The organism is Streptomyces sp. NPDC111507 (genome assembly GCF_055638955.1).
In genome coordinates this window covers 1-54,930 of sequence record NZ_JBVKBU010000001.1, presented here as the reverse complement: position 1 = coordinate 54,930, position 54,930 = coordinate 1, and the positions used below count along the sequence as shown (strand labels likewise).

The following is a 54,930-nucleotide window of genomic DNA, read 5'->3' as shown; positions in this document are numbered from 1 at the left end:
GGCTCGACGCCGGGGGCCGTCGGATCCGCCCCGGCCGTGAACTCCGCGACGATGCGCAGGGGGCCGGGCGGCAGCGCGCTGGGCGGCGGCGGTACGACGGGTTCGTGGACCAGGTCAGGGTCCGCGAGGGCGATCCGGAGCGTGCCGAGGCGGACACCGGGCACGCCGGCCGCCGCGCGCCGCAGGTATGTGTCGGCCGCCTCCTCGGCGATCCAGGCGCCGTCCCGCGGGTGCCCGAGCGGGAGCAGGCGCCCGAGCCCGAGCTGCCGCCGTACCGCCTGCGTCCATCGATCCGCGGTCATTGCTCCAGCCTGCCGCATCCCTGGCGCGCGAGCCCGCAACCGCACCTACTGTGGGCAGGGAGGACGACCGAAAGGGACGTACGGCGATGACCGACATGACGGAGCAGAACCGGACGGACAGCGCCGGGAGCGAGAAGGAGGCCCCCCAGAGCCGCAAGCCCGGGGTCACCAAGCGCGGCGGCGGTGATCCCGCGACGCGGGGGCGGACCACGATCGCCGACGGTGTGGTGGAGAAGATCGCCGGGCTCGCCGCCCGGGACGTGCTCGGCGTGCATGCGATGGGCAGTGGGCTGAGCCGGACTTTCGGGGCCGTGCGCGACCGAGTGCCAGGGGGGTCGAAATCCGTCTCGCGCGGCGTCAAGGCAGAGGTCGGGGAGCTCCAGACCGCGCTCGACCTGGAGATCGTCGTCGAGTACGGCGTGTCGATCGCGGACGTCGCCCGTGCCGTGCGCGAGAACGTCGTCGCGGCCGTGGAGCGCATGACGGGACTCGAGGTCGTCGAGGTCAACATCGCGGTGAGTGATGTGAAGCTTCCCGAGGAAGAAGACGAGGAGCCGGAGGCGCGGCTCCAGTGACCGGCCCGGCCGCGCAACGGCCCACGACACCGTGGCTGTCGAACCGCTGAGGAGTGCACCATGAGCTTGGCCGTGATCGGCATGATCGCCGGAATGGCGCTGGGCTTCGCCGGGTACTTCGGGGGCTTCGGGGCCTTTCTGCTTGTGGCCGCCCTGGGTGCCGTCGGGTTCGTCGTCGGACGATTCCTCGAGGGGGACCTGGATCTCGGTGACTTCTTCCGTCCCCGCGACGACCGGCGGCGGTGACGCCCGTGACCGGCCCGCTCGGCGACACCCGACGTCCCCTGACGGCCGTCGAGGCGGGCGCGCGCGGCGCGACCCGGATCGCCGACCGGGTCGTGGCGAAGATCGCCGCGCAGGCCGCCCACGAGGCCCTGGACCCGCTGCCCCCGGACGCCGTCCCCCCGCACGCGACGGTCGTCGTCCACCACGAGACCGCCCGCGTCCGCGTCCACCTCGAACTCGGCTACCCCACCGACATCGGCGCCCGCTGCAACGCGGTGCGTCGTCATGTCGCCGAGCGGGTAGACGCGTTGACGGGGATGGAAGTGCCGGAGGTGACGGTCCACATCGAGCGGCTGCACCTGGTACCGGCGACCGCCGCGGCACAGGGGAGGACGCGATGAGCGAGCCCCAGGGCTCCGAGAACACCACCCGACGCATGCCCGTCCTGGAGAAGACCGACGCCGGCCCACCGGCCGAGGACGAACTCGACCAGTCCGCCTCCGCGGCCGACTACGACCCGCCGCCCGCCGTCGACGACGCGAACGGCGGGCAGGGCCGGTTCTGGTCGGCGCGCCGCGTCCCCGCGGGGATCGTCGCGCTGCTGGTCCTCGTGGGTGCGGGCGTCCTGCTGTACGACGTCGCGGCCGTACGTGCCCACCGGCCCGCCTCGCACTGGCGCAGGTTCCTCGCCCGGCAGCTCGCCGAACGGCCCCTCGACGACACCTGGGTGCTCGTCGGCGCCGGCCTCGCCGCGGCCCTCGGACTCTGGCTGATCGTCCTCGCGGTGACGCCGGGGCTGCGCGACGTCCTGCCGATGCGGCGCACCCATCCCGACGTACGGGCCGGGCTGCACCGGGGCGCCGCCGCGACGGCGCTGCGCGACCGGGCCATGGAGGTCTCCGGGGTGCGGTCGGTCCGGGTACGGATGGGGCGCAGGAAGGTCGACGTGCGGGCGGTCTCGCACTTCCGCGCACTCGACGACGTACGGGCCGACCTGGACGCCACGCTCGCCGACGGCATCCGGGGACTCGGGCTCGTCCGGTCGCCCGCCCTGTCGGTGCATGTCGCGCGTCCGGGCCGGAAGGGGTGAGGGCGGTGCTCAGGATCGTCAACCGTGTCCTGCTGGGAATCGTCGGGCTCGCGCTGCTGGTCGTCGGCGGCTCCGTGCTCGCCGTCGGACTGGGCGTGCGGCCGCCCTCCTGGTGGATCCACGACGGGCGGCACGACGTGCTGCTGAGTGCCGCCCGACGGACCCGGTGGCGGGACCAGGGCTGGTGGTGGCCGACCGTCATCGCCGTTCTCGCCGTCGTCGTCCTGCTCAGCCTGTGGTGGCTGTCGGCCGTGCTGCGGCGGCGCCGGCTCGCGGAGGTGCTCGTCGACACCGGTGACGGTGAAGGGGCGCTGCTGCGCGGGCGGGCCCTGGAGGGCGTACTGGCCGCCGAGGCGGGACGGCTGGACGGTGTCGAACGGGCCGAGGTCCAGCTGACCGGGCGGCGCGGCGCTCCCGGGACCCGGGTCCAGCTCCTGCTGGAACCGCATGTCGATCCCGGGCAGGCGCTGCACCTGCTGACGACGGAGGCCCTGGCGCACGCCCGGGACTCCGCGGGCCTCGCCGCGCTCCCCGCGGAGGTACGCCTGCGCGGGGTCAAGCACCGGGCCGAGAGGGTGAGTTAGTCGCCCAGGTGGTGCCCGAGCGGACTCAGAACCCGCTCCGCACGCCGCCGTCCACCGGCATCATGAGGCCCGTCAGATACGACGCGGCGGGCGAGAGCAGGAACGCCGCCGTGCGGCCGAACTCCTCCGGGGTGCCGTAGCGGCGCAGCGGAATCCGCGACTCGTTGGCCGCGCGGGTGGCCTCCGGGTCGGCGGAGAGACCGTCGAGCTCGCGCACGCGGTCCGTGTCGATGCGGGCCGGGAGCAGGCCCACGACACGGATGCCGCGCGGGCCCAGCTCGTCGGCGAGGGACTTGGCGAACCCGGCGAGACCGGGGCGCAGACCGTTGGAGATGGTCAGGCCCGGGATGGGCTCGTAGACCGAGCCGGAGAGCACGAAGCCGATGACGCCGCCCTCGCCGAGCTCCGCGGCGGCCGCGCGGGCCAGCCGGACCGCGCCCAGGAAGACGGACTCGAAGGCGGCCGTCCACTGCTCGTCCGTGTTGTCCGCGACGAACCCGGGCGGCGGGCCGCCGACGCTGATCAGGATGCCGTCGAAACCGCCGAAGTGCTCGCGGGCCGCCGCGATCAGCCGGCCCGGGGCCCCCGGGTCGGAGTTGTCGGCGGCCACCCCGACCGCGTTCGGGCCGAGCGCGGACGCCGCGTCGGCGGCGGTCTTCTCGTCCCGCCCCGTGACGATCACCTTCGCGCCGTCCGCGGTGAGCTCGCGCGCGGTGGCGTTGCCCAGGCCACGGGTGGCTCCCGTGACGACGTACACACGGTCCTTCAGTCCAAGATCCATGGCCCCCATCCTCCCCTATCCGGTCGCCCCGGTTCCTCCCGGATGCGCTTCACCGAACAGGTGGAAGGCGGTCCCCACCAGGCCGAGGTGGCTGAACGCCTGCGGGAAGTTGCCGAGCTGGCGGCGCGCGACGGGGTCGTACTCCTCGGACAGCAGCCCCACGTCGTTGGCCAGGCCGAGCAGCCGTTCGAACAGCTCGCGGGCCTCCTTCGTACGGCCCGTCATGTGCAGCGCGTCCGCGAGCCAGAACGAGCAGACGAGGAAGGTGCCCTCGCCGCCGGGCAGCCCGTCGACGTCGACACCCTCGTCGCTGTAGCGGCGCAGCAGGAAGCCGTCGCGTGCGAGCTCGGCGCGCACCGCGTCGATGGTGCCGACGACCCGGGGATCGTCGGGCGGCAGGAAGCCGACGCGGGGGATGAGCAGCAGTGACGCGTCCAGTTCGCGTGACCCGTAGGACTGCGTGAAGGTGTTGCGTTCTCTGTCGAAGCCGTGCTCGCACACCTCCTTGTGCACCTCGTCGCGCATCGTGCGCCAGCCCTCCAGGTCGCCGGCGAGCTCCGGTTCGCTCTCCAGCGCCCGGACGGCCCGGTCGGCCGCCACCCACGCCATCACCTTCGAGTACACGAAGTGCCGGCGTGGGCCGCGCACCTCCCAGATTCCCTCGTCCGGCTGCCGCCAGGCGGTCCGCAGGAACTCCATCAGGGCGCACTGCAGGCGCCACATGTGCGGTTTGGACGGCAGGCCCGAGCGCCGGGCCAGCGTGAGCGAGTCGATGACCTCGCCGTACACGTCCAGCTGGAGCTGCTTCACGGCCTCGTTGCCGATCCGGACCGGGTACGAGCCCCCGAAGCCGGGCAGCCACGGCAGCTCGAACTCGGGCAGCCGGCGCTCACCGGAGAGGCCGTACATGATCTGCAGGTCCGCGGGATCACCCGCGACCGCGCGCAGCAGCCAGTCGCGCCAGGCCTCGGCCTCCTCGTGGTACCCGGCCGACAGGAGCGCGCCCAGGGTGAGGGTCGAGTCGCGCAGCCAGCAGTAGCGGTAGTCCCAGTTGCGGACGCCGCCGAGTTCCTCCGGGAGCGAGGTGGTGGGGGCCGCGACGATGCCGCCGGTCGGGGCGAAGGTGAGGGCCTTCAGGGTGATCAGGGAGCGCACGACGGCGTCGCGGTGCGGACCGTCGTAACGGCAGCGTGCCGCCCACGCCTGCCAGTCCTCGACGCTGGAGCGCAGTGCCTCGTACGGGTCGACGAGCGGCGGGCGCGACTGGTGCGAGGGGTGCCAGGTCAGGACGAAGGCGACCTTCTCGCCCGCCTCCACGGTGAACTCCGAGTGGGTACGGAAGTCCTTGCCCCAGGTGCGTACCTCGGGTTCGCTGCGCAGCCACACCGAGTCCGGGCCCGCGACCGCCACCCGCTGGCCGTCCGCCTTGCGCACCCACGGCACGACGGAGCCGTAGTCGAAGCGCAGTTGCAGTGTGCTGTGCAGCGTCACCCGGCCGCTGAGCCCTTCGACGACGCGGATGAGGTCGGGGGCGTGCTCGCGCTGTGGCATGAAGTCGCTCACGCGGACCGCGCCCTCGTCCGTCTCCCATTCGGAGTCGAGCACGAGCGTGTCCTGCCGGTACGCCCGCCGGGTGCAGGGGCCCGCCCCCGCGGGTGAGATCCGCCAGCGACCGTGGTTCTCGTCGCCGAGGATCGCGGCGAAGCAGGCGGCGGAGTCGAACCGTGGCAGACAGAGCCAGTCGACGGATCCGTCCCGGCCCACCAGCGCGGCGGTCTGTTCGTCCCCGATGAGCGCGTAGTCCTCGATACGTGGGTGCACGTGGGGCGAGTTCCCGGCGAAGGCCGGGGCCAATCGGGTCGGGGGCCGACCGGGTGACACCGATCGAGGAAGTACGGGCGCGGCGGGCCAGGGGTCAGGCGGCCACCGTGGCCGCTTCCGGTGTGGTCGCGGAGGCGGCGGCCTCGGCCCGGTCGCGGCGCTCGCGGCGGACCAGGGCCCACCAACCCACCGGGACGGCCGCGGCGAACAGCCACCACTGGATCATGTACGCGTAGTTCAACGGGGCGTCCTCGCTACCGGGGTCGGAGATCTGCTCCGGGGTGTCCCCCTTCGGCTCGGGCGCGGTCTGTTCGACGTAGCCGCCGAGCACCTGGGCGCCGAGCCGCCGCGCCTGCTCCTCGCTGTTGATCAGCATGATCTGCCGGTCCGGCAGCCCCTTGATGTCCTTGATGCCGCTCGCCGCGGTCGTCTCGTCGGCCATCAGCCGCCCGGTGATGGTGGTCCGGCCGGCGGGCGGTGCGGGGATCTTCGGGAACGCGGTCTGCGCCCCGTTCGTGGGGATCCAGCCGCGGTTGACCAGGACCACCTTGCCGTCCGTCAGGACCAACGGGGTGAGGACGTGGAAGCCGACCTCGCCGTCGGCATTGGTGCGGCGCCTGATGACGACTTCCCGGGCGGTGTCGAAGGTGCCCGTCGCGGTGACGGTGCGGTACTTCTCGGTGCGGGTCACGGCGTGTCGGGGGGAGGACAGCTTCTCCACGGGTACCGGCTTGGCGTGCAGCGCGTCGGCCACCAGCTGGTTGCGGGCGCTGCGCATTTCGTAGCGGTGCATCTGCCAGATGCCCAGCTTGATCATGGTGGGGATCAGGAGCAGGGCGATCAGGGTGAGGATCACCCACTGCCGGGACAACAGGAAGCGGTACACCCCACGACCGTACAACTCGGTCGTGGGGTGTATTCAGGGGGGTGCGCGTCGACACGACGGGAACGTGTGCTCCCGGACCGTTGCGCCCGGCTCTCAGACCTTGTCGATGATGCCCACCTTGCCCTCCGCGCGGGCGCAGTGCGCGCCGCAGAACCAGTGGCCCTCGACCTCGACGCCCTGGCCGATGATCTGCACGCGACAGTGCTCGCAGATGGGGGCCATCCGGTGGATCGCGCAGGAGAAACAGTCGAAGACGTGCACCGCGCCCTGCGCGTGCACCTCGAAGGTCATGCCGTAGTCATTGCCGCACACTTCGCATCTCGCCATGCGCCACAGGGTGAGGTGCCGACGCGGCGCGGGCGAGCGGGCGCCGGGCGAGTCGCCCGGCAATCACCCGTACGTCCGTCAGCGACCCCGGCCCCTCTTCAGCCCCCGGGGTCACTTCTCCGAGGCCGGCGCCACGTCCCGCAGCAGCTGGCCGAACGCCGCCTCGTCGATCACCGGTGTCCCGAACTGTTTGGCCTTGACCACCTTGGACGTACTGGAGTCCGGATCGTTGGTGACGAGCAGGCTGGTCAGCCGGGACAGACTCGTCGCGACATGCAGGCCGGCCTCGACGGCACGGTCCTCCAGCAGCTCGCGGTCGACGGACGTGTCCCCGGAGAACGCGACCCGCATACCCTGCTTGAGTGGTTTGTCCGCTTCGTAGCGACCAGGGTTGGGATAGGGGCATGCGGGGCGTTTGCGTGAGGGCCGCCAACTCCCGGACGGGTAGCCACCGGACGCGTACCCGCCGGACGAGTGGCCACCGGGACCGGACTGCCGTACGATCCGCGGTGCCGCGGGGCTCTCGGACCACTCCTTGAGCGGCCGGCACTCCAGGAGCGGCAGCCGGATGCCGTCCCGCGCGGCGGCCCGCAGGCTCGGCCGGAACGCCTCGGCCAGCACGCGCGCGTCGTCCAGCGCGTGGTGCGCCCGCTGCTGTACGACACCGAAGTGCGCGGCCAGCGACTCCAGCTTGTGGTTGGGCAGCGGCAGGCCCAGTTCCTTGGAGAGCGCGATGGTGCACAGCCGCTGGCGCACCGGTGCCTCACGCTCCGCGCGCGCGTACTCCCGAGCGATCATCGACCAGTCGAAGACCGCGTTGTGCGCCACGAGCACCCGGTCGGCGAGCCGGTCGGAGAACTCCTCGGCGATGTCCTGGAAGAGCGGGGCGCCTTCGAGCACCTCGGACGTCAGACCGTGGATCCAGACCGGGCCCGGGTCCCGCTCCGGGTTGACCATCGTGTACCAGTGGTCCTCGACCTCGCCGCGCGCGTCCAGCCGGTAGACGGCGGCCGAGATGATCCGGTCGTCGCGGGCAAGGCCGGTGGTCTCCACGTCGACGACCGCGTACCCCTGCGGATACGCGGCCGGCCAGGGGGCTGGTGACGCTGCGGTCGTCAGGTCTTCGAGCATGGTCACTGAGGATACGGGCCCTGACTGACAGTCCGGTCCCCACCTTCCAGGAACCGACGGACGGTCCGGCCCCCGGAGTTGACGCGGCCGGCGGGGGACAGGGGTGCCTTCTGTGGCGCGGGTCACCGGTTGGTCCGGCCCGGCGCACGGCCCGGGCGCATGGCTGACGCATGGCTATGGACCTTTCGACGGTGTCCTGCAAGCGTGCTCCGCGCCCCAGCAGGTAGCGCCTACGAAGGGCGGTACGGACATGGCACGAGTGAGGTACGGCGCACGGACCGAGGCGGAGATCGCCGCCGCGCGCACCGCGAGCGCCAAGCTCCCCGACATCTGGTCCACGGGTGTGGTGGCCGTCTGGGAGAGTGATCCGGACGCGGTCGCGGCGGTCCTGCCACCCCCGCTCAAACCCACCGGGCGCCCCCTGGTCCGGGTGAACATCAGCAAGGTGGACCTGCCGGGTTATCCGCTCGGCGCGGGCTCGTTCGCCGTCGCCGCGGCGCACGACGGCGTCGAGGGCTGGTACCCGCTGGTCATGCCGATGACCCACGAGCGGGCGCTCATCGGCGGCCGCGAGGTCTTCGGGGAGCCCAAGAAGCTCGGCGAGGTCACCGTGGAACGCGACGGCCTCGTCGTACGGGCCGCACTCGCCCGGCACGGCATCGCCTTCGTCGAGGTGCGCGGCGCGGTGAGCGGTGACCTCCCGCTGCCCGAGCCCGCCCGGAAGACCGACTTCTACTTCAAGTTCCTTCCCGCGGTGGACGGTTCGGGCTTCGACGTCCACCCCGTGCTCGTGCACTGCGTACGCAACGAGAAGGTGCGCAGGCTGGAGCGCGTCACCGGGGACGTCGTGCTGCGCGAGTCGATGTACGACCCGGTCGCCGACCTCCCCGTACGCGAACTGGTCGAGATCACCCTCGGCGAGAAGACCACCGACCAGACGGGCCGGGTGGTCGAACGCGTCAGCGCCCAGGCCCTGTTGCCCTACATCCATCAGCGCTACGACGATCCGCGGCAGATCCTCGACGGGCCGCCGGAAGGGAGCGCCTGATGGAACTCCGGGCGGGGCAGGTCGCCGTCGTCACCGGCGCGGCGAGCGGTATCGGGCTCGCGATGGCGCGCCGGTTCGCGGCGGACGGTCTGAAGGTGGTCCTCGCGGACGTCGAAGAGGGTGCCCTGGAGAAGGCCGCCGCCACGCTGCGGGAGGACGGGGCGCAGGTGCACGCGCGCGTGGTGGACGTCTCGGAGCGCGAACAGCTCGACGCTCTCGCCGCCGAGACGTACGAGAAGTACGGCGCCGTGCATGTCCTGTGCAACAACGCGGGAGTCGGCTCCGGCGCCGAGGGCCGCATGTGGGAGCACGATCCGAACGACTGGAAGTGGGCCTTCGCCGTCAACGTCTGGGGTGTCTTCCACGGCGTCCAGGCCTTCGTGCCGCGGATGATCGCCGGCGGGGAGCCGGGCCACGTCGTCAACACCTCGTCCGGCGACGGCGGGATCGCCCCGTTGCCGACCGCCTCCGTGTACGCCGTCACCAAGGCGGCCGTCGTGACGATGACCGAGTCCCTGTACGCGCATCTCAAGGCGGAGCACGCGCGCGTGGGGGCGTCGGTGCTCTTCCCCGGGCCCCACATGCTGCGTACCGGCCTGTGGGAGTCGCACCGCAACCGGCCCGAGCGCTACGCGAAACAGCGCCCCAGGAAGACCCCCTACCGCAGCCTCGACCAGTGGGAGGCAGCGATGAAGGAGGCGGGGCAGGAGGTGCGGTTCACGCCGGTGGAGGAGGTCGCCGCCCTGGTGGCGGACGGCATCAGGGAGGGCCGGTTCTGGCTGCTGCCCGCGAGCGAGCACAGCGACCGGCAGATCCGGTCCAGGTCGCAGTCGATGCTCGACCGGGCCGACCCGTCGTACCTAGAGCACTTCATCCTGGACTGAGGAGGCGGGCGATGACCGAGCGGGACCCCTATCTGATCATCTCCTCCGACTGCCACGCCGGGCTCCCCACCGAGGAGTACCGGCCCTACCTGGACTCCCGGTTCCACCGGGACTTCGACGAGTTCCTCGCGGGCCAGGGCCGGCGCCGCGAGGAGATGAACCGGCTCGGTATCCGCAACGAGGCGTTCGCCGACCGCTGGTTCCAGGACAACGAGGAGGGCCTGCGCGGCGGTTGGGACACCGCGCAGCGCCTCAAGGAGCTGGACGGCGACGGTGTGGCGGGGGAGGTGGTCTTCCCGGACGCCGACGCCGTGGACAGCCGCACGGCGGCCCCCTTCGGCGTGGGCCTCGGTCTCTCCGGCGACCACGACCCGCAGCTCGGCATGGCGGGCGCGCAGGCCCACAACCGCTGGCTGGCGGAGTTCGTCGGGGAGAACCCCGAACGGCACTGCGGGGTCGCCCTGTTGCCGATCACGGCGGCCCCCGACGCGGTCGTCGCCGAGGTGTACCGCGCCAAGGAGTCGGGACTCGGCGCCCTGATGATCCCCTCCATGTGGGTCGACAAGGAGCCCTACCACGACCGCCGTTACGACCCCGTGTGGGCGGCCGCCGCCGAGTGCGCGATGCCGGTGGTCACGCACTCCGGCGCGGCCCCGCGCCACGAGTACGGCGACCACCTGGGGATCTTCGTCTCCGAATGCACCTGGTGGCCCGCGCGCCCCCTGTGGTTCCTGCTCTGGTCGGGCGTCTTCGAACGCCACCCGGGGCTGAGGTTCGGGGTCGCGGAGTCGGGCTGCTGGTGGCTGCCGAACCTCCTCTGGTTCATGGACCGCCTCTACCTGGGCGCGCACGGCGGCAAGAAGCTGTCGCCCTTCGAGGAGCTGAAGCGGCCCCCGCACGAGTACCTCGACCGCCAGCTCTTCATCTGCGCGACGAACACCAAGCGCCGCGAACTCGCGCAGCGCTACGAGATCGGCGTCGACAACATCCTCTGGGGCAGCGACTTCCCGCACCCCGAGGGAACCTGGCCCGACACCCGCGCGTGGCTACGGCGCACCTTCCACGACATCCCGGTCGCGGAGACCCGCCGCATGCTCGGCCTCGCGGCCGCCGAGGTCTTCGGCTTCGACGTCGAGCGGCTGACCCCGCTCGCCCGGCGCATCGGCCCGACCCCGGCCGAACTCGGCCAGAGCGACGACCAGACGGCCGTGGCGGCGTCCTGGGCACGCTCGCGCGAGGTGGGCCGCCACTGGCTGACCGACCACGACTTCCCGGTCCTGGGGACGACGCCGTGAACGCCCCCACGAACGACCCCGTGACCGACCGCTACACCGTGATCTCGGCGGACTGCCACGCCGGAGCGGACCTCCTGGACTACCGGCCCTACCTGGCGAAGGAACACCACGAGGCGTTCGACGCGTGGGCGGCCACGTACGTCAACCCGTACGAGGACCTGCTCGCCGACACCGCCGACAAGAACTGGAACTCCGCACGGCGCCTGGCGGAGCTGGAGGAGGACGGCATCGTCGCGGAGGTGGTGTTCCCCAACACCATCCCGCCCTTCTTCCCGTCGGCCGCCCTGATGGCGCCGGCCCCCACCGTCGAGGAGTTCGAACGGCGCTGGGCGGGCCTGCGCGCCCACAACCGCTGGCTCGCGGACTTCTGCGCCGCCGCGCCGGGCCGCCGCGCGGGTGTCTTCCAGATCCTCCTGAACGACGTGGAGGAGGCGGTGAAGGAGATCAGGTGGGCCTCCCGGGCGGGCCTCAGGGGCGGCCTGCTGCTCCCCGGCACCCCACCGGGCTCGGGACTGCCCGAGCTGTACTCGTCGACGTACGACCCGATCTGGGCGGTCTGCGAGGAGCTGGGCGTCCCCGTGAACCACCACGCGGGCTCGGCGTCGCCGCCCCTGGGCGAGGAACCGGCGGCCCGCGCGGTCTTCATGGTCGAGACGACCTGGTTCTCCCACCGCGCGCTCTGGCACCTCATCTTCGGCGGCGCCTTCCGCCGCCACCCCGGTCTGAGACTGGTGCTGACCGAGCAGGGCTCGGGCTGGATCCCCGGGGTGCTCGACATGCTGGACTACTACCACGGGAGGCTGTCGGCGGCGGCGACGAAGAGGGCGAAGAGGCCGACGGCGGAGTCGAAGTTCGGCGCGGGACTCGCGGAGGCGATGGGCAAGGGCCCCTCGGACGTCTGGCGGGACAACTGCTTCGTCGGCGCGAGCTTCATGCGCCCGCACGAGGTGCCGCTGCGGGCGCGGATCGGCGTCGACAAGATCATGTGGGGCAGCGACTACCCGCACGACGAGGGCACCTACCCCTACTCCCGGGAGGGCCTGCGCTGCGCGTACGCGGGCGTGCCGCGCGAGGAGGTCGCCGCGATGGTCGGCGGGAACGCCGCCCGGGTGTACGGCTTCGACCTCGACGCCCTGGACGCCCTCGCGGCGAAGGTGGGACCGACCGTGGCGGAACTGGCCGAACCACTGACGCGACCCCCGGCGGACGCGACGAGTCCGGTGTTCGCGCGGGGAGCGTCAGTACGGGTCTGGTGACGCGCCAGGTGGCATCCTCCCCGTGTGACGGTACCCATGCACGACGAGGCCCACGAAGGCACCCTCGGCTCCCGCCTGAACTGGCTGCGGGCCGCGGTGCTGGGCGCCAACGACGGCATCGTCTCCACCGCCGGCCTCGTCGTCGGCGTGGCCGGCGCCACGGACGACCGCTCCGCGCTGCTCACGGCGGGCCTCGCGGGGCTGCTGGCCGGGTCCATGTCGATGGCGGCGGGCGAGTACGTCTCGGTCTCCACCCAACTGGACTCCGAGAAGGCCGCCCTGGCGCTGGAGCGACGTGAACTGCGCGAACAGCCGGCCGCCGAACTCGAGGAGCTGACCGAACTCCTGGAGCAGCGCGGCCTGACCCGCGAGGTGGCCCGCGAGGCGGCCGAGCAGCTCACGGAACGCGACGCCCTGAAGGCCCACGCACGCGTAGAGCTCGGCATCGACCCCGACGACCTCACCAACCCCTGGCACGCGGCCTGGGCGAGCTTCCTCTCTTTCACCGTGGGCGCCCTTCTCCCCCTCCTCGCCATCGTCCTGCCACCGGCGGCCTGGCGCCTGGGCGTCACCGTGCTCTCGGTACTGGCCGCCCTGGTCCTCACCGGCTGGCTGAGCGCCCGCCTGGGCTCGGCGGACCCGGGCCGCGCGGTACTGCGGAACGTGGGCGGGGGTGCGCTGGCGATGGGGGTCACCTATGCGGCGGGGGTGCTGTTGGGGGCGGCCGGGGTGTGACGAGCACCGGGTGAACATCCGACGAGCATCGGTCCGGACCTGTCGGCGTTCTTGGCGGAGATCACCAATAAGCAAGCGCGTACCCTCGGTAATACTTGTGGGTAACAACGTCTAGCCGCGGCCGAGCTGCGGTTCTACGGTGCATCCATGCCGAACCTGCCCGATGTCGTGCTGTGGTCGATACCCGCCTTTGTGCTGCTCACCGTGATCGAGGTGGTGAGCGTCCGGATCCATCCGGACGACGATGCCGCGGGGTACGAGGCGAAGGACGCCGCGACGAGCGTCGGCATGGGGCTCGGGAGTCTCGTCTTCGACTTCCTGTGGAAGATCCCGATCGTCGCGATCTACACGGCGATCTATGAACTGACGCCGCTGCGGGTGCCCGTCCTGTGGTGGACCGTTCCGCTGATGCTGCTGGGGCAGGACTTCTTCTACTACTGGTCGCATCGCGGGCACCACGTCATCCGCGTCCTGTGGGCCTGCCACGTGGTCCACCACTCCAGCCGGAAGTTCAACCTCACCACGGCGCTGCGCCAGCCCTGGACGACCTGGACGGTCTGGCCCTTCTACGTGCCGCTGATCGCCCTCGGCGTGCACCCCGCCGCGCTGGCGTTCTGCTCGTCGGCGAACCTCGTCTACCAGTTCTGGATCCACACGGAGCGGATAGACAAGATGCCCCGTTGGTTCGAGTTCGTGCTCAACACGCCCTCCCACCACCGGGTCCACCATGCCTCCCAGGGCGGCTATCTGGACCGCAACTTCGGCGGGATCCTCATCGTCTGGGACCGGCTCTTCGGGTCCTTCGTCGCCGAGATCGAGCGGCCCGTCTACGGGCTCACCAAGAACATCGCCACCTACAACCCCCTGCGCGTCGCCACCCACGAGTACGCCGCCATCGCCAGGGACCTGAAGGCGGCGACCGGTTGGCGCGAGCGGGCGGGACGGGTCTTCGGCGGGCCCGGCTGGCAGCCGACGCCGAAGTCCGCAGGGCGCAAGCCGGCCACGGAGCCCGTCGCGTGAGCCCACGGCACGCGCGCGTGCTGCTCGTCTCCTTCGGCGTGGCCGCTGCCGTGGACCTCGTTTCCCTGGCCGTCGGGTTCACCCCGGGGCACCTGGTCGCCAAGCCGCTTCTGATGCCCCTGCTCGCCGCCCACGCGGTCGTACGCGGCGGACCGCGGCTCCTGGTGGCCGCCCTGCTCTGCGGCTGGGGCGGCGACGTACTGCTGCTGTCCGACGCCGACCCGGCCTTCCTCGTGGGGATGGCCTCCTTCGCGGCCGGTCACGTCTGCTATCTCCTGCTCTTCAGAAGGCCGGATTCGCCGCACCGCCCTCCAGACGTGCGCGGGCCGTCGGCCTGGCTCGGTGGCGCGTACGTCCTCGCCCTCGTCGTCACCGTCACCCTCCTGTGGCCCGATCTGCCGGCCGGCCTGCGTATCCCCGTCGCGGGCTACAGCCTGCTGCTGACCGCGATGGCGGCAACAAGCACCCGGCTCGGGCCCGTCGCGGGCGCGGGCGGGGCGCTCTTCCTGCTGTCCGACACCCTCATCGCCACCGGCGTCGCCGACTGGCCGCAGCTCCCGAGGCCGGACTTCTGGATCATGCTGACCTATGCCGCCGCCCAGTTCCTGCTGGTCAGCGGAGTGCAGGGCACCCTCGGCGCGCATACCGCGGCGAGGGCGGCGTACGGTGAGATGCGCTCAACCACCCCCTGAGCGCATCTCACCCAGCCGATCGGCCGAGAAGGATCCTCGTCATGCGCGCCACCACCATCCACGCCCCGTTCGACATGCGCGTGGAGGACGTCCCCGAGCCCCTGGTGAAACTGCCCACCGACGCGGTCGTGCGGGTGCTGCGGTCCTGTATCTGCGGCAGCGATCTGTGGGCCTACCGGGGCGAGGCGGCCCGGCAGGCGGGGCAGCGGATCGGGCACGAGTTCCTCGGCATCGTCGAGGAGACCGGCTCCGAGGTGACCGGCGTCCGCCGCGGCGACCTGGTCGTCGCGCCCTTCATGTGGTCGGACGGCGTCTGCGACTACTGCCGCGAGGGCCTCACCACCTCCTGCGAGCACGGCGGCTTCTGGGGCGCGGTCGGCTACGACGGCGGTCAGGGCGAGGCCGTGCGCGTTCCCTTCGCCGACGGCACCCTCGTACAGCTGCCCAAGGAGGCGGCCTCCGACGATCACCTGCTGTCGGCCCTGCTGACGCTCTCCGACGTCATGGGCACCGGTCACCACGCGGCCCTCGGCGCGGGAGCCCGCAAGGGCGCCACCGTCGCGGTCGTCGGGGACGGCGCCGTCGGGCTGTGCGCCGTGCTGGCCGCCAAGCGGCTCGGCGCCGAGCAGATCATCGCGCTCGGACGCCACCAGGCACGTACGGACATCGCGCGTGCCTTCGGTGCCACGGACGTCGTCGCCGAACGCGGCGAGGCGGCCGTCGAGGCCGTCCGCGAGCTGACCCGCGGCCAGGGCGCGCACGCCGTCGTGGAGGCGGTCGGCACCGAGCAGTCCATGCGGACGGCCGTGAACATCACCCGCGACGGCGGCGCCATCGGCTTCGTCGGCGTGCCGCACGGCAGCGGCACGGGCCTCGACCTGGGCGTGATGTTCGACCGGAACATCGCGCTGCGCGGCGGTGTGGCGCCGGTGCGGGCGTACATCCCGGAGCTGCTGCCCGACATCCTGGACGGCACCATCGACCCGTCGCCCGTCTTCGACATGACCGTCGGTCTGGAGGGCGTGCCCGAGGGCTACAAGGCGATGGACGAGCGCACCGCCCTCAAGGTGATCGTCACCAACGGCTCATGACCACCTGATCGGCAGCGGCAGCGCCGTCAGCAGCCCCGACACCGCCACGACCAGGCCCAGTGCCACCACCTCCGCGCGAGCGGGCACACAGGCGCTGAGCCGGTCGGCGGCCCGGCGTAGCCGCAGCCGCGCGAGCAGCGCCAGCACGGCGACGACGGCCACCAGTACCAGCTTGGCGAGCAGGGTGCGCCCGTACGACGTGGCCGTCAGCTGGTCCAGGACCGTGCCGGGCGGCATGCGGCGCAGTGCGCTCCACACGCCCGTCGCGGTGAGCGTCGCGAACAGGACGGCGGCCACGCGCGCGTAGAGGCCCAGAAGCGCCGCGCCGGCCGCGTCCGCCGAAACCGCCGTCCCGGCCGTCTCCGTCGTCTCCGCAGCCTCCGCCTCCGAAGAGGCGCGCCAGGCGCGCAGCATCCGCAGCACGTGCAGCAGGCCGCCCGTCCACAGGGCCGCGCAGGTCACGTGAACGAGCGTCAGACCGGAACCGACGAGCGGGCCGTGCTCCGGCGCCGCGTGGGCGCGCAGCGCCTCCGCGAGGGCCACCGCGGCCAGCGGCCACACCTGGGCGGCCGGTCTCCGTGACAGGGCGCAGAGCCCGGCGGCGAGGAACGCGTTGACCTCCAGGAGCGCCAGCTTGCCGTCCCGACTCTCGTAGAGCCCGCCGACGTCCATGTCGGAGAGGTGATGCGGCAGCAGATTGCCGGTGGCCACCACCGAGGCGAGCCCCAGCGCGGCGACGAATCCGACCGCCGCGGCGTAGGGAGCCCAGCTGTGGGGCGCGTGCTCCAGCGGCGCGCCCGGCACCAGGCGGGCCAGCCGGGCCGCGAACAGTTCGCCCACGGGGACGCACAGCGCCGCGAACAAGACCGCGCGCAGCAGGGCGATGCCGCCGACGCCGGGGGCGGCTGCCTCGCCGGTGCCGTCCAGCGCGGAGCGCGGACCGAGCAGCGGGATCAGGGCGGCCACGGCCACCAGGACGAGCAGGGCGACGGCGCGTCCGGCGGCGGGGTGCCGCGCCGGACCACTCGCGCCCGCCGCCTCGGCTGTCGGTCGTATCAAGGTCACCCCAAGATCTTCACCAGTCGGCACAGAACCGGGCAAGTGCAGGGAAACAAGCGGTGGTTCGGCATTCCGCCCATAGGTACGTTTCCGGCCGACGCCTCGCTCACGCCCACCGGGCCGGGTCCGTCCCCCACCGTCCGGGCGGCCGCGCCCAGTCGCGGGGCCCGCCGGCGAAGGAGACGGGCGACCGTGCGTACCTGAGCCGGCCCAGGTCGCTGTCCGTCTCGGCGAGCCAGGGGCCCGATGCGTAGGAGGCGTCGGCGGGCTCCTCGTTCCGGTGCGCCGGCGCGTCCACCAGCCATGCGGCCGTCCGCGCGAGCGCCAGCCGGACGAGCCGCGTCCCGCCCTCCCGGGTCTGCTCGGTGAGCGACCGGAGTACCGCGGCGGCCAGCAGGTACCCCGTGCCGTGGTCGAGGGCCTGCGCGGGCAGCGCACCCGGCCGCTCCGCCGACCCCTCGATCCGCGCGATCCCGGTGGCGACCTGCACCAGACTGTCGAAGCCCCGCCGCCCGGACCACGGCCCGTACCCGCCCCACGCCGACAACTGCGCCACCACCAGACCGGGCCGCCGCTCGGCCAGTGCCCCCGGGGAGAGCCCGAACCGGTCCAGTGCGCCGGGCCGGTACCCGGTGACGACGACATCGGCCTCGGCGAGCAGCTCCTCGAAGGCCGAGCGGTCCCCGCGCGCCGACAGGTCGAGCGTGGAGGACCGCTTCCCGAAGTCCAGGTCGGCGTGCTGGTCGTCGATCTCGGGCAGGCGCGGGCTGTCGATCCGCAGGACGTCCGCGCCGAGGAGGGCGAGCGTGCGCGTGGCCACCGGGCCCGCGATGACCCGGGTGAGGTCCAGCACGCGGACGCCCGCCGCGGGCAGCAGTGGATCCCCGGCGAGCGGGGCGAGCCGTCGTGCGGGAGCCGTGTCCAGCCGCTCGCGGGTCACCAGCGGGTGTGCGGCGATTGCCCGCCCCTGGGGGTGCGCCGCCCACTGGCCGGGCGTGCGCAGGGCGATCGCGAGCCCGCCGGCCGCGTACACCGTCTCCTCCACCTCGAGGGCCGATCGCTCGGCGAGCGCCTCTGCGACCACCTCGGTGAGGGAGCCCCGGCCCTCCGGCACGCCCAGCGCGCTCAGCAGCCGCTTGTGGTGGTGCGGATAGTTCGCGTGGGTGCGGACCCAGCCGTCCGCCGTCCGCCAGAACCGGGACAGCGGGGCGAAGTTGACCGGCTCACGGCCGTCGACGCGCAGGTGTCGCTCGCTGTGGAAGGCGGTGGCGACAGCCCCGTCGTCGACGCGCACCCCGGGCACTTTCCCTCCGGTGCGGCCCGCGGTCAGCTCGGCCCCGGCGAGGGCACAGACCGCGACACACGCCCGGGCCGTCCCGCGCACCGGCAGCCGTGCGGGCAGCACCCCCTCCCGTGCGACGGCCGAGATCTGTGAGGCGAGTGCGGGGTCGCCGCCCAGAGCGGCCCACGCGAAGTCCGTACGAGTCATGACGGCACTATGCCGGGTGTACTGGATCAACGGGGGAAAGGGGGCCGGGGCAACCGCCCGGCCCCCTTCGCTCACGCGGTCACTTCGTGACCGCTCTCAACGCGTTGACGGTGCCCCAGCCGTAGAACCCGTTGTGGTTCTTCGTGCCCTCGCACACCGCGTCGACCTTGCCGTCGCCGTCGATGTCGTAGGGGTCGGTGCACGGCGTGGCGTCGGCCTCCGCGTACAGCAGCGCCTTCACCAGGGCGGCGGAGGCGTGCGGGTGGGTCGACTTGATGAGGGCGGCGACGCCCGCGACGTGCGGGGACGCCATCGACGTGCCCGCCATGTAACCCCATGTGCCGCCGGGCAGCGGGCCGAGGATCAGGCCGCTGGTGGCGGGCGGTGCCGGGGTCTGGTAGCGCGTCGAGTCGCCGCCGGGCGCGGCGACGTCGATGACGCCCAGGCCGTGGTTGGAGAAGGACGACTTGATGCCCTTGGCGCCCGTCGCGGCCACGGTGACCACCCCCGGCAGCTGGGTGGGGATGTCGTAGCACTTGGAGGGGTCGATCACCCGGTCCGAGGGCGTGCCGTCGTTCGGGGAGACCGGGTCGGTGATCGAGTCGGCGGCCAGGTCGTAGTTCTCGTTGCCCGCCGCGGCGACGTTGACGGTGCCCTTGTGCTCCGCGTACTGCGAGGCGCGGGTGATCGCGTCGACCAGGGCCTTCTGGTCCGGGTCGTCCTTGCAGTTGAAGTACCAGGGGTCGGTGTAATAGCTGTTGTTGGTCACGTCGACGTGGTGCTCGGCGGCCCACACGAAACCGCAGACGACGGCCTCGGTGTAGAAGTAGCCGGCCGTCGTGGCCACCTTGATGCCGGCGACCTTCACGCCGGGCGCGACCCCGGTGATGCCGACGCCGTTCTTGGCGCCCGCGATCTCGCCCGCGACATGCGTGCCGTGCGGGCTCTCCGCGGCGGTCGGCCGCCAGGCCCCGTCGGTGGTGTCCGGCTTGCCCGTCACACAGTTGACCGAGGCGTCGCGGTCGAAGTTCGGCGCGATGTCGGGGTGCGTGTCGTCGACACCGGTGTCGATCACGGCGACCGTCACCTTGCTGCTGCCGAGGGTCTTCTCGTGCGCCTTGTCCGCCTTGATGGCGGGCAGGTCCCACTGGAGGGACTCCAGCGGGTCCTGCCCGGCGGCGGCCTCGGCGCTCGCGGCCTTCTCCTGCGCCGCGGTGAGCACCTGGGGCGCGCCCATGTCGGTGGTCGACTGCGCGGGCAGCGGCGCGTTGCGCGTGTTGCCGGCCGACTGCACGCCGCGTACGCCGCGGATCGTCCTGGCGAAGTCGGCGTTCGAGGAGTGCACGACGATCACGCCGATCCGGTCGTACGACGTCACTATCGTGCCGCCCGCCTTGGCGATGGCCTTCTTCACGGAGGCGGAAGTGCCGTGTCCGGGGCGGACGTTGACGACATAGCTGAGGGCGGTCGCATCCGCCGTCGTCGTGGCGGTCCGCGTGGCGGAACTGTCGGTGTCGGCCGCCGAGGCGCTGACGTTCGGCAGGAAGGCGAGGGCCGTCGCCGTGGCCATCCCGAGCGGGAGGGCTATGGCGCGGCGGGAGCGCTTGCGAGGCGCGGTCATGGAGTCTCCGTTCATTCGCGGTAGGAGCGGTACGAGCCGTGCCGAAGCTCATGTGACGTCCGGCCGGACTTACCTGACGGGACTTACTTGACCGCGCGCAGCGCGTTGACGATCCCGGCTCCGTAGAAGCCGTTCACGTGCTTGCCGCCCACGCAGGTGGCGTCCACGACGCCGTCGCCGTCCCCGTCGTAGGGGGCGGTCGGGCAACCGGGGTTGTCCGCCTCGGCCTTGAGGAGCGCCTGGAGCTGGACCGGTGAGGCCCAGGGGTACCTGGACTTCAGCAGCGCGGCCACGCCCGCGACGTGCGGCGTCGCCATCGACGTGCCTTGCAGGAAGCCGTACTGGTTGTTCGGCATCGTCGACAGGATGCGGCCGTTCTTCGACGGCGTGTCCGGGATCTGGTACTTGTCGCCGCCCGGCGCGGCGACATCGATGACGCCCTTGCCGTAACTGGAGAAGTACGACTTGGCACCGGTGACGCCGGTCGAGGCGACCGTGACGACGCCCGGCAGCTGGGTCGGTACGTCGAAGCACTTGTGCGGGTCGACCGTGCGGGGCACGGCGGTCGAGTCGTCGGGGCTGGAGGCGTCGGCGAGGGCGTTCGAGTCGAGGTCGTCGTTGGAGTTGCCCGCCGCGGCGACGTTGAGGGTGCCCTTCTTCTGGGCGTACAGCTGGGCCCGGTTGACGGCGTCGACGATGGCCCTCTGGTCGGGGTCGTCGAGGCAGTTGTAGAGCCACGGGTCCACGTAGTAGCTGTTGTTGGTGATCTCCACGCCGTGGTCGGCGGCGAAGACGAAGGCGCAGACGACGCTCTCCGGGTAGAAGAGCTGGCTCGCGTCCGGCTCGGCCACGGTGATGCCCGAGACCTTCACACCGGGCGCGACACCCGCGACGCCGATGCCGTTGCGGGCGGCGGCTATCTCCCCCGCGACATGGGTGCCGTGGTAGTGGTCGGCGTCCACGGGGCGCCATGCGCCGAACGTGGTGTCCGGCTTGCCGCCCACGCAGTTCGCGGACTGCGAGGGGGAGAAGTTCGGGGCGATGTCCGGGTGGGTGTCGTCGACGCCGACGTCGATCACGGCGACCGTCACGCTCTTGCTGCCCGAGTTGGTCTTCGCGGCCTTGTCGGCGCCGATCGCGCGCAGGTCCCACTGATCGGCTTCCAGGGGCTCCTCGCCCGAGGCGGCGGTCCTGGAGACCTTGGCGGCCTCGGCGGCGGACAGCATCTGCGCCGCGCCCTCGTCCGTCGTCCCCGCGGCCGTCAGCGGCGCGGTACGGGTCGCGCCCGCCGACTGCACCCCGCGCACGGCGCGGATCCGCTTGCCGAAGTCCGGGTTGGCGGAATGGACGACGATCACGCCGATCTTCTCGTAGGCGATGACGACGGTGCCGCCCGCCGCGGAGATCGCCTTCTCCACCGACTCGATGGTGCGGTGGTCCGTCCTGGTGTTGACCACGTACGCGAGGCCGGGGCCGTCCGCGCTCGTCGTGGCGGACGCGGTCAGCGGGGCGGCCGACGCGGCGCCCGGCAGGAAACCGAGCGAGGCGGTGAGGGACAGGACGACCGGCACCGCGAGGGCGAGGCGACGTCTGGAACGCAGATGAGCCATGGGATCTCCACATCATCCGGAAACGAAAGCCGCCCGAACACAGGTGGTGCTCGGGCAGGCGCGTAAGGGTGCTGAGGCTGGTGCGGGTGGCGCTTCGGCAGGTGCATGACGAGTACTGCAGGCCGAAGCTATCTCCCGTCCCAGCTGGTCAGCAACGACTTCCCCAAGAAACCGCAAATGACTTCCGAAAGAAGCGGGGAGCGACTTGCGAAAGACGCCGGGGGAGTTGAACCGGTCCACGCGTGGCGCCGTGACCTTGAGCAGGGAGCCCGAGGACGATCGAGCCCCCTGTTGGATCACGCAACGGAGTAAATTCGTCACTCTTAGTTACGTGATCCAAGTCACTGTGAGGTCGTCACCGTATGTCCGCACCCCGGCCGTCCCCGTCCGCGAGCCCCGATTCGCCCCCGTCCACCGTCGTAACCGCACCCGCAACGCGAGGAGACTTCGTGGCTACCGACGCACCGCCCCCTTCGAAGGCCGATCCCCGGCTGCCCTCGACCGAGCAGTTTGTCGAGGTGCAGGAGAGCGCCGAGTTCGCCGAACTGCGGCGCTCGCACCGCTCCTTCGCCTTCCCGCTGACCGTCGCCTTCATCGCCTGGTACCTGCTGTACGTCCTGCTCTCGAACTACGCGGGCGACTTCATGGGCACCCAGGTGGTCGGCAACATCAACGTCGCCCTGGTCCTCGGGCTCGCCCAGTTCCTCACCACGTTCCTCATCGCCTGGTGGTACTCGCGGTACGCCGCCGCGAAGCTCGACCCCAAGGGCGAAGCGATCAAGTCCCGGCTGGAGGGCGACGCATGAGCCCCGTACAGACGACCGTGCTCGCCGCCGGTGAGGCCAGCCAGCACCGGCCGCTGATCATCACCCTCTTCGCGGTGTTCGTCGCCGCGACCCTCGTCATCACCGTCTGGGCGGGCCGCCAGACCAAGGACGCCGCCGACTTCTACGCGGGCGGCCGGCAGTTCACCGCCTTCCAGAACGGCCTGGCCGTCTCCGGCGACTACATGTCCGCGGCCTCGTTCCTCGGCATCGCGGGCGCGATCGCCCTCTTCGGGTACGACGGCTTCCTCTACTCCATCGGCTTCCTGGTCGCCTGGCTGGTGGCCCTCCTCCTGGTCGCCGAGCCGCTGCGCAACTCCGGCCGCTACACCATGGGCGACGTACTGGCGTACCGGATGCGCCAGCGCCCGGTCCGTACGGCCGCGGGCACCTCCACCATCGTCGTGTCGATCTTCTACCTGCTGGCCCAGATGGCCGGCGCGGGCGTCCTGGTCTCGCTGCTCCTCGGCATCACCAGCGACGGCGGCAAGATCGGCATCGTCGCCCTCGTCGGTGTCCTGATGATCGTGTACGTCACCATCGGCGGCATGAAGGGCACCACCTGGGTCCAGATGGTCAAGGCCGTTCTGCTGATCATCGGTGCCCTGCTGCTCACCTTCCTGGTGCTGCTGAAGTTCAACTTCAACATCTCCGACCTGCTCGGCAAGGCCGCCGACAACAGCGGCAAGGGCGCGCCCTTCCTGGAGCCCGGCCTCAAGTACGGCGCCACGTCCACCACCAAGCTGGACTTCATCTCCCTGGGCATGGCGCTGGTCCTGGGCACCGCGGGCCTGCCGCACATCCTCATCCGCTTCTACACCGTGCCCACGGCGAAGACCGCGCGGAAGTCGGTGAACTGGGCGATCGGCCTCATCGGCGCCTTCTACCTGATGACCCTCGCCCTCGGCTTCGGCGCCGCCGCGCTGATCAAACCCGACGAGATCATCGCCTCCAACAAGGCGGGCAACACCGCCGCGCCACTCCTGGCACTGCACCTGGGAGGCGTCGACTCCAACTGGGGCGCCATCCTGCTCGCCTCCATCTCCGCCGTCGCCTTCGCCACGATCCTCGCCGTCGTCGCCGGCCTGACCCTGGCCTCGTCCTCCTCGTTCGCGCACGACATCTACGCGAACGTCATCAAGAGGGGGCAGGCCACGGAGAAACAGGAGATGACCGCCGCCCGCTACGCGACGGTGGGCATCGGCGCCGTGTCCATTCTGCTGGGCGCCCTCGCCCGTGACCTGAACGTCGCAGGTCTGGTCGCGCTCGCCTTCGCGGTCGCCGCCTCCGCCAACCTGCCGACGATCCTCTACAGCCTCTTCTGGAAGCGGTTCACCACCCAGGGCGCGCTGTGGTCGATCTACGGCGGTCTGGTCACGGCGGTCGGACTGGTGCTGTTCTCGCCGGTGGTCTCGGGCAAGCCCACCTCGATGTTCCCCGACGTCGACTTCCACTGGTTCCCGCTGGAGAACCCGGGCCTCATCTCGATCCCGGTCGGCTTCCTGCTGGGCTGGCTCGGCACACTCCTGTCCAAGGAGGAGCCCGACGCCGGCAAGTACGCCGAGCTGGAGGTGCGGTCCCTGACAGGCACCGGAGCACACTGATCCCCCTCGCCGACGGCCGTGTCGTAGATCTCTACGACACGGCCGCGCCGCGTCTCGTGGGATCCGGCCGGGGTTGATGTCAGCCGTGTCACGTAGGCTCGTTCGTGTCGAGTAGAAGTGATCCGCAACGAGGGAGGGGGCCCACGTGCTCATCGACACCTATGGCCGAGTGGCCACCGACCTGCGCGTCTCACTGACGGACAGGTGCAATCTCCGGTGCACGTACTGCATGCCCGAAGAGGGCCTGCAGTGGCTGGGCAAGCCCGACCTACTCACGGACGACGAGATCGTCCGTCTCATCGAGATAGCGGTCACCCGCCTCGGCATCACCGAGGTCCGCTTCACCGGCGGAGAACCCCTGCTGCGCCCCGGCGTCGTGGGCATCGTGGAGCGGGTCGCCGCGCTCGAACCCCGCCCCCAGATGTCCCTGACGACCAACGGCATCGGCCTCAGACGCACCGCCGCCGCCCTGAAGGCCGCGGGTCTGGACCGGGTGAACGTCTCGCTGGACACCCTGCGCCCCGATGTCTTCAAGACCCTCACCCGTCGTGACCGCCACCAGGACGTCATCGCGGGCCTCGAAGCCGCCCGCGACGCCGGCCTGACCCCCGTCAAGGTCAACTGCGTGCTGATGCCGGGCCTCAATGACGACGAGGCCCCCGACCTCCTGGCCTGGGCGGTGGAGCACGACTACGAGCTGCGCTTCATCGAGCAGATGCCCCTGGACGCCCAGCACGGCTGGAAGCGCGAGGGCATGGTCACCGCGGGCGACATCCTCGCCTCGCTGCGGACGCGCTTCGTGCTCACCGAGGAGGGCACCGACGAGCGGGGCTCCGCCCCGGCCGAGCGCTGGCTCGTGGACGGCGGCCCGCACCGCGTCGGCGTGATCGCCTCGGTCACCCGCCCGTTCTGCGCGGCCTGCGACCGCACGCGCCTGACGGCCGACGGCCAGATACGCAACTGTCTGTTCGCCACCGAGGAGACCGACCTGCGCACCGCCCTCCGCTCCGACGCCCCCGACGAGGAGATCGCCCGCATCTGGCGCCTCGCGATGTGGGGCAAGAAGGCGGGCTCGGGCCTGGACGACCCGTCGTTCCTCCAGCCGGCCAGACCGATGTCGTCGATCGGCGGCTAGGGCCAGGCTCTGGGTCGCGCACTGCCGTGCCGAGGCGAGCTCAGACCCCTGGGTCCTCCCAGTCCTCCAGCCGCACCACGTCCTTCAAGAAGCCCCGCACGTCGAGGAACGTGGACAGGTGCTCGCGGTGCTCCTCGCAGGCGAGCCAGGTCTTGCGCCGCTCGGGCGTGTGCAGCTTCGGGTTGTTCCAGGCGAGCACCCATACGGCATCGGTGCGGCAGCCCTTGGCGGAGCACTGCGGAGTGCTGGGGGCCGGGGACATGTCGGGGAGCGGGAAAGTCACGCCTCAACCCTAAACGGCCCCGAAAAGGCGACGCCGAGCAGCCACGGGGGGAGCTGCCCGGCGTCGGTCTGTCGCTCCGACGGGGGATGCGGAGCGCGTACGAAGTATGTCACGGCTAGCCCGCTGCCCGGCACCGGAACAACATGATTGATCTGAGCTTTTCTTGAGCTTGGTGCGCGATCGGATTCCGTTTTCGGCGGATCCCCCGTGGTCAGGTGAGGGTCGAGTCGGGCTCGGCCCGCTCGTGCGGGCCGCCTCCCGGACGTACCCCGGGGTCGGTCACGACATCCTCCGGGACGGATTCCGCGGAGGCGTCCGGGCGCGGCGGCGCGATCATCGCGGGGCCGGGCACGTTGACGAACGTCGACGGCAGCGACGGCGCGTTCTCCCGTCCGGCGTTGGCGATCACCACGGAGATGTAGGGGAGGAGTATGCCGAGTGCCAGTGCGACGATCGCGACGTGCCGCTCCACGTTCCAGAGGGTCGCGGCGAGGATCACGGCGACCGTGCGGACGGACATCGAGATGACATAGCGGCGTTGCCTGCCGCGGACGTCCTCATCGAGCCCCTGCCTGGCCCCGGTGATCCGGAAGACCTGGCTCTTGCTCTGCTTCCGCATCACGTTCCACCACCTGCTCTGTGTCGGACTCTCCCCGGCCCGTACCCGGTCCGAACCCGGTCTGACAGCAGGCCCGAACACGTCCCACGTTACGCCGCGGCTCCGTCGCCTACGAGACCGGGGCAGGTCCGGTCCGGGTGGACATGATGCGCCGTACCGCGTACGGCCGCGCCCGACATGCGCCGTATGGCGCACACGCCGAGACTGGGCGTAATGCTCACGTAGAGCCGTACTAGGAGGCAGACATGGGCTGGTTGTGGGCGATCATCGTGGGCTTCGTGCTGGGCCTGCTGGCCAAGGCGATCCTTCCGGGCAAGCAGCACAGCCCACTCTGGCTCACCACCATCTTCGGCATCCTCGGAGCCATCGTCGGCAACGCGATCGCCCGGGCGGTCGGCGTGGCGGAGACCCGAGGCATCGACTGGAGCCGGCACGCCTTCCAGCTCGTGGCCGCGATCATCATCGTCTTCCTCGGCGACATGGCGTACATGGCGCTGCGGGGCAACAAGCAGAGAGCCTGACGGGCGGGTACGAAGCCCGGTTGATCAGGTACGACGAAGGAGCGGTCTCCGCACGGGAAACCGCCCCTCAGCGTGTCCGGACCTCAACGACTCGTGTCCAGGCCTTGGCACCTCGTGTCTAGGCCTCTGCGACCTCCACCGCCGCCAGGTTCTTCTTGCCGCGGCGCAGTACCAGCCAGCGCCCGTGCAGCAGGTCCTCCTTGGCGGGGACCGCGTCCTCGGCGGTGACCTTGACGTTGTTCACGTAGGCACCGCCCTCCTTGACCGTGCGGCGCGCGGCCGACTTGCTGGCCACCAGACCGACCTCCGCGAAGAGGTCCACCACCGGGCCGAGCTCGGCGACCTGGATGTGCGGCACCTCGGAGAGCGCCGCGGCCAGCGTCCTGCCGTCGAGCCCGGTCAGCTCGCCCTGGCCGAAGAGAGCCTTGGACGCGGCGATCACCGCGGCCGTCTGGTCGGCGCCGTGCACCAGCGTCGTCAGTTCCTCGGCCAGCGCGCGCTGGGCGGCGCGGGCCTGGGGGCGCTCCTCGGTCTGCTGCTCCAGCTCTTCCAGTTCCTCGCGGGACTTGAAGGACAGGATCCGCAGGTACGTCGAGACGTCCCGGTCGTCCACGTTCAGCCAGAACTGGTAGAACGCGTACGGCGTCGTCATCTCGGGGTCGAGCCAGATGGCGCCGCCCTCGGTCTTGCCGAACTTGGTGCCGTCCGCCTTGGTCATCAGCGGTGTCGCCAGCGCGTGCACGCCTGCGTGCGGCTCCAGGCGGTGGATCAGGTCCAGGCCCGCGGTGAGGTTGCCCCACTGGTCGCTGCCGCCCTGCTGCAACGTACAGCCATGGCGTCGGTACAGCTCCAGGAAGTCCATGCCCTGCAACAGCTGGTAGCTGAACTCCGTGTAGCTGATGCCTTCCTCGGACTCCAGGCGCCGGGCCACGGAGTCCTTCGTCAGCATCTTGTTGACGCGGAAGTGCTTGCCGATGTCCCGCAGGAACTCGATGGCCGACAGGCCGGCCGTCCAGTCCAGGTTGTTCACCATGACCGCGGCGTTCTCGCCCTCGAAGGACAGGAACGGCTCGATCTGCGAGCGCAGGCGCGTCACCCAGTTCGCGATCGTCTCCGGGTCGTTCAGTGTGCGCTCGGCGGTCGGGCGCGGGTCGCCGATCTGGCCCGTCGCGCCGCCGACCAGGGCCAGCGGGCGCAGGCCCGCCTGCTGGAGACGACGCATGGTGAGGACCTGCACCAGGTGCCCCACGTGCAGGCTGGCCGCGGTCGGGTCGAAGCCGCAATAGAACGTGACGGGACCGTCCGCGAGCGCCTTGCGCAAAGCATCTTCGTCGGTGGACAGGGCGAACAGCCCCCGCCACTTCAGCTCGTCGACGATGTCCGTCACGGTTCTCGTATCTCCTTGGGTGGTCTCGTGAATCAGGTACGAGGTTATACGCCCTGGCTGACAGAGCTCATATTGAAGTCGGGCACCCTCAGCGCGGGCATCGCAGCCCTAGTGAACCAGTCGCTCCACTCACGGGGCAGCGTCTTTTCCGTGCGCCCCGCCTCCGTGGCCCGCGACAGCAGGTCCACCGGCGACTCGTTGAACCGGAAGTTGTTCACCTCGCCGACGACCTGGCCGTTCTCGACGAGGTAGACGCCGTCCCGGGTCAGTCCCGTGAGCAGCAGCGTCGCCGGGTCGACCTCGCGGATGTACCAGAGGCAGGTCAGCAGCAGACCGCGCTCGGTGGCGGCGACCATCTCCTCCAGGGAGCGGTCCTCGCCGCCGTCCAGGATCAGGTTGCCGATGATCGGGGCGACGGGCAGCCCGGTGAGGCCCGCGCTGTGCCGGGTGGTGGACAGATGGGCCAGCGTGCCCTCGCGCACCCAGTCCGTCGCCGACAGCGGCAGCCCGTTGTCGAACACGGAGGCGTCGTCGCCCGAGGAGTGCGTGAGCACGAAGGGCGCGGACTCGAGCCCCGGCTCGTTCGGGTCGCTGCGCAGGGTCAGCGGCAGCTCGGTGAGCTTCTCGCCGACGCGGGTGCCGCCGCCGGGCTTGCTGAAGACGGTCCGGCCCTCGGCCGCGTCCCGGGCAGCCGCCGACCACATCTGGTAGATCAGCAGGTCCGCGACGGCGGTCGGCGGCAGCAGCGTCTCGTAGCGGCCGGCGGGCAGGTCGACGCGCCGCTCGGCCCATCCGAGCCGGGTCGCGAGCTCGGCGTCGAGGGCGGCCGGGTCGACGTCCTTGAAGTCACGCGTGGACCGCCCCGCCCACGCCGAGCGCGTCCGGTCGGGCGACTTGGCGTTGAGTTCCAGCGTTCCGTTCGGCTGGTCGTGGCGCAGGCGCAGCCCCGTCGACGTACCGAGATAGCTGGAGACGAGCTCGTGGTTGGCGAAGCCGTACAGCTCGCGCCCGCCCGCACGCGCACGGGCGAAGGACTCGCCGAGCGCCGGGGCGAAGTCGGTGAAGACGGCAGAGGAGGTCTCGGCGGGCGCGTCGGTGAAGTCGGGGGCCTCCGGCACGCCGGCGACCAGCGGCTGGGCGTCCTCGGCGGGCCCCGCGCCGCGTGCCGCCGCCTCCGCGGCCCGTACCAGGGGCTCCAGCTCGTCCGCGGTCACGGCCGCGCGCGAGACGACCCCGGAGGCCGTGCCCTCACGGCCGTCGACGGTCGCGATGACGGTCAGGGTGCGCCCGCGCGTGACCCCGTTCGTGGTCAGCGCGTTGCCGGCCCAGCGCAGGTTGGCGGTCGAGTGCTCGTCGGCGATCACGACGCAGCCGTCGGCGCGGGAGAGTTCGAGGGCGCGCTCGACGACCTCGTGCGGCTTGTTCGTACGGGCGCTCATCGACCGGCCTCCTGCGTCGTGTTCAGACTGTGCTTTCCCGGGGTGTGACCCCAGGCCCCCCAGCCGATGCCATGCTGAACGCTCATCGACCGGCCTCCTGAGTGGTGTTGAGGATATTGACCCCCCGGAAGAGAGCCGAGGGGCAGCCGTGCGAGACCGCCGCGACCTGACCCGGCTGAGCCTTGCCGCAGTTGAAGGCACCACCCAGGACGTAGGTCCCCGGGCCACCCACCGCGGCCATCGAACCCCAGAAGTCGGTCGTCGTGGCCTGGTAGGCGACATCCCGCAGCTGCCCGGTGATCCGACCGTTCTCGATCTTGAAGAACCGCTGACCGGTGAACTGGAAGTTGTACCTCTGCATGTCGATGGACCAGGACCGGTCACCGACGACGTAGATGCCGCGGTCCACGCCCCCGATCAGGTCCTCGGTCGAGAGCCCCGCGGGGTCCGGCTGGAGCGAGACGTTGGCCATGCGCTGTACGGGCACGTGCCCGGGGGAGTCGGCGTAGGCGCACCCGTTGGACCGGTCGAAGCCGGTCAGCTTCGCGATCCGACGGTCGAGCTGGTAGCCGACGAGCGTGCCGTCCTTCACGAGGTCCCAGGACTGCCCCTCCACGCCCTCGTCGTCGTACCCGATGGTCGCGAGGCCGTGCTCGGCGGTGCGGTCACCGGTGACGTTCATCCGCTCGGAGCCGTACCTCAGCTTGCCGAGCTGGTCGAAGGTGGCGAAGGAGGTGCCGGCGTACGCCGCCTCGTAGCCCAGCGCGCGGTCCAGCTCGGTGGCGTGGCCGATGGACTCGTGGATCGTCAGCCACAGGTTGGAGGGGTCGACGACGAGGTCGTACAGCCCTGCCTCGACGCTCGGCGCCCGCATCTTCTCGGCGAGCAGCTCCGGGATCCGCGCGAGTTCGGACTCCCAGTCCCAGCCGGTGCCCGTCAGGTACTCCCAGCCGCGTCCGACCGGCGGCGCGATGGTGCGCATGGAGTCGAACTCACCGCTGGACTCGTCGACGGCGACCGCGGTGAGCTGCGGGTGCAGCCGCACGCGCTGCTGGGTGGTCACGGTCCCGGCGGTGTCGGCGTAGAACTTGTTCTCGTGGACGGTCAGCAACGAGGCGTCGACGTGGTTGACGCCGTCGGCCGCGAGCAGCCGCGCGCTCCAGTCCGCGAGCAGTCCGGCCTTCTCCTCGTCCGGTACGGAGAAGGGGTCGATGTCGTACGACGAGATCCACGTCTTCTCGGCGTGCACCGGCTCGTCGGCCAGCTCCACTCGCTCGTCGGAACCCGCCGCCCTGATCACCTGGGCCGAGAGCTTCGCCATCGCCACGGCCTGCGACGCGACCTTCGCGGCCGCGTCCATCGTCAGATCCACACCCGACGCGAACCCCCAGGTCCCGCCGTGCACCACCCGCACCGCGTACCCCAGGTCCGTGGTGTCCGACGATCCGGCGGGCTTGGCGTCCCGCAGCCGCCAGGCCGCGCTGCGCACCCGCTCGAACCGGAAGTCCGCGTGCTCGGCCCCCAGCGCCCGCGCCCGCGCGAGCGCGGCGTCGGCCAGGGCCCGCAGCGGCAGTGCCGTGAAGGCTTCGTCGATGGAATGAGGCACGGAGGTCTCCCTGCTGTCGTGGCCTGTCGGGTCCGATCATGTCGCGCGGGCGGGTCCGCGGGCCACATCTTTCCCTCCGCGTATCGAGGCTTTCTGTAGGAATCCGACAGTGAGTCCCCCGCGCCACTGTCGGTGCCCGATTCTCCGGGAGGCGGGGGGGACCGATAGGTTTCCAAGGAAGGCGCCTGTCTTGCAGGGGTTTCAGACAGCTATCGAAAGGGTGATCCGTTGAGCCGCTCGGTTCTCGTCACCGGAGGCAACCGGGGCATCGGCCTCGCCATCGCCCGCGCTTTCGCCGATGCCGGCGACAAGGTCGCGATCACATACCGCTCGGGTGAGCCGCCGGCCGCCCTCACCGCATTGGGCTGCCTCGCCGTCAGGTGCGACATCACCGACACCGAGCAGGTGGAGCAGGCCTACAAGGAGATCGAGGCCGAGCACGGCCCCGTCGAGATCCTGGTCGCCAACGCGGGCGTCACCAAGGACCAGCTTCTGATGCGGATGTCCGAGGAGGACTTCACCTCCGTCCTCGACACCAACCTCACCGGCGCCTTCCGGGTCGTCAAGCGTGCCAACCGCGGGATGCTCCGTGCCAAGAAGGGGCGGGTCGTCCTCGTTTCGTCGGTCGTGGGGCTGCTCGGCTCCGCGGGGCAGTCGAACTACGCCGCCTCCAAGGCCGCCCTGGTCGGCTTCGCGCGTTCACTCGCCCGTGAACTCGGCTCGCGCAACATCACCTTCAACGTCGTCGCGCCCGGTTTCGTCGACACCGACATGACCAAGGTGCTCACCGACGAGCAGCGTGCGGGCATCGTCGCCCAGGTGCCGCTCGGCCGGTACGCGCGGCCCGAGGAGATCGCCGCGACGGTGCGGTTCCTCGCCTCGGACGACGCCTCGTACATCACTGGAGCCGTCATTCCGGTTGACGGCGGACTGGGAATGGGTCACTGATCACCATGAGCGGAATCCTCGAGGGCAAGCGCGTCCTGATCTCCGGTGTGCTGATGGAGTCCTCCATCGCCTTCCACGCCGCCAAGCAGGCCCAGGAGCAGGGCGCGGAGATCATCCTGACCGCGTTCCCGCGGCCCACGCTGACCGAGCGCATCGCCAAGAAGCTCCCCAAGCCCACCAAGGTCATCGAGCTCGACGTGACCAACGACGAGCACCTGGCGCGTCTCGCGGACGTCGTCGGTGAGGAGCTGGGCGGCCTCGACGGCGTCGTGCACTCCATCGGCTTCGCGCCGCAGGACGCGCTGGGAGGCAACTTCCTCAACACGCCGTTCGAGTCCGTCGCCACCGCCATGCACGTCTCGGCATTCTCCCTGAAGTCGCTGACCATGGCCTGTCTGCCGCTGATGCAGAACGGCGGTTCGGTCGTCGGCCTCACCTTCGACGCGTCCTTCGCCTGGCCGCAGTACGACTGGATGGGCCCGGCCAAGGCCGCCCTGGAGGCCACCAGCCGCTACCTCGCCCGCGACCTGGGCAAGCAGAACATCCGCTGCAACCTCATCTCCGCGGGCCCGCTCGGTTCGATGGCCGCCAAGTCCATCCCGGGCTTCGGCGAGCTGGCCTCCGTGTGGGACAACCGCTCTCCCCTGGAGTGGGACCTCAAGGACCCCGAGCCGGCCGGCAAGGGCATCGTCGCGCTGCTGAGCGACTGGTTCCCGAAGACCACCGGCGAGATCATCCACGTGGACGGCGGACTGCACGCCATCGGGGCCTGATTTCCCCCATGTGGCCGACGCCCCGTTTCCCGCAGTGCGGGGAGCGGGGCGTCGCCCGTTCGGCCTAGTCGGCCGGGCGTCCCGGGCCTCGCACCACGCACGCTGGGACTACGCACCGCCCCGCAGCCGTACGGCCGAGGAGGTCCCCGTTGTGCGCCTGTCCCGCCGTTTTGCCCCGGTGTTCGCCGCTGTCGCCTTCATGATGGTTCTGCCGTACGACGCCGTGCCCCACACGCGCGTAGTGCACGGCAAACTCCCCGTCCCCCAGCCTTTCGGCGCTGAGTGCCGCACCACGGTCCAGGGCTCGCACGTGACCGCGTACTGCCACAACCCCTACCCGGAGACCGACCGGGTCGCCCTGCACATCGAGTGCGACCGCTGGTGGGACATCGACACCGACACCGACCCGGTCGACGCGGGCCCCGCGATGACGGTCCGGCTGGCCGGCCGCTGCTGGGAGGAGGTCCGGTCGGCGTGGGTCAGTCACCAGAGGTGACCGTGTTCGTCAGCTGTCGGAGGCCAGGGGCCTGAGCCGCCCCGGACGGCACTGGAACGGATAGCCCCCGGCCTCCGTGCCCGCCACCTCCGCGTCCCCCGCCCGGATCGCGTCGACGAGTCGCGCGTGGTCCATGTACGTCTCGGGCGTCAGCTTCCCGCCGACGTCCTCGCGCAGCCAGTCGCGCAGCACCTCGCCCAGGTCGGCGTACATCGCCGTCATGACGTCGTTGTGGGACGCGGCCACCACGGCCAGGTGGAAGGTCGCGTCGGCGGCCACGAAGGCCTCCGCGTCACCCGACTCCCAGGCCTCCTCCCGCCGTACGAGCAGCGCGTCCAGCTGCTTCAGATCACGCTCGGTGCGCCGCTCGGCGGCCAGCTTCGCCGCGCTCGACTCCAGCGTGGCGCGCAGCTCGGCGATGTGCCGCGGATCGGCGTCGGCGAAGCGCCGGTGCATCACGCCCGCGAGCTCGCTGGTCGCCACGACATAGGTGCCCGAGCCCTGGCGGATGTCGAGCAGACCGTTGTGGGCCAGCGCGCGGACGGCCTCACGGACGGTGTTGCGGGCGACGCCCAGCTGGTCGACGAGCTCCGGCTCGGTGGGGATGCGGGAGCCGACCGGCCATTCCCCCGAAGTGATCTGGTTCCGCAGCTCGGCGATGACCTGCTCGGACAGCGCCGAACGGCGGGGGTGGCTCAGCGGCATGACGGTCCTTCGTACGGGCCCGGTGTGATCGTTCGCGCGGGGCCGGAGAATCCGGAGATTAACGCAAGGGGATTGGACAGCCAATCATCCCATGATTCTATGATGGGTGTCATGGTGACCGAGGAGACCCGGACGACGACGTCCACCCCCATACGCAGTTCCGCCGAGAGCGCGGAACCCCGATCGCACCCCACGCGCGCGTGGGCGACGCGGCTCGTGACGGTCGGCATCGTCCTCACGGCCCTCAACCTGCGCCCCGCCATCACCAGCTTCGGCGCACTCCTGGAAGACGTGCGCGACGGACTCGGCATGAGCGGCAGCGTCGCCGGACTGCTCACCTCCGTCCCCCCGCTCTGCTTCGCCGTCTTCGGCGTCATGGCGCCGCGCCTCGCCCGCCGCTTCGGACCCGGCGCGGTCGTCTGCGCCGGAATGGTCGCCATCACGGCCGGACTCGCGATCCGGCCCTACACCGGCAGCGCGGCCGGCTTCCTGGCCGCCAGTGCCCTCGCGCTGATGGGCATCGCCGTCAGCAACGTCCTGATGCCGGTGATCGTCAAACGCTGGTTCCCGGACCGGGTCGGCTCCATGACCGGCCTCTACTCGATGGCGCTCGCCCTGGGCACCTCGGCCGCGGCGGCCGTGACCGTACCCGTGACCGACGCCCTGGGCGGCGGCTGGCAGTCGGGCCTCGCGGTGTGGGCGGGTTTGGCGGCGACCGCCGTACTGCCGTGGATCGCGCTGGTACGCGTCCGGGGCGCCGATTCCCGCGACGGTGAGCGGACACGGGCGGCACACCCCGCCCCGCGGGAAACCGGCGGACTGCGCATCACCCGCAGCCGGACCGCCTGGGCGCTGGCCGTCTTCTTCGGGCTCCAGGCCACCGCCGCGTACATCACGATGGGCTGGATGGCGCAGATCTTCCGCGACGCGGGCGTCTCCGCGGGCACCGCGGGCCTGCTCCTCGCCGTCACGATGGTCATGGGCGTGCCCCTGGCCTTCGTCATCCCGCGCCTCGCCACCCGCATGACCCACCAGGGGCCGATCGTGGTCGCGCTCGGTGTCTGCGGCCTCGCGGGATACGCGGGCCTCTACCTCGCCCCGGCGGGCGGAGCCTGGGCCTGGGCGCTCCTGCTCGGCGTCTCCAACTGTGCCTTCCCGCTGGCCCTCACCATGGTCGGCATGCGGGCCAGGACCGGCGCGGGCGTCGCCCAGCTGTCGGCGTTCGCGCAGAGCACCGGGTATCTGATCTCGATCCCGGGGCCGCTCCTCGTGGGCGTGCTCTACCAGCACAGCGGCGGCTGGGGGCTGCCGATCGCGCTCATGGCCGCTCTGATGATCCCGCAGATCGCGGTGGGCGTCCTGGCGGGGCGCGACCGTACGGTGGAGGACGAGGCCGCGCGCGGCGCAGTCCTCTGAGACCCCGACGGCGAAGGTGCGGACGAAGGGTGCGAGACTGGGCGTATGGCGCTCGACCCGAACCCCCAGAACGGCCAGAAGAAGCTGCTGCTCGTGCTAGGCGCGATGCTGGCCATCACCGTGATCATCGCCGTCATCGCGTCGATCGCCTCACCCTGACCACCACCGCCCGCCACCGGGGGGACACCGATGGTGGGGCTAGCCCCCCTGTCCCCTAGGGGGTGAGTGTCAGGGTCAAGTGGGTGGATCACCGGATGGGTTGACGGCCCAGGAATCCGTAACTTCGAGTTGTGGCCGCGAGGACGCGGACCACGGAGCACTCGAGGCCCCACGGAGGCGGCATGTCGGCCCGTACGCACACCCGGCCCCACCCGGCGACCCCGGGCGGCGTGGACATCCGGCTGCCCTGGTGGGCCCTCGCCCTGCCCGCCCTCGCCTTCGTGGCCCTGCTCCTGCTGATCCTGAACCCGGCGGACGCGCACGCCGCGGGCGGTGACCCCGCGATCACCCACCTCTTCGAACGCGTCCAGCAGACGGTGCTGCACCAGACCCCCTGAGCACGCTCGGGAGAGCAGGTCAACTCTCAGCGCCGCATGGCGTGTTTCATGCGAAGCTGGGACCCATGAGCGTCGCAGAACCCCGCAGGATTGTCCTCTTCCGGCATGCGAAAGCCGACTGGCCGCAGGTGTCCGACCACGAGCGGCCGCTCGCTGACCGGGGCCGTCAGGACGCCGCCGTCGCCGGACGCAAGCTGGCCGACACCGGGATCCCTTTCGATATGGCCCTCTGCTCCACGGCGACCCGCACCCGGGAGACCTGGAAGCTCGCCGTCCACGAGCTGCCGCACCGGCCGAAAACCGTCTATGAGGAGCGGCTCTACGAGGCCTCGCCCGGTGAGCTGATCGCCGTACTCAACGAGACCCCGGACGACGCGCACAACGTGGTCCTGATCGGCCACAACCCCGGCATCCAGGGCCTCACCGAGGTGCTGGCCGGACAGGCCGAGGGCGACACTCGCGCCCGGATGGCCGCCCACGGCTTCCACACGGGCGCCTTCGCCGTGCTCTCCGTCGAGGGCTCCTGGAAATCCCTGGAGCCCGGAGTGTGCACGCTGACCGACTACTGGGCGCCGACCGAATAACCCACCCGACAGGGACGGGGGCCCGGCACCAGTACGGTGCCGGGCCCCCGTCGACGTATGTCCGGGCCTAGGGCCTGTCCGGCGGATCATGCCGCAGACGCGGGGCTTGGCACGCCCATCTGCGGCGTTGTCGTCGGTTGCCGACGCTCCGCGTCGTCGCCCTCCTCCGCCTTGCAGCTGGACGCACCAAGCCCCGCTCACCAGCGTCGATGAGGCGCCGCCCGTTTCCTGCGACTTGATCCGCCGGACAGGCCCTAGTGGTCGCCGAGGTGCATGTCCGCCGCCTCGACCTCTTCGCGGGTGACACCCAGCAGATAGAGCACGGTGTCCAGGAAGGGGAAGTTCACCGCGGTGTGCGCGGCCTGCCGGACGACGGGCTTGGCGTTGAAGGCGACGCCGAGACCGGCCGCGTTGAGCATGTCGAGGTCATTGGCCCCGTCGCCGATCGCCACGGTCTGGGCGAGCGGCACCCCCGCCTCGGCGGCGAACCGGCGCAGCAGCCGTGCCTTGCCCGCGCGGTCCACGATCTCCCCGGTGACCCTGCCCGTCAGCTTCCCGTCGACGATCTCCAGGGTGTTGGCCTGCGCGAAGTCCAGCCCGAGCCGCTCCTTCAGATCGTCCGTGACCTGCGTGAATCCGCCCGAGACGACACCGACTTGGAAACCGAGCCGCTTCAGCGTACGGATCAGCGTGCGCGCGCCCGGTGTCAGCCGCACCTCCTCGCGCACCTTGGTCACCACCGAGGCGTCCAGCCCCTTGAGCAGCGCCACGCGCGCGTGCAGCGACTGCTCGAAGTCCAGCTCCCCGCGCATCGCGGCCGCCGTCACCTCGGCGACCTGCTCCTCGCACCCGGCGTGCGCCGCGAAGAGCTCGATCACCTCGTCCTGGATGAGCGTCGAGTCCACATCCATGACGACCAGGCGCTGCGCCCTGCGGTGCAGCCCCGCCGCCACCACCGCGATGTCCACTCCGAGCGCCGCGGCCTCGGTCACCAGCGCGGTGCGCAGCGCCTCGGTCCCCGTACCGGACACGGCGAACTCGACCGCCGTCACCGGGTACTTGGCGAGCCGGAAGATACGGTCGATGTTGCCGCCGGTCTTGGTGATCCGGGCGGCGATCGCGGCCGTCGACTCCGCCGTGAGCGGATGCCCGAGCACGGTGACGAGGGACCGCCCGAGGCCACGTGGCCGGTTGTCGCCGAGGCCGGAGATGATCTCCGCCTGCATCTTCATCGACTCCGCCCAGCTGTGGACGGTGGCCCGCAGATCGCCCTCCAGGCCGGCCGACGGCTCGGTCACGAGCGCGCAGAGCACGATCCGGCCGCGGGTGACGACCTGCTCGATGTCGACCACCTCGACGGAGAAGGCGGCGAGGGTGTCGAAGAGTCCGGCCGTGATACCGGGCCGGTCCTTGCCGAAGATCTTGACGAGGAGAGTGGGGACCTCGGGGGTCTGCGAAGCGCTCATGGTGACTCCACCGTATCCGGCACCCAGTGCCCTGCGCCCCTGAGGTCCGTCCAGCGGACGGGGAACACTGGGTGTCGGAGCGGTGTCGAGCTCGTTGCCCGGCAACGACGATCAGTTCCGCCGCCCCGGCCCCGGCGGCTCGGAAGGTCCCTGGCCGGGCGGCGGCTGTGGCGGAGGCGGCACGTTGCGCCCCCGTGGCCGCCGCTTCTGCGGCCCAGGTGGCGGCGCCATCGGCCGGACGACCGTTGGCACGCCGTACACGTCGTCAGGCGAGCGCGGCCGTTCGGACGGCCGCTCGGACGGCCGGCCGTCGGCGGGTTCCCGTAGCTCGTCGGGCAGCCGCAGATAGGGATTGGTGTCGGGGTTCGCCGGCCGGTACGGCGCGCCCGGGGCGTACGGTCCGGGCCCCCGGGGGAGGTCAGGGGCGGGCGCGGCCACCGGGGGACCAGCGTCACCCAGTGCCAGTGGCGCCGCCCGCCGTCCCGCGGCCCCGCTCGCGTACGCCAGCAGCGCCCCCGCCGCCCCCGCGCCCGCACCCCAGACGGCGCCGAGCAGCAGCGCCATGCCCAGATGCCCGTGCAACCGGATTCCGGCACCGAACGCGTCGATGCCGAACACCGACAGCGAGGCGTCCACGGACACGTCCGTCAGCCACGCCAGCAGCGGCAGCGCCAGCGCCGTCACGATGCCGAGCCGAAGAGCGCAGCGCCCGGCGAAACCGAGGGCACCCCGTCCTCGTACAACGGGAGCAGCCGGTGTTCCCACCGAAGCCGCACCCCGCCCCCGTACAAAAGGCGTACGCGAGGCGGCGAGGACGCCCGCGAACAGCATCATCACCGCGGTCGCGACCCCCAACAGCCACACCCGTCCGTCGAGTTCGGCGAGCCGGCCCAGGGTCACGGGCTGATCGGAGTCGACGCTCAGCAACTGGTCCAGCGGGTGGGGGAGCAGCTTGGCGAGTTCGCCGGTGGCCTTGCCGTCCCAGGGCACGAAGAGGCCGATCGGGATGCCCAGCCACACCCCGTTGGGCGCGCCCAGCAGCGCGGCGCCCGCGATCAGCTTGGGATGGGGATCGTCGATCGCCGCGTACGCCGCCGCCGCGAGGCCCGCGAGGACCGCCACCAGGAACACCGTGACCAGCGCGGACGCGGCCGGGCGCACCATCCGGTGCACGCCCTCCCAGCCGCGCGGCAGCGGGGTGCGCCGGGAGGCGAGCAGCGCGATCACCAGGATTCCGGCCGCCCAGGCCGCGCCGCCGAGCAGCGTGGGCACCATGTCGACGGTGAAGCCCACGGCCGCCTGCGCCTGCACCAGGTCGCCGATCTTGCCGGGCAGCAGCCCGCCGAGGTCCCCGAGGCCGCCGGGGAGCTTGTCGGTGATGTTCCCGAGGCCGCCGCCGCCCGTCACCCGGTCGAGGCCCAGCTTGCTTCCGTCGATCGTGATGATGTCGTGCCCGGCCCAGGCGAGCCCGCTCAGCGTCGCCACGAACAGCACGACCACCGCGCCGGCGCGCGCGAGGAGTTCGGACGACGCGATCACAACTCCCGCCCCGCGCAGGGAGCGTAGGAAGAAGAAGGAGAGCAGGAGCGCGCCCACGAGCCCCACACCCAGTGGCGTGATCTGTATGGCCGTGTGTGCCTCCGCTCCCTTCAGACCGAAGGCCGAGACATCGCCGGACGGTTTGACCGCACCATTGGCCCCAAGAGCCACCACCGCCGCGGTCATCGGCCCGAGCGAGCCCGCCGCGTCCGCGCCGACCAGATGCAGACCGAGCGCGGCCGTGCCCGCCATCGCGATCAACGCCCAGCTCACCGAGGCGATCGCGGACAACAGCACATCCCCCCACGGCAGTCGCCTGCCGTGCCTCGCGGTGTCGATGCTCATCGTCAGACCCCCCGATCCGCGCCGCGGTGTCATCACCGCGGATGTCCCCCTCGCGTCGGATTACCACTCTCCGGGCCGGTTTCAACCCCGTCAACGGAAACGGGCAACCCGCCCGTACGCGCTCTTCACATGGCCCGACTTTCGGTCAGGGGGCTGCTCCTGAAATAGTTCCCCCCGATGTTCGACATCCCTAGACTCCCTGTGATGGGGGAACTTCGGGGGACAACTCAGTGGGGCATGGAGTGCCGGAACTCGTACTGGAATTGAATGGACGGACCTGGACGCTCGATGCGTCCAGGCCATACACCCTCGGACGTGATCCGCAGGGGGACGTCGTGCTCGACGACGCCAGGGTCTCCTGGCGTCACGCCACGATGAGCTGGGACGGCCGGAGTTGGGTCATCGAGGACCACGGCAGCACCAACGGCACCTTTGTGCAGGGGCAGCGGATCCATCGGATGGAGATCGGCCCCGGTTCGGCCGTGCACCTCGGCAATGCGACCGACGGCCCGCGTCTGAACCTCTCCGGCGCCGCGGCCGCCGTCGCGCAGCCTCAGCAGCAGCCCTACGCCGCGCAGGGCGCGAGCCCCGGCTGGGCGCAGCAGGCACCGCCGCAGCAGACGCCGGAGAAGAGTCACCAGCAGCCGCAGCAGCCCGCGGCGCACGTGCCGCAGCAGCAGGGACCCGGTGGTGGCGCGGGGGCGCCGCCGGTCTACGGCGACCGCAGCCCGACCACCTTCCACCAGCTCGACCTCGGGCGGGTGATGCGCATCGGCCGTGCGCTGGAGAACGAGCTGGTCGTCTCCGACCTCCAGGTCTCGCGCCACCACGCCGAGTTCCACGCGACGCCCGGCGGTCGCTTCGAGATCCGTGACCTCGGCTCGCACAACGGCACCTACGTCAACGGTCAGCCGATCGCCAAGGGCGGCTCGGCGCTGCTCGGCCCGAACGACATCGTCGGCGTCGGCCACTCGACGTTCCGCCTGGTCGGCGACCGGCTCGAGGAGTTCGTCGACACCGGTGAGGTCTCCTTCTCGGCCCGCCATCTGACGGTGACGGTCGACGGCGGCAAGCAGATCCTCAAGGACGTCTCCTTCGGCGTCCCCGAGAAGTCGCTCATCGCGGTCATCGGCCCCTCGGGCTCCGGCAAGTCGACGCTCCTGAAGGCGCTCACGGGCTACCGCCCCGCCAACCAGGGTGACGTCCTCTACGACAACCGGAACCTGTACAAGCAGTTCGCCGAGCTGCGCCAGCGCATCGGTCTGGTCCCGCAGGACGACATCCTGCACAAGGAACTCACCGTCAAGAAGGCCCTCAAGTACGCGGCCAAGCTGCGCTTCCCCGCCGACACCACGGCGGCCGAGCGTGAGGCCCGTATAGACGAGGTGCTGCGCGAGCTGAAGCTGGACATCCACAAGGAGAAGAAGGTCACCTCCCTCTCCGGCGGCCAGCGCAAGCGCGTCTCGGTGGCCCTGGAGCTGCTGACCAAGCCGTCACTGATCTTCCTGGACGAGCCGACCTCCGGTCTCGACCCGGGCATGGACCGCGATGTCATGCAGCTGCTGCGCGGCCTCGCCGACGACGGCCGTACGGTCCTCGTCGTCACGCACTCCGTGGCCGAGCTGGCGATCTGCGACAAGCTGCTGGTGATGGCGCCGGGCGGTTCGGTCGCGTACTTCGGTCCGCCGGAGGAGGCCCTCAACTTCTTCGGGTACGAGACCTGGGCCGACGTCTTCTCCGCCTTCGAGAACTACCGCGACTACGACTGGGCGGGCCGCTGGAAGGGCTCGCAGCACTACCAGATGTATGCCGCGGACATCGACGCCGTCGCTCCGCAGTCGGCCAATGTGACGCCGCCGCAGGCGATGAAGCCGCCGAAGCCGCAGGGCTGGTTCTCCCAGCTCAGCACGCTGGTACGGCGCTATGTGTCGGTGATCGTGTCCGACAAGGGCTTCCTGGCGCTGACGGTGATCCTGCCGGCCGTGCTCGGCGCGGTGAGCCTGCTCATCGACCCGAACAAGACCCTGCTGGTGAACCCGCAGGTGAACCCGAAGACGGGCGTGCACGTGCCGAACGGCACGGCCACCACGGTGCTGCTGATCCTCGCGGTCGGCGCCTGTTTCGCGGGCGCGGCGAACTCCGTCCGTGAGCTGATCAAGGAACGGGTGATCTACGAGCGGGAGCGCGCCACCGGCCTGTCCCGCTCGGCGTACCTGATGTCCAAGGTGGTCGTGCTCGGCGTGGTCACGGTGCTGCAGGGCGCCATGGTCGGCGCGATCGGTTTCACCAGCCGCACCAAGCCCACCGAGGGCGTGGTCTTCGGCCATTCGGTGCTACTGGAACTCTCCATCCCGATCATGGCGCTGGGCTTCGCCTCGATGATGTTCGGCCTGGTCATCTCCTCGCTGGTGAAGACGGCCGAGAAGACCATGCCGCTGCTGGTCATGTTCGCGATCATCCAGGTCGTGTTCACCGGCTGCCTGTTCATCCTGAACGGCAAGATCGGCGTCAACGAGTTCTCGTACCTGATGCCCTCGCGCTGGGCGGTCGCCGCCGCCGGCGCCACGCTGGACTTCAACAACATCAGTCCGAACACGGACGACCCGTCCAGCACGGACCCGCTGTGGAACCACACGGCGTCCGCCTACGGCATGGACATCGTCGCGCTGCTCGTCCTGGCCGCCGTCTGCGGCTTCTTCGTGGCCCGCTTCCTGCGCCGCCACGAGCCCGAGGTCATGCGCAAGTAGTCCCGCGCGCACGCATGCCGAAGGGCGGCACCCCAACACCGGGGTGCCGCCCTTCGGCGTACGCGTCAGAGGTCCGCGCAGGCCTCAGTACGCGCTGTTGACGTTGTCCATCGAGCCGTACTTGTCGGCCGCGTAGTTGGCGGCGGCGGTGATGTTGGCGACCGGGTCGTAGATGTTCCACGAGGTGCCGGGCACGTGGTACGCCTTGAACGTCGGCGGGATGACCTGCAGCAGGCCCTTCGACGGGATGCCGTTGATGGCGTTGATGTCCCAGCCGTTGATGGCCATCGGGTTGCCCGAGGACTCGCGCATGATGTTGCGGTGCAGCCCGTTGTACGAACCCGGGATGCCCCTGCTCTTCATGATGTCGAGCGACTGACGGATCCAGCCGTCGAGGTTGTTGGCGTACGTCTTCGTGGCGTACGTGTTCGTGGCGACCGTCTTCATGGCGACCGTCTTCATGGCGACCGTCTCGATCGCGGGGCGCTGCACGGAGCGGCTCGCGGCCTGCACCTTGCGCACGTTCTCGGCGGCCTTCTCGGCGGCGGCCGTGTCGGCGGCCTTCTTGGCGACGTCGGCCGCCTTCTTCTTCGCCTCGATGGCCTGGGTCTTCAGGCTCGCACCGGCCTGCTGGTCGGTGATGCGGGCCTGGACGTTCTTGATCGGCTGCTGGCTGAAGACGACCGGGGCCGCGGAGATGGCGGCGTCGCTCGTGGTGGCCTGCGTGTGGTTCGGCGCCAGCGAGAACGCGAGGGTCGCGGCACCGAGGGTGGCGACACCGGCGACCGAGAGCTTGTGGAGCTTCGTCAGCTTCGGACTATGGCCAGGAGTGCGGGTGTTCTTGGTCATGGCTGATGGACCTCTTCGAATAGCGCGGAGGTCGCTCCCGGTCCGGTGGGGGACAGAGTGTTTCCGGATCTGGCGCCGGGGGGTGAAACCCTCGGTGCTGAGCGACGAGTGCCATTCTTAGCGGCCGCAAAATACCGTGGCAAAGGTGTGACGTACGACGGAAGGTAGTAGGCCCAGTAGGGGCAAATCGGGGCAGACTGTCACGTCTGCCCCGCTCACTATGCCCGCCTTTATCTCCTATGCACCTTCGTACGTGATGTGCGCCCTATGTGCGGGCTCACATCGGCCCTCTGGAATTCTCACGGGCGGTTGCTGGAGCAACGCTCAGTGTGAGGGCCTCCCTCCGGGAGGATGAGGTGCACGTCCCCGAACTCGTGCCACAGGTAGAGCCCGTTCAACGCCTCGCCGTAGCTGCGCTCGATCGCCGCCCGTCCCGCGATCGCCTCCAGCATCAGCAGATGCGAGGCCTGAGGCTCGTGCAGCCCGGTCAGCAGCCCGTCCACCACCCGCACACCCCGCTCCGGGGTCACCACGAGGTCCGTCCAGCCCTTCCGGGCCCGGACCACCCCGCCGGCGTCGACGGCCGACTCCACGGCGCGTACGGCCGTCGTACCGACCGCGAGGATCCGCCCCTGCCCCGCTCTCGCGGCGTTGATCAGCCGGGCCGACGCCTCCGGCACCTCGTACCGCTCCGGATACGGCGGCTCATGGGCCTCCGCCGACGCGACACCGGTGTGCAGCGTGATCGGCGCGAACTGCACGCCCCGGCTCACCAGCTCCGCCACCAGGCGCGCGGTGAACGGCCGCGCCGCGCTCGGCATCTCCGCACTGCCGCCGTCGGCCGACGGCAGCGCGAACACCGTCTGGTAGACGGACAGCGGCTGGTCCCTCTGTGTATAGGAGTAGCGAATGGGGCGCCCGTGGCGCCGCAGCAGCCCGAGCACGTCCGGATCCGACACCCGCCCCCACCACAACCGCGAGCCGTACGGCGTCAGCGGCTCCTCCAGTACGAGGCGTACGTCCCCGGCAAGTCGCACCTTCGTACCCGCGGGTCCGCCCGCGCGCGCACGTGTGGTGCCCCTTCCGTCGGGATCCCGCAACTCGACGGCCCACCGTCCGTCATCGCCCCGCGTGGAGAAATGCACCACCACGCGCGCGTGCCCGATCCGCCCGTCCACGGCGGCCGCCAACGTGGCGGAGGTGTTGACGATCAGCAGATCCCCCGCCCGCAGCAGCCGCGGCAGCTCCACGAACGCGTGATGCGACACCTCCGTACCGCACGACACGAGCAGCCGCACGGAGTCCCGGTCCCGCCCGGGCCCGCGCTGCTCGGCCGGCACCCGCGCCGACCGCTCCTCCGGAACCCGCACGGTCGTCGTCATCGCACCTCCAGCAGCGCCGGAGCGCCGTAGCGGCCACTGGCAGGGCGTTCGTCCAGCAGCCGCAGAAAGGCCGGAACCACGCTGTCCGGCGTCGGCCGCGCATCGTCGTCGTCCGGCACGGCCGCCGCGTACAGGTCCGTGCCCATGTCCCCCGGGTCCACGGCCCACACCCGCAGCCCGGGCTCCTCCACGCCGAGCACGGCCGCCAGATGGTCCAGGGCGGCCTTGGACGCGCCGTACCCACCCCACGTCTCGTACGCCTCCGCGGCCGCGTCCGAGCTGACGGCGACGACCGCGCCGGCCGGTGCGGCCCGCAGGAGCGGCAGCGCCTCCTGGACCAGGCCCAGCGCCGCGACCACGTTGACCTCCAAGGCGTGGCGCAGCCCGTCCAGGGTCAGGTCCTCCAGACGCACCAGCGGCTCGGCGCCCAGCGCGCTCGCGTTGTTCACCAGCAGGTCCACGCCGCCGAGCCCGCGGGCCGCCGCCACCAGCCCGGCGCGGTGCCCGGCGTCCCCCACATCCCCGGGCAGCGCCTCCACCCGGGTCCCGTACGCGGACAGCGCCCGAGCCGTCTCCTTCAGCACTCCCGCGGTCCTGGCGTCGAGCACCAGATCCCAGCCGCGCTCCGCCAAGGCCGCGGCCAGCGCCCGGCCCAGCCCCTTCGAAGCACCCGTGATGATCGCTACCGGCATGACGTCCGTCCCCTCGTCCCAGCACCGCCGCTCCGGGCGGGTGCCTTCAACGTAGGAACCGGGCCGCCCTCGCCGCCTCGTGCGCGGGCCCCAATGACCTGGGGCCCTTCGCCCTAGGCCCACCGGCCTAGACAGCCGCCACCACAGGTCGGATACGCACTGTCACACCCCGCCGGTACGTTGGGGACATGAGCCAAGGCCCCCGGTCCGGTCTGTACGCGGTGAGCTCCGCGCTGCTGGCCATGAGCAGGCACCTCGAGGTGCGCGACGTCCTCAAGACGATCGTCGCCTCGGCCCGCGAGCTGCTCGACGCGCAGTACGCGGCGCTCGGTGTGCCCGACGACCACGGAGGTTTCGCCCAGTTCGTGGTCGACGGGGTCAGCGACGCCCAGTGGAAGGCCATCGGCCCGCTTCCGCGCCAGCACGGCATCCTCGCCGCGATGCTGCACGAGGCCCGCCCCGAGCGTCTCGCCGACGTCCGCAAGGACTCCCGCTTCGAGGGCTGGCCCGCCGCCCACCCCGACATGTCCGACTTCCTGGGCCTGCCGATCCGCGACGGCGACGAGGTCATCGGCGCCCTGTTCCTGGCGAACAAGAACAGGACGAAGGAGAACCAGCAGGACTGCTCCGCACCGGACGGCGGCTGCGGCTTCACCGAGGACGACCAGGAACTCCTCACGATCCTCGCCCAGCACGCGGCGATCGCCCTGACCAACGCCCGCCTCTACGAGCGCAGCCGCGAACTCACCATCGCCGAGGAGCGCTCCCGGCTCGCCCACGAGCTCCACGACGCCGTCAGCCAGAAACTCTTCTCCCTGCGCCTGACCGCCCAGGCCGCCGCCGCCCTCGTGGACCGCGACCCCGCACGCGCCAAGGGCGAACTGCACCAGGTGGCCGTGCTCGCCGCGGAGGCGACCGAAGAGCTGCGCGCCGCCGTCATCGAACTGCGCCCCGCCGCCCTCGACGAGGACGGCCTGGTCGCCACCCTGCGCACTCAGATACAAGTCCTCGACCGCGCCCACTCCGCGCGCGTGACCTTCGCCGGCCACGGCGTGCGGGCGCTGCCCGCCGCCCAGGAGGAGGCCGTGCTGCGCGTCGCCCAGGAGGCCCTGCACAACGCGCTGCGGCATTCTGGAGCCGGCCGCGTCGATGTCACCCTGGAGAAGCGCGGCACCGGCACCGTCCTGCGCGTCAGTGACGACGGCAGCGGCTTCGAGCCCACGGCGATCCGCGCCGCGGGACGCCACCTGGGCCTGGTCTCCATGCGCGACCGGTCGAGCGGGGTCGGCGGCACTCTCAGCGTGGAATCGGCGCCCGGAAAGGGCACCACGATCGAGATGGAGGTCCCTGGTGGCTGACGCAATCAAGGTGCTGCTCGTCGACGACCACCAAGTGGTCCGCCGGGGCCTGCGCACCTTTCTCGAAGTACAGGACGACATCGAGGTCGTGGGCGAGGCGTCCGACGGCGCCGAAGGGGTCGCCCGCGCCGAGGAGCTGAAGCCCGACGTCGTCCTCATGGACGTCAAGATGCCGGGCATGGACGGCATCGACGCGCTGCGCAAGCTCCGTGAACTCGCCAACCCCGCGCGCGTGCTGATCGTCACCAGCTTCACCGAACAGCGCACGGTCGTCCCGGCCCTGCGCGCGGGCGCCGCCGGCTACGTCTACAAGGACGTGGACCCCGACGCCCTCGCCGGAGCCATCCGTTCCGTGCACGCAGGACACATCCTGCTCCAGCCCGAGGTGGCGGGTGTCCTGCTGTCCCAGGAGGAGGCCAACTCGGGCCAGGGGAGAGGCGGCTCGCTCACCGAACGGGAGCGCGAAGTGCTCGGCCTGATCGCGGACGGCCGCTCCAACCGGGAAATCGCACGCGCGCTCGTCCTCTCCGAGAAGACCGTCAAGACGCATGTCTCGAACATCCTGATGAAGCTCGACCTCGCCGACCGCACACAGGCCGCGCTCTGGGCCGTACGCCATGGGGCCGCGGGCTGATCGCCCGCGCGGCGACGGCAACTCGGAGGGTTCCGTTCCGGGCTGAGATTCATACCGTCGTGTGTATGTCACCCGGATGGCGCATCCTCCGGGGATCTCGGCCGTTCTCCAGTGCGTGCCGCGGCGACTGCCGCGGTGATCGCTAGGGAGGGCTCAGAAGTGAAGAACCTGAAGAAGGCCACGGCTGTCGCGATGGTGGCCGGCGGGCTGGTCGCCGCCGGTGCCGGTATGGCGTCCGCGACGGACGGCTCGTGGGCGGGCGGCAACGCCGCGGGCTCCCCGGGCGTCGTCTCGGGCAACGTCATCCAGGCCCCGATCCACATCCCCGTGAACGCGGTCGGCAACAGCGTGAACGTCATCGGCGTCCTGAACCCGGCCTTCGGCAACCTGGGCCTCAACCACTGAGACCCAAGCCCCCACCACCCCCACCGGCCTCCCAGGCTCCCCTGGGAGGCCGACTGCCGTGCCCCTTCGGGGGCCGTCGGGGGGAAGGGGCGCGGGGAACTGCGCGCCAAGCCCCACCCACCCGCAGCCAACAAGCGCACGGGGGTCTGGGGGCGGAGCCCCCAGGGACGGGATGGGACGGGTAGGGGCGGCGGGGGCGCGAACAGACCTCAGCGACCCCCCCGCTCCCGCTCCTCCACGAACGCGTTGTACGCAGCCACCTGCGCCCGCCGAGCCGTCCGCTCAACCGGCCGCAACGCCAACGCCCGCGCCGAGATCTCCGACGCGCTCACCGCCCCGCCATGCCCGTTCTCGTAGGCGACGGAGATCAGCAACCCCACCCGCTGGGCCAGCTCCAGCACCCGCACGGCACGCGGCGGATACCCCGGCGCCAACACCTCCCGCCCCCGCTCGGCCCGCGCCCGGTACGCGTCGACCGCCGCCTCGGCGACCGGCCCCGACCCCGCCACGTCGAGGCGCGACAACACCTCCGTCGCCTCACGCAGCGCCTCCGCGAGCTCCCGCTCGGCCTCACCGAGCGAGGGCACATCCGCCGGCGGTGCCTCCCGCACGGCGAGGCAGTGCCACACCACCTCGACATGGACATCACCCTCGGGCCCGGCCTCGTACACCTCGGGAACGAGCCCGAGCGCCGCCCCGTGGCAGACCACCGCCTCCTCCGCGTCGAGGGCGCGCGCATTGAAGTCCGGCGGCCCGCTCAGCCCGAGCGGATGCCCCGGCGCGGGCAGCGCGACCCGCAGTCCTTTCACCCCGAGCGCACGAAGCCGGCCGAGGGCGAGCGTGAGCCCAACGGGCCCGGACTCACCCGGCAGCCCCTCGACCCGGTGCACCGCGTCCTCACCGACGATGGCGAGCACCGCGTCATCCGGCGAAACAAGTCCGGCCAAAAGGGCATTTCCCCATGCGGCCAAGCGTCCTGAGCGTGGTTCCGAGAGCATGCCTCCACCCTAAGGACCGACCGATGGATGGGAGCGACCGACCGGTGGCGTAGGTTTTCCCTGGGGGCTGCGTCCACAGACGTAAGCGACGGCCGAGACTGCAATGGGAGACAACGCGCTCATGAGCGATGTACTGGAGCTGGAGGACGTGTCCGTGGTCCGAGAGGGCCGGGCTCTGGTGGACCAGGTCTCCTGGTCGGTCAAGGAGGGGGAGCGCTGGGTCATCCTCGGCCCGAACGGCGCCGGAAAGACGACCCTCCTGAATCTCGCCTCCAGCTATCTCTTCCCCAGCCAGGGCACCGCCACCATCCTCGGCGAAACCCTCGGCAAGGTCGACGTCTTCGAGCTGCGCCCGCGCATCGGCGTGGCCGGTATCGCCATGGCCGAGAAGCTCCCCAAGCGCCAGACCGTCCTGCAGACCGTGCTGACGGCCGCGTACGGCATGACCGCGGGCTGGCACGAGGACTACGAGGACATCGACGAGCAGCGCGCCCGCGCCTTCCTCGACCGCCTCGGCATGAGCGACTACCTGGACCGCCGGTTCGGCACCCTCTCCGAGGGCGAGCGCAAGCGCACCCTGATCGCCCGCGCCCTGATGACCGACCCCGAGCTGCTGCTGCTCGACGAGCCCGCCGCGGGCCTCGACCTCGGCGGGCGCGAGGACCTCGTCCGTCGCCTCGGCCGCCTCGCCCGCGACCCGATCGCCCCCTCCATGATCATGGTCACGCACCACGTCGAGGAGATCGCTCCCGGCTTCACCCACGTCCTGATGATCCGTCAGGGCAAGGTGCTCGCCGCGGGCCCGCTCGAACTCGAACTCACCTCGCGCAACCTCTCCCTCTGCTTCGGACTCCCGCTCGTCGTCGAGCAGGTCGGTGACCGCTGGACCGCGCAGGGCCTTCCGCTGGCCTGAACACCCGGTACGAGCCCCTTCTCCACCGATCTGCGCCCTGTCCGCGCCCGGCCCGCGGACCTACCATGACCATGTGAACGACATCAACGCATGGGTGTGGTGGCTCGTCGGCGCGGCCGCGCTGGGCATCCCGCTCGTGGTGACCGCGATGCCGGAGTTCGGCATGCTCGCCCTCGGCGCCGCAGCGGCGGCGGCGACAGCGGGCCTCGGCGGCGATGTCGTCTTTCAGGTACTCGTCTTCGCCGTCGTCTCGTTCGCCCTCATCGCCGTCGTGCGACCCGTCGCGGCCCGGCACCGCGCCCAGCGGCCCCAACTCGCCACCGGCATCGAGGCGTTGAAGGGGAAACAGGCCATCGTCCTGGAACGGGTGGACGGTTCGGGCGACGGCCGGATCAAACTCGGCGGAGAGATCTGGTCGGCGCGCGCTCTCGACGCCGGACAGGCCTACGAAGTGGGCCAGGAGGTGGACGTCGTGGACATCGAAGGAGCCACGGCGATTGTGATGTGACCTCGTGCGACGCAAGTGAACCGAACGCCCCACGTGGCAGACGACGGTCTGTCAGACTCGTCGAGCAAGATCTTCAACAACCATAAGATCTTTCGGACATACCGAGGCGGAGAAGGGTACGGGGAGCATCGATGGCACCAATCATCATCGTCCTGATCATTCTGGTGGTGTTGGTATTCATCGCCCTGATCAAGACCATCCAGGTCATCCCACAGGCCAGCGCGGCCATCGTGGAGCGCTTCGGCCGCTACACACGGACCCTGAACGCGGGCCTGAACATCGTGGTCCCGTTCATCGACTCGATCCGCAACCGCATCGACCTGCGTGAACAGGTCGTGCCGTTCCCGCCGCAGCCGGTGATCACCCAGGACAACCTGGTGGTCAACATCGACACGGTCATCTACTACCAGGTCACCGACGCACGCGCCGCCACCTACGAAGTCGCCAGCTACATCCAGGCGATCGAGCAGCTCACCGTCACCACGCTGCGCAACATCATCGGTGGCATGGACCTGGAGCGGACCCTCACCTCCCGCGAGGAGATCAACGCGGCCCTGCGCGGCGTCCTCGACGAGGCCACCGGCAAGTGGGGCATCCGCGTCAACCGCGTCGAGCTCAAGGCGATCGAACCGCCCACCTCCATCCAGGACTCGATGGAGAAGCAGATGCGCGCCGACCGTGACAAGCGCGCCGCGATCCTCACCGCCGAAGGCATCCGCCAGTCGCAGATCCTCACCGCCGAAGGTGAGAAGCAGTCCGCGATCCTGCGCGCCGAAGGTGAGGCCAAGGCCGCCGCCCTGCGCGCCGAGGGCGAGGCCCAGGCCATCCGTACGGTCTTCGAGTCCATCCACGCCGGCGACGCCGACCAGAAGCTCCTCGCCTACCAGTACCTCCAGATGCTCCCCAAGATCGCCGAGGGCGACGCCAACAAGCTCTGGATCGTGCCCAGCGAGATCGGCGACGCCCTCAAGGGCCTGAGCGGCGCCATGGGCAACTTCGGTCCCATGGGCGGCGGTTCGGGCAACGCGGGCACCGAGCGGCGCGAGAAGCCATCCGTCACCGACTGACGCCCTGGTCCCTACGACGATGGGGCCCACCTCCGCCGAAAGGCAGGAGGTGGGCCCCATCGTCGTAGGAACTGCCGGTCCTAGGCAGCGGGTTGGGCCAGCCATTCCGGGAGGGCGTCGAGGTCGTCACGGCCCAGCGCCAGCAGCATCGCGTCCGCGGGCGTCGGCTCGAACGGCTGCCGCAGCAGCGGCATACCCGCCTGCTCCGGAGTCCGGTCCGCCTTGCGGTGGTTGTCCTCCGCGCAGGACGCGACCGTGTTCAGCCAGGAGTCCCGACCGCCCTGCGCGCGCGGCACCACGTGGTCGACCGTCGTCGCCCGCCTTCCGCAGTACGCGCACCTGTGCCGGTCGCGTACCAGCACACCGCGCCTCGACCACGGCGCTTGTCTTCGGAAAGGCACCCTTACATACCTGCACAGCCTTATGACTCGCGGCACGGGTATGTCCAGCGCGGCACCGCGCATACGGAGTTCGGGGTGGGCCTGCTCGACGACAGCCTTGTCCTGCAGCACCAGAACGACGGCTCGGTTCAACGTCACCGTCGACAGCGGCTCAAAGCTCGCGTTCAGAACCAGCGTGTCCCGCATCCAGCCCACCTCCCGTGCGCACCGGCCCACCCCCTGGCGGGCTTGGATCAACTCTGGCCGGGCACGCCGAGATGGACAACGCAATAAAAATGCCCGCCCCTGATCACTTCCAAGACCAGAGGCGGGCAAACGTTCAGTGAACGTGAGTCTTCACCGCTTTACGCGGGCGACGCGTACTCTCCCATCAGCTGGGCGCGCGCCAGCGTATGGAACCGCAGATTGAATCCCACGACGGCCGGCGACACCTCCGCGTCGGGACCGAGCTTCTCCTGATCCACGGCGTACACCGTGAACACATACCGGTGCGCGGGATCGCCGGCCGGCGGCGCGGCGCCACCGAAGTCCTTGGACCCGTAGTCGTTGCGCACCTGAACGGCACCCTCCGGCAGTCCCTCGAACTTGCCGCTGCCCGCACCCGTCGGCAGTTCCGTCACCGAAGCGGGAATGTCGAACACCACCCAGTGCCAGAACCCGCTCCCCGTCGGGGCGTCCGGATCGAAGCAGGTCACGGCGAAGCTCTTCGTCTCCGGCGGGAAGCCGTCCCAGCTCAGCTGCGGCGAGGTGTTCCCGGCCGCGTAGACCTGAGCGTCCTTCAGTACCCCGCCCGGCTCGACGTCCTCACTGGTGACCGTGAAGGCCGGAACGGGCGGATGGAAGTCATGGGGAAGCGGCGGCCTCTTGAGCTCGGTCACGTCAGAACCTCCTGAACGGTGGAATCTCTCGACCCGAGCCTAGAACCAGCTGCGCTTGCTGCCGACCTCGGACAGCCACTGGTTCAGGTACGCGGCCCAGTCCGTGCCCTGGTAGTCGTGCAGCCCCACCCGGAAGGAGCGGTACGAGTCGCTGCCCTCGGTGAAGAGGCCCGGCTTCTTGTCCATCTCCAGGATGACGTCCATCTCGTGGTCGTCCGCGACGAAGCTCAGCTCGACCTGGTTCAGCCCGCGGTACTGCGACGGCGGGAAGAACTCGATCTCCTGGTAGAACGGCAGCTTCTGCCGGGTGCCCCGGATGTGACCGCGCTCCATGTCCGCGTTCTTGAAGCGGAAGCCCAGCTGGATGAAGGCGTTCAGGATCGCCTGCTGCGCCGGCAGCGGGTGCACGTTGATCGGGTCCAGGTCACCGGAGTCCACGGCACGCGCGATCTCCAGCTCGGTGGTCACACCGATGTGCATGCCCCGCAGCGCCTGCCCGTCGATCGTGGTGATCGGCGTCTCCCACGGGATCTCGAGCCCGAAGGGAACGGCGTGCACGGCACCGGCCTGCAGCTCGAAGGCCCCACCGAGCCGCAGCTTCGTGAACTTGATGTCCTGCTTGTACTCCTGGTCGTCGTGTCCCTCGACCTCGACCTTGGCCTGGAGCCCGACCGACAGCCCCTCGATGGCCTGGTTCACGGACCCGCCCTGGATCCGCACCTCACCCTGCACGACACCACCCGGAACGACGTTGACCTCGGTCAGCACCGTCTCGACCGAAGCCCCACCGGCTCCCAGGCTCGCAAGCAGCCGCTTGAACCCCATGTTTCTTCCTCCCCAGGCAAGGCCTGTGCTCCGTCGTACATCCGTCTGGATCCTTGATCCCTACAAACGCGATCCGACCGTGGCCGGTTCCGCGCCCTCACCCTTACAAGGAGGACGCTCCCTGACCACCCGTAGACACGCGCGGGTCCGCACGGACACGCACTCGTGCGGACCCGTACGGCACAGTTCCGCACCCGGCCGCATCCGTCCGGGCCACTGGACTACGCTCGTAGGCCATGATCGCGGCCCCTGACCGTACGCCCATCACCCGGGACTTCTTCGACCGCCCCGTGCTGGAGGTCGCCCCCGACCTGCTGGGGCGCATCCTCGTGCGCACGACACCGGACGGTCCGATCGAGCTCCGTCTCACGGAGGTGGAGGCGTACGACGGCCCGAACGACCCCGGCTCCCACGCCTATCGCGGCCGCACGGCCCGCAATGACGTGATGTTCGGTCCGCCGGGGCATGTATACGTCTACTTCACCTACGGCATGTGGTTCTGCATGAACCTGGTGTGTGGTCCCGAGGGCAACCCGAGCGGGGTCCTCCTCCGTGCCGGGGAGATCATCGAGGGCGCCGAACTCGCTCGCAAACGTCGACTCTCGGCCCGAAATGACAAGGAACTGGCCAAAGGGCCCGCGCGGCTGGCCACGGCCCTCGGCGTGGACAGGGCCCTCGACGGCGCCGACGCCTGCGGCCCCGAGGGCTCTCCACTGACCCTCCTGGCGGGCACCCCCGTCCACTCCGACCAGGTACGCAACGGTCCGCGTACCGGAGTGGCCGGCGACGGGGGCGTCCACCCCTGGCGCTTCTGGGCTGCCAACGACCCCACCGTGAGTCCTTATCGGGCCCATACGCCACGCCGTCGCTCAACTTGACTCGCCCCTGGGGGGTCCGTAATGTAGCCCGAGCCGCTTGACCCGGGTACGGCGTTCAGCCAGCAGCCGGAAGTGGCCAACCCACTACCTACAACTTCCCCTCAGCGGGGGAGAATTCGGCGTGCCTGCATGCCTGAATTCCGGCCCGCGGAACTCGATTATGAGTTGCCGAGGGAATCGGCTAGCGTAGTGAATGTCGAAAGGCCGCGAAGCGAAAGCATTCAAAGCCGGGAGACAGAATCCCTCTCCGACAGGGAATCAGGCCCGAAAGGATCTGATAGAGTCGGAGTCGCCGGAAAGGGAAACGCGAAAGCGGAAACCTGGAAAGCACCGAGGAAATCGGATCGGGAAACGGTCTGATAGAGTCGGAAACGCAAGAACAAAGCAAGACAGCAAGACCGAAGGGAAGCGCCCGGAGGAAAGCCCGAGAGGGTGAGTACAAAGGAAGCGTCCGTTCCTTGAGAACTCAACAGCGTGCCAAAAATCAACGCCAGATATGTTGATACCCCGTCTCCGGCCGATCGGCTGGGACGAGGTTCCTTTGAAAAAGTCCTGCCGGGCACTGCCTGGTAGGCGCACAGCGAGGACGCTGTGAACCGGGGGGATTATTCCTCTCCCTGGTTCCG

General features: G+C 70.7%; 57 protein-coding genes (1 of these 57 only partly in view). 32 read left to right on the top strand and 25 right to left on the bottom strand.

Annotation, left to right across the window (positions count from 1 at the left end; all coding sequences use genetic code 11):
- Positions 1 to 302, bottom strand: the start of a protein-coding gene (locus ACZ7M2_RS00285; protein WP_471593526.1) for a nucleopolyhedrovirus P10 family protein. It extends 481 nt beyond the left edge of the window; the window shows 302 of its 783 coding nt (coding positions 1-302); its start codon is at positions 300 to 302; the stop codon falls past the left edge of the window.
- Between the two features lie 86 nt (positions 303 to 388).
- Here ACZ7M2_RS00285 and ACZ7M2_RS00280 point away from each other — a divergent pair, with 86 nt between their 5' ends.
- Genes ACZ7M2_RS00280 through amaP form a run of 5 tightly spaced genes read left to right on the top strand, consistent with a single transcriptional unit; the run spans position 389 to position 2,776 of the window.
- On the top strand, positions 389 to 877 hold the full coding sequence (locus ACZ7M2_RS00280) for an Asp23/Gls24 family envelope stress response protein (protein WP_471593525.1): 489 nt from the start codon (positions 389 to 391) through the stop codon (positions 875 to 877).
- Positions 878 to 937: 60 nt separating this feature from the next.
- Positions 938 to 1,123, top strand: a complete 186-nt coding sequence (locus ACZ7M2_RS00275) for a hypothetical protein (RefSeq protein WP_054232254.1) — start codon at positions 938 to 940, stop codon at positions 1,121 to 1,123.
- A gap of 5 nt (positions 1,124 to 1,128) precedes the next feature.
- A complete protein-coding gene (locus ACZ7M2_RS00270) occupies positions 1,129 to 1,503 on the top strand; it encodes an Asp23/Gls24 family envelope stress response protein (RefSeq protein WP_471593524.1) in 375 nt (124 codons plus the stop codon).
- A complete protein-coding gene (locus ACZ7M2_RS00265; RefSeq protein ID WP_471593523.1) occupies positions 1,500 to 2,192 on the top strand; it encodes a DUF6286 domain-containing protein in 693 nt (230 codons plus the stop codon). Before ACZ7M2_RS00270 ends, ACZ7M2_RS00265 begins: the two co-directional genes overlap by 4 nt.
- Positions 2,189 to 2,776, top strand: coding sequence for an alkaline shock response membrane anchor protein AmaP (gene amaP, locus ACZ7M2_RS00260; protein WP_471593522.1), 588 nt, complete (start codon positions 2,189 to 2,191; stop codon positions 2,774 to 2,776). Before ACZ7M2_RS00265 ends, amaP begins: the two co-directional genes overlap by 4 nt.
- Before the next feature lie 25 nt (positions 2,777 to 2,801).
- On the opposite strand, the gene ACZ7M2_RS00255 is transcribed toward amaP, so the two are convergent.
- The 5 genes from ACZ7M2_RS00255 to ACZ7M2_RS00235 form a co-directional block, all read right to left on the bottom strand.
- Positions 2,802 to 3,557, bottom strand: a complete 756-nt coding sequence (locus ACZ7M2_RS00255) for an SDR family oxidoreductase (RefSeq protein WP_403692844.1) — start codon at positions 3,555 to 3,557, stop codon at positions 2,802 to 2,804.
- Between the two features lie 15 nt (positions 3,558 to 3,572).
- Positions 3,573 to 5,378, bottom strand: coding sequence for a glycoside hydrolase family 15 protein (locus ACZ7M2_RS00250; protein ID WP_471593521.1), 1,806 nt, complete (start codon positions 5,376 to 5,378; stop codon positions 3,573 to 3,575).
- Positions 5,379 to 5,472: 94 nt separating this feature from the next.
- The gene (locus ACZ7M2_RS00245; protein WP_471593520.1) at positions 5,473 to 6,264 is read right to left on the bottom strand and encodes an SURF1 family cytochrome oxidase biogenesis protein; all 792 of its coding nucleotides are present in this window, start codon (positions 6,262 to 6,264) and stop codon (positions 5,473 to 5,475) included.
- 93 nt (positions 6,265 to 6,357) lie between these two features.
- Positions 6,358 to 6,591, bottom strand: a complete 234-nt coding sequence (locus ACZ7M2_RS00240; protein ID WP_054232337.1) for a hypothetical protein — start codon at positions 6,589 to 6,591, stop codon at positions 6,358 to 6,360.
- A gap of 111 nt (positions 6,592 to 6,702) precedes the next feature.
- On the bottom strand, positions 6,703 to 7,722 hold the full coding sequence (locus tag ACZ7M2_RS00235; protein ID WP_471593519.1) for a DEDDh family exonuclease: 1,020 nt from the start codon (positions 7,720 to 7,722) through the stop codon (positions 6,703 to 6,705).
- Between the two features lie 250 nt (positions 7,723 to 7,972).
- Between ACZ7M2_RS00235 and ACZ7M2_RS00230 the strand changes: the two genes are divergently transcribed.
- The 8 genes from ACZ7M2_RS00230 to ACZ7M2_RS00195 all read left to right on the top strand — a co-directional run bounded on the left by ACZ7M2_RS00230 (position 7,973) and on the right by ACZ7M2_RS00195 (position 15,743).
- Positions 7,973 to 8,770 (top strand): acetoacetate decarboxylase family protein, encoded by a 798-nt coding sequence (locus ACZ7M2_RS00230; protein WP_385375478.1) that lies wholly within the window; start codon positions 7,973 to 7,975, stop codon positions 8,768 to 8,770.
- Positions 8,770 to 9,654 (top strand): SDR family NAD(P)-dependent oxidoreductase, encoded by an 885-nt coding sequence (locus ACZ7M2_RS00225; protein ID WP_471593518.1) that lies wholly within the window; start codon positions 8,770 to 8,772, stop codon positions 9,652 to 9,654. The genes ACZ7M2_RS00230 and ACZ7M2_RS00225 overlap by 1 nt, the downstream gene beginning before the upstream one ends.
- Before the next feature lie 11 nt (positions 9,655 to 9,665).
- On the top strand, positions 9,666 to 10,949 hold the full coding sequence (locus ACZ7M2_RS00220; protein ID WP_471593517.1) for an amidohydrolase family protein: 1,284 nt from the start codon (positions 9,666 to 9,668) through the stop codon (positions 10,947 to 10,949).
- On the top strand, positions 10,946 to 12,205 hold the full coding sequence (locus tag ACZ7M2_RS00215; RefSeq protein WP_471593516.1) for an amidohydrolase family protein: 1,260 nt from the start codon (positions 10,946 to 10,948) through the stop codon (positions 12,203 to 12,205). The genes ACZ7M2_RS00220 and ACZ7M2_RS00215 overlap by 4 nt, the downstream gene beginning before the upstream one ends.
- 24 nt (positions 12,206 to 12,229) lie before the next feature.
- Positions 12,230 to 12,940, top strand: coding sequence for a VIT1/CCC1 transporter family protein (locus ACZ7M2_RS00210; protein WP_352051716.1), 711 nt, complete (start codon positions 12,230 to 12,232; stop codon positions 12,938 to 12,940).
- Between the two features lie 147 nt (positions 12,941 to 13,087).
- On the top strand, positions 13,088 to 13,960 hold the full coding sequence (locus tag ACZ7M2_RS00205; RefSeq protein ID WP_471593515.1) for a sterol desaturase family protein: 873 nt from the start codon (positions 13,088 to 13,090) through the stop codon (positions 13,958 to 13,960).
- Entirely contained in the window at positions 13,957 to 14,652 is a 696-nt protein-coding gene (locus ACZ7M2_RS00200; RefSeq protein WP_471593514.1) for a lysoplasmalogenase, read from the top strand. The genes ACZ7M2_RS00205 and ACZ7M2_RS00200 overlap by 4 nt, the downstream gene beginning before the upstream one ends.
- Before the next feature lie 41 nt (positions 14,653 to 14,693).
- Entirely contained in the window at positions 14,694 to 15,743 is a 1,050-nt protein-coding gene (locus ACZ7M2_RS00195; protein WP_471593513.1) for a zinc-dependent alcohol dehydrogenase family protein, read from the top strand.
- Here the strand turns inward: ACZ7M2_RS00195 and ACZ7M2_RS00190 are convergent.
- The 4 genes from ACZ7M2_RS00190 to ACZ7M2_RS00175 all read right to left on the bottom strand — a co-directional run bounded on the left by ACZ7M2_RS00190 (position 15,738) and on the right by ACZ7M2_RS00175 (position 21,522).
- A complete protein-coding gene (locus ACZ7M2_RS00190; protein ID WP_471593512.1) occupies positions 15,738 to 16,808 on the bottom strand; it encodes a CopD family protein in 1,071 nt (356 codons plus the stop codon). The genes ACZ7M2_RS00195 and ACZ7M2_RS00190 overlap by 6 nt on opposite strands.
- A gap of 100 nt (positions 16,809 to 16,908) precedes the next feature.
- The gene (locus tag ACZ7M2_RS00185; protein ID WP_471593511.1) at positions 16,909 to 18,291 is read right to left on the bottom strand and encodes a CoA transferase; all 1,383 of its coding nucleotides are present in this window, start codon (positions 18,289 to 18,291) and stop codon (positions 16,909 to 16,911) included.
- A 79-nt stretch (positions 18,292 to 18,370) separates the two neighbouring features.
- A complete protein-coding gene (locus ACZ7M2_RS00180) occupies positions 18,371 to 19,912 on the bottom strand; it encodes a S8 family peptidase (RefSeq protein ID WP_471593510.1) in 1,542 nt (513 codons plus the stop codon).
- Between the two features lie 83 nt (positions 19,913 to 19,995).
- Entirely contained in the window at positions 19,996 to 21,522 is a 1,527-nt protein-coding gene (locus ACZ7M2_RS00175) for a S8 family serine peptidase (RefSeq protein ID WP_471593509.1), read from the bottom strand.
- Between the two features lie 449 nt (positions 21,523 to 21,971).
- On the opposite strand from ACZ7M2_RS00175, the gene ACZ7M2_RS00170 reads away from it, so the two are divergent.
- From ACZ7M2_RS00170 to moaA, 3 genes are all read left to right on the top strand, one after another.
- On the top strand, positions 21,972 to 22,328 hold the full coding sequence (locus ACZ7M2_RS00170) for a DUF485 domain-containing protein (RefSeq protein ID WP_054232238.1): 357 nt from the start codon (positions 21,972 to 21,974) through the stop codon (positions 22,326 to 22,328).
- Positions 22,325 to 23,950 (top strand): solute symporter family protein, encoded by a 1,626-nt coding sequence (locus ACZ7M2_RS00165; RefSeq protein WP_060902212.1) that lies wholly within the window; start codon positions 22,325 to 22,327, stop codon positions 23,948 to 23,950. The genes ACZ7M2_RS00170 and ACZ7M2_RS00165 overlap by 4 nt, the downstream gene beginning before the upstream one ends.
- A 145-nt stretch (positions 23,951 to 24,095) precedes the next feature.
- Positions 24,096 to 25,085 (top strand): GTP 3',8-cyclase MoaA, encoded by a 990-nt coding sequence (moaA, locus tag ACZ7M2_RS00160; protein WP_471593508.1) that lies wholly within the window; start codon positions 24,096 to 24,098, stop codon positions 25,083 to 25,085.
- Between the two features lie 40 nt (positions 25,086 to 25,125).
- Here moaA and ACZ7M2_RS00155 read toward each other — a convergent pair whose 3' ends face one another.
- Together ACZ7M2_RS00155 and ACZ7M2_RS00150 are read right to left on the bottom strand one after the other, a co-directional pair.
- Positions 25,126 to 25,347, bottom strand: a complete 222-nt coding sequence (locus ACZ7M2_RS00155; RefSeq protein ID WP_352051747.1) for a hypothetical protein — start codon at positions 25,345 to 25,347, stop codon at positions 25,126 to 25,128.
- Between the two features lie 232 nt (positions 25,348 to 25,579).
- On the bottom strand, positions 25,580 to 25,987 hold the full coding sequence (locus ACZ7M2_RS00150; protein ID WP_352051726.1) for a DUF3099 domain-containing protein: 408 nt from the start codon (positions 25,985 to 25,987) through the stop codon (positions 25,580 to 25,582).
- Between the two features lie 245 nt (positions 25,988 to 26,232).
- On the opposite strand from ACZ7M2_RS00150, the gene ACZ7M2_RS00145 reads away from it, so the two are divergent.
- Positions 26,233 to 26,508 (top strand): GlsB/YeaQ/YmgE family stress response membrane protein, encoded by a 276-nt coding sequence (locus tag ACZ7M2_RS00145; RefSeq protein ID WP_067364569.1) that lies wholly within the window; start codon positions 26,233 to 26,235, stop codon positions 26,506 to 26,508.
- Between the two features lie 118 nt (positions 26,509 to 26,626).
- Here ACZ7M2_RS00145 and tyrS read toward each other — a convergent pair whose 3' ends face one another.
- The 3 genes from tyrS to ACZ7M2_RS00130 all read right to left on the bottom strand — a co-directional run bounded on the left by tyrS (position 26,627) and on the right by ACZ7M2_RS00130 (position 30,940).
- Positions 26,627 to 27,895, bottom strand: a complete 1,269-nt coding sequence (tyrS, locus tag ACZ7M2_RS00140; protein ID WP_352051727.1) for a tyrosine--tRNA ligase — start codon at positions 27,893 to 27,895, stop codon at positions 26,627 to 26,629.
- Between the two features lie 44 nt (positions 27,896 to 27,939).
- A complete protein-coding gene (locus ACZ7M2_RS00135) occupies positions 27,940 to 29,334 on the bottom strand; it encodes a metallopeptidase TldD-related protein (RefSeq protein ID WP_471593507.1) in 1,395 nt (464 codons plus the stop codon).
- 82 nt (positions 29,335 to 29,416) lie between these two features.
- On the bottom strand, positions 29,417 to 30,940 hold the full coding sequence (locus ACZ7M2_RS00130) for a TldD/PmbA family protein (protein WP_471593506.1): 1,524 nt from the start codon (positions 30,938 to 30,940) through the stop codon (positions 29,417 to 29,419).
- Between the two features lie 228 nt (positions 30,941 to 31,168).
- On the opposite strand from ACZ7M2_RS00130, the gene fabG reads away from it, so the two are divergent.
- The 3 genes from fabG to ACZ7M2_RS00115 all read left to right on the top strand — a co-directional run bounded on the left by fabG (position 31,169) and on the right by ACZ7M2_RS00115 (position 33,157).
- Positions 31,169 to 31,888 (top strand): 3-oxoacyl-[acyl-carrier-protein] reductase, encoded by a 720-nt coding sequence (gene fabG / locus ACZ7M2_RS00125; protein WP_352051730.1) that lies wholly within the window; start codon positions 31,169 to 31,171, stop codon positions 31,886 to 31,888.
- Positions 31,889 to 31,893: 5 nt separating this feature from the next.
- Positions 31,894 to 32,661 (top strand): enoyl-ACP reductase FabI, encoded by a 768-nt coding sequence (gene fabI, locus ACZ7M2_RS00120; RefSeq protein ID WP_467581585.1) that lies wholly within the window; start codon positions 31,894 to 31,896, stop codon positions 32,659 to 32,661.
- Positions 32,662 to 32,812: 151 nt separating this feature from the next.
- Positions 32,813 to 33,157 carry a hypothetical protein gene (locus ACZ7M2_RS00115; RefSeq protein WP_352051748.1) on the top strand — a complete coding sequence of 115 codons (345 nt, stop codon included), beginning with the start codon at positions 32,813 to 32,815 and terminating at the stop codon, positions 33,155 to 33,157.
- 9 nt (positions 33,158 to 33,166) lie between these two features.
- Here ACZ7M2_RS00115 and ACZ7M2_RS00110 read toward each other — a convergent pair whose 3' ends face one another.
- Entirely contained in the window at positions 33,167 to 33,862 is a 696-nt protein-coding gene (locus tag ACZ7M2_RS00110) for a FadR/GntR family transcriptional regulator (protein WP_471593505.1), read from the bottom strand.
- A 99-nt stretch (positions 33,863 to 33,961) separates the two neighbouring features.
- Here ACZ7M2_RS00110 and ACZ7M2_RS00105 point away from each other — a divergent pair, with 99 nt between their 5' ends.
- The 4 genes from ACZ7M2_RS00105 to ACZ7M2_RS00090 all read left to right on the top strand — a co-directional run bounded on the left by ACZ7M2_RS00105 (position 33,962) and on the right by ACZ7M2_RS00090 (position 36,419).
- Entirely contained in the window at positions 33,962 to 35,278 is a 1,317-nt protein-coding gene (locus ACZ7M2_RS00105; protein ID WP_471593504.1) for a CynX/NimT family MFS transporter, read from the top strand.
- 45 nt (positions 35,279 to 35,323) lie between these two features.
- A complete protein-coding gene (locus ACZ7M2_RS00100; RefSeq protein WP_095855419.1) occupies positions 35,324 to 35,437 on the top strand; it encodes an SGM_5486 family transporter-associated protein in 114 nt (37 codons plus the stop codon).
- Positions 35,438 to 35,619: 182 nt separating this feature from the next.
- A complete protein-coding gene (locus ACZ7M2_RS00095; protein WP_054232224.1) occupies positions 35,620 to 35,835 on the top strand; it encodes a hypothetical protein in 216 nt (71 codons plus the stop codon).
- A gap of 65 nt (positions 35,836 to 35,900) precedes the next feature.
- Positions 35,901 to 36,419 carry a SixA phosphatase family protein gene (locus ACZ7M2_RS00090; RefSeq protein ID WP_067364588.1) on the top strand — a complete coding sequence of 173 codons (519 nt, stop codon included), beginning with the start codon at positions 35,901 to 35,903 and terminating at the stop codon, positions 36,417 to 36,419.
- A 254-nt stretch (positions 36,420 to 36,673) separates the two neighbouring features.
- On the opposite strand, the gene serB is transcribed toward ACZ7M2_RS00090, so the two are convergent.
- A complete protein-coding gene (serB, locus tag ACZ7M2_RS00085) occupies positions 36,674 to 37,885 on the bottom strand; it encodes a phosphoserine phosphatase SerB (RefSeq protein ID WP_471593503.1) in 1,212 nt (403 codons plus the stop codon).
- 111 nt (positions 37,886 to 37,996) lie between these two features.
- Positions 37,997 to 39,769, bottom strand: coding sequence for a streptophobe family protein (locus ACZ7M2_RS00080; protein WP_471593502.1), 1,773 nt, complete (start codon positions 39,767 to 39,769; stop codon positions 37,997 to 37,999).
- Between the two features lie 242 nt (positions 39,770 to 40,011).
- Here ACZ7M2_RS00080 and ACZ7M2_RS00075 point away from each other — a divergent pair, with 242 nt between their 5' ends.
- Entirely contained in the window at positions 40,012 to 42,516 is a 2,505-nt protein-coding gene (locus ACZ7M2_RS00075) for an ABC transporter ATP-binding protein/permease (protein WP_471593501.1), read from the top strand.
- An 84-nt stretch (positions 42,517 to 42,600) separates the two neighbouring features.
- Here the strand turns inward: ACZ7M2_RS00075 and ACZ7M2_RS00070 are convergent, their stop codons facing one another.
- The 3 genes from ACZ7M2_RS00070 to ACZ7M2_RS00060 all read right to left on the bottom strand — a co-directional run bounded on the left by ACZ7M2_RS00070 (position 42,601) and on the right by ACZ7M2_RS00060 (position 45,439).
- Entirely contained in the window at positions 42,601 to 43,365 is a 765-nt protein-coding gene (locus tag ACZ7M2_RS00070) for a transglycosylase SLT domain-containing protein (RefSeq protein WP_471593500.1), read from the bottom strand.
- A gap of 299 nt (positions 43,366 to 43,664) precedes the next feature.
- Positions 43,665 to 44,747: an S-adenosylmethionine:tRNA ribosyltransferase-isomerase gene (locus ACZ7M2_RS00065; protein WP_471593499.1), complete on the bottom strand. Its 1,083-nt coding sequence runs from the start codon at positions 44,745 to 44,747 to the stop codon at positions 43,665 to 43,667.
- Positions 44,744 to 45,439 (bottom strand): SDR family NAD(P)-dependent oxidoreductase, encoded by a 696-nt coding sequence (locus tag ACZ7M2_RS00060; protein WP_471593498.1) that lies wholly within the window; start codon positions 45,437 to 45,439, stop codon positions 44,744 to 44,746. Before ACZ7M2_RS00060 ends, ACZ7M2_RS00065 begins: the two co-directional genes overlap by 4 nt.
- 188 nt (positions 45,440 to 45,627) lie before the next feature.
- On the opposite strand from ACZ7M2_RS00060, the gene ACZ7M2_RS00055 reads away from it, so the two are divergent.
- The 3 genes from ACZ7M2_RS00055 to ACZ7M2_RS00045 all read left to right on the top strand — a co-directional run bounded on the left by ACZ7M2_RS00055 (position 45,628) and on the right by ACZ7M2_RS00045 (position 47,836).
- Positions 45,628 to 46,797, top strand: coding sequence for a GAF domain-containing sensor histidine kinase (locus ACZ7M2_RS00055; RefSeq protein ID WP_471593497.1), 1,170 nt, complete (start codon positions 45,628 to 45,630; stop codon positions 46,795 to 46,797).
- A complete protein-coding gene (locus tag ACZ7M2_RS00050) occupies positions 46,790 to 47,431 on the top strand; it encodes a response regulator (protein ID WP_054232215.1) in 642 nt (213 codons plus the stop codon). The genes ACZ7M2_RS00055 and ACZ7M2_RS00050 overlap by 8 nt, the downstream gene beginning before the upstream one ends.
- A 159-nt stretch (positions 47,432 to 47,590) precedes the next feature.
- Positions 47,591 to 47,836: a chaplin gene (locus tag ACZ7M2_RS00045; RefSeq protein WP_054232214.1), complete on the top strand. Its 246-nt coding sequence runs from the start codon at positions 47,591 to 47,593 to the stop codon at positions 47,834 to 47,836.
- A gap of 209 nt (positions 47,837 to 48,045) precedes the next feature.
- On the opposite strand, the gene ACZ7M2_RS00040 is transcribed toward ACZ7M2_RS00045, so the two are convergent.
- Positions 48,046 to 48,834 (bottom strand): hypothetical protein, encoded by a 789-nt coding sequence (locus ACZ7M2_RS00040; RefSeq protein ID WP_471593496.1) that lies wholly within the window; start codon positions 48,832 to 48,834, stop codon positions 48,046 to 48,048.
- A 121-nt stretch (positions 48,835 to 48,955) separates the two neighbouring features.
- Between ACZ7M2_RS00040 and ACZ7M2_RS00035 the strand changes: the two genes are divergently transcribed.
- From ACZ7M2_RS00035 to ACZ7M2_RS00025, 3 genes are all read left to right on the top strand, one after another.
- On the top strand, positions 48,956 to 49,747 hold the full coding sequence (locus ACZ7M2_RS00035; protein WP_352051741.1) for an ABC transporter ATP-binding protein: 792 nt from the start codon (positions 48,956 to 48,958) through the stop codon (positions 49,745 to 49,747).
- Positions 49,748 to 49,820: 73 nt separating this feature from the next.
- Positions 49,821 to 50,255: an NfeD family protein gene (locus tag ACZ7M2_RS00030; RefSeq protein WP_471593495.1), complete on the top strand. Its 435-nt coding sequence runs from the start codon at positions 49,821 to 49,823 to the stop codon at positions 50,253 to 50,255.
- A 131-nt stretch (positions 50,256 to 50,386) separates the two neighbouring features.
- On the top strand, positions 50,387 to 51,322 hold the full coding sequence (locus ACZ7M2_RS00025) for an SPFH domain-containing protein (RefSeq protein ID WP_054230569.1): 936 nt from the start codon (positions 50,387 to 50,389) through the stop codon (positions 51,320 to 51,322).
- Between the two features lie 80 nt (positions 51,323 to 51,402).
- Here the strand turns inward: ACZ7M2_RS00025 and ACZ7M2_RS00020 are convergent, their stop codons facing one another.
- The 3 genes from ACZ7M2_RS00020 to ACZ7M2_RS00010 form a co-directional block, all read right to left on the bottom strand.
- Positions 51,403 to 51,909: an HNH endonuclease gene (locus ACZ7M2_RS00020; RefSeq protein WP_190170393.1), complete on the bottom strand. Its 507-nt coding sequence runs from the start codon at positions 51,907 to 51,909 to the stop codon at positions 51,403 to 51,405.
- Positions 51,910 to 52,067: 158 nt separating this feature from the next.
- Entirely contained in the window at positions 52,068 to 52,601 is a 534-nt protein-coding gene (locus ACZ7M2_RS00015; RefSeq protein ID WP_471593494.1) for a YbhB/YbcL family Raf kinase inhibitor-like protein, read from the bottom strand.
- A gap of 39 nt (positions 52,602 to 52,640) precedes the next feature.
- Positions 52,641 to 53,426 (bottom strand): sporulation protein, encoded by a 786-nt coding sequence (locus ACZ7M2_RS00010; protein ID WP_470054973.1) that lies wholly within the window; start codon positions 53,424 to 53,426, stop codon positions 52,641 to 52,643.
- Positions 53,427 to 53,662: 236 nt separating this feature from the next.
- Between ACZ7M2_RS00010 and ACZ7M2_RS00005 the strand changes: the two genes are divergently transcribed.
- Positions 53,663 to 54,304 carry a DNA-3-methyladenine glycosylase gene (locus tag ACZ7M2_RS00005; protein ID WP_471593493.1) on the top strand — a complete coding sequence of 214 codons (642 nt, stop codon included), beginning with the start codon at positions 53,663 to 53,665 and terminating at the stop codon, positions 54,302 to 54,304.
- Positions 54,305 to 54,930 lie beyond the last annotated feature (626 nt).

Coding starts and splice junctions, on each gene's coding strand:
- ACZ7M2_RS00280 (WP_471593525.1), top strand. CDS start 389: ATGACCGACATGACGGAGCAGAACCGGACGGACAGCGCCGGGAGCGAG.
- ACZ7M2_RS00275 (WP_054232254.1), top strand. CDS start 938: ATGAGCTTGGCCGTGATCGGCATGATCGCCGGAATGGCGCTGGGCTTC.
- ACZ7M2_RS00265 (WP_471593523.1), top strand. CDS start 1,500: ATGAGCGAGCCCCAGGGCTCCGAGAACACCACCCGACGCATGCCCGTC.
- ACZ7M2_RS00255 (WP_403692844.1), bottom strand. CDS start 3,557: ATGGATCTTGGACTGAAGGACCGTGTGTACGTCGTCACGGGAGCCACC.
- ACZ7M2_RS00240 (WP_054232337.1), bottom strand. CDS start 6,591: ATGGCGAGATGCGAAGTGTGCGGCAATGACTACGGCATGACCTTCGAG.
- ACZ7M2_RS00235 (WP_471593519.1), bottom strand. CDS start 7,722: ATGCTCGAAGACCTGACGACCGCAGCGTCACCAGCCCCCTGGCCGGCC.
- ACZ7M2_RS00230 (WP_385375478.1), top strand. CDS start 7,973: ATGGCACGAGTGAGGTACGGCGCACGGACCGAGGCGGAGATCGCCGCC.
- ACZ7M2_RS00225 (WP_471593518.1), top strand. CDS start 8,770: ATGGAACTCCGGGCGGGGCAGGTCGCCGTCGTCACCGGCGCGGCGAGC.
- ACZ7M2_RS00220 (WP_471593517.1), top strand. CDS start 9,666: ATGACCGAGCGGGACCCCTATCTGATCATCTCCTCCGACTGCCACGCC.
- ACZ7M2_RS00205 (WP_471593515.1), top strand. CDS start 13,088: ATGCCGAACCTGCCCGATGTCGTGCTGTGGTCGATACCCGCCTTTGTG.
- ACZ7M2_RS00195 (WP_471593513.1), top strand. CDS start 14,694: ATGCGCGCCACCACCATCCACGCCCCGTTCGACATGCGCGTGGAGGAC.
- ACZ7M2_RS00185 (WP_471593511.1), bottom strand. CDS start 18,291: ATGACTCGTACGGACTTCGCGTGGGCCGCTCTGGGCGGCGACCCCGCA.
- ACZ7M2_RS00180 (WP_471593510.1), bottom strand. CDS start 19,912: ATGACCGCGCCTCGCAAGCGCTCCCGCCGCGCCATAGCCCTCCCGCTC.
- ACZ7M2_RS00175 (WP_471593509.1), bottom strand. CDS start 21,522: ATGGCTCATCTGCGTTCCAGACGTCGCCTCGCCCTCGCGGTGCCGGTC.
- ACZ7M2_RS00165 (WP_060902212.1), top strand. CDS start 22,325: ATGAGCCCCGTACAGACGACCGTGCTCGCCGCCGGTGAGGCCAGCCAG.
- ACZ7M2_RS00155 (WP_352051747.1), bottom strand. CDS start 25,347: ATGTCCCCGGCCCCCAGCACTCCGCAGTGCTCCGCCAAGGGCTGCCGC.
- ACZ7M2_RS00150 (WP_352051726.1), bottom strand. CDS start 25,987: ATGCGGAAGCAGAGCAAGAGCCAGGTCTTCCGGATCACCGGGGCCAGG.
- ACZ7M2_RS00145 (WP_067364569.1), top strand. CDS start 26,233: ATGGGCTGGTTGTGGGCGATCATCGTGGGCTTCGTGCTGGGCCTGCTG.
- ACZ7M2_RS00135 (WP_471593507.1), bottom strand. CDS start 29,334: ATGAGCGCCCGTACGAACAAGCCGCACGAGGTCGTCGAGCGCGCCCTC.
- fabI (WP_467581585.1), top strand. CDS start 31,894: ATGAGCGGAATCCTCGAGGGCAAGCGCGTCCTGATCTCCGGTGTGCTG.
- ACZ7M2_RS00110 (WP_471593505.1), bottom strand. CDS start 33,862: ATGCCGCTGAGCCACCCCCGCCGTTCGGCGCTGTCCGAGCAGGTCATC.
- ACZ7M2_RS00105 (WP_471593504.1), top strand. CDS start 33,962: ATGATGGGTGTCATGGTGACCGAGGAGACCCGGACGACGACGTCCACC.
- ACZ7M2_RS00100 (WP_095855419.1), top strand. CDS start 35,324: ATGGCGCTCGACCCGAACCCCCAGAACGGCCAGAAGAAGCTGCTGCTC.
- ACZ7M2_RS00095 (WP_054232224.1), top strand. CDS start 35,620: ATGTCGGCCCGTACGCACACCCGGCCCCACCCGGCGACCCCGGGCGGC.
- ACZ7M2_RS00090 (WP_067364588.1), top strand. CDS start 35,901: ATGAGCGTCGCAGAACCCCGCAGGATTGTCCTCTTCCGGCATGCGAAA.
- serB (WP_471593503.1), bottom strand. CDS start 37,885: ATGAGCGCTTCGCAGACCCCCGAGGTCCCCACTCTCCTCGTCAAGATC.
- ACZ7M2_RS00080 (WP_471593502.1), bottom strand. CDS start 39,769: ATGAGCATCGACACCGCGAGGCACGGCAGGCGACTGCCGTGGGGGGAT.
- ACZ7M2_RS00070 (WP_471593500.1), bottom strand. CDS start 43,365: ATGACCAAGAACACCCGCACTCCTGGCCATAGTCCGAAGCTGACGAAG.
- ACZ7M2_RS00065 (WP_471593499.1), bottom strand. CDS start 44,747: ATGACGACGACCGTGCGGGTTCCGGAGGAGCGGTCGGCGCGGGTGCCG.
- ACZ7M2_RS00060 (WP_471593498.1), bottom strand. CDS start 45,439: ATGCCGGTAGCGATCATCACGGGTGCTTCGAAGGGGCTGGGCCGGGCG.
- ACZ7M2_RS00055 (WP_471593497.1), top strand. CDS start 45,628: ATGAGCCAAGGCCCCCGGTCCGGTCTGTACGCGGTGAGCTCCGCGCTG.
- ACZ7M2_RS00040 (WP_471593496.1), bottom strand. CDS start 48,834: ATGCTCTCGGAACCACGCTCAGGACGCTTGGCCGCATGGGGAAATGCC.
- ACZ7M2_RS00035 (WP_352051741.1), top strand. CDS start 48,956: ATGAGCGATGTACTGGAGCTGGAGGACGTGTCCGTGGTCCGAGAGGGC.
- ACZ7M2_RS00025 (WP_054230569.1), top strand. CDS start 50,387: ATGGCACCAATCATCATCGTCCTGATCATTCTGGTGGTGTTGGTATTC.
- ACZ7M2_RS00020 (WP_190170393.1), bottom strand. CDS start 51,909: ATGCGGGACACGCTGGTTCTGAACGCGAGCTTTGAGCCGCTGTCGACG.
- ACZ7M2_RS00010 (WP_470054973.1), bottom strand. CDS start 53,426: ATGGGGTTCAAGCGGCTGCTTGCGAGCCTGGGAGCCGGTGGGGCTTCG.
- ACZ7M2_RS00005 (WP_471593493.1), top strand. CDS start 53,663: ATGATCGCGGCCCCTGACCGTACGCCCATCACCCGGGACTTCTTCGAC.